The organism is Brachybacterium sp. AOP3-A1-3 (assembly GCF_052378285.1).
Classification (GTDB): domain Bacteria; phylum Actinomycetota; class Actinomycetes; order Actinomycetales; family Dermabacteraceae; genus Brachybacterium.
The window spans coordinates 115,344-169,933 of the sequence record NZ_JBQSXM010000002.1; the positions used below are offsets into that span (position 1 = coordinate 115,344).

Consider the following 54,590-nt stretch of genomic DNA (forward strand, 5'->3'; position numbering starts at 1 on the left):
TCGGGGAGCTCCACCAGGGGCACCTGCCAGGCCCAGCCGCGCTGGGGATCTCCGTAGTAGTGGAACTCGTCCATCACCGCGAGGCCGACGTCGCTGCCCGGGCCGTCGCGCAGGGCGTGATTGGCGAAGATCTCGGCGGTGCACACGATGACGGGCGCATCGTGGTTGACGCTGGAATCTCCGGTCATCATGCCCACGTTCTCGGCACCGAACTGCGCCACGAGATCGAAGAACTTCTCGCTCACCAGCGCCTTGATGGGGGCTGTGTAGTACGAGCGCTCCCCACGGGCCATCGCGGCGAAGAGCGCCGCATACGCGATCGTGGTCTTGCCCGAGCCGGTCGGGGTCGCGGCGATCACGTGGTCGCCGGCGGCGATCGCCAGCAGCGCCTCCTCCTGGTGCGGGTACAGCGTGCGCCCCACGGACTCCTGGGCGTCCATGAACCCGTCGACGATCGCGTCCTGTCCGGCATCGGAGCGGTTCGCGGGCAGGAACGGTGTCAGGATCGGCATGGCCCCAGTCTGCCAGGGAGCCCGGACAGCTCCGAACCCTTCGCGCAGGGCACAGCTCACGCGAACTCGGTGATCAGGCGGTCGTCGGGGGCAGCTGCTCCAGGATCCGTGCGCGCAGCGCGTCGGCCTGCTCGGCGAGGGCCCGCTGGCGACGCACGTACTCGGCCTTGCCGGCGGCATTCTCGATCGGCACCACGCCATAGCCCAGCGGGCGCACGTCGTAGGGGCTCGCCTCCATGTCCAGCACCCTGGTCGCCCGAGCATGCTCGAAGCAGTCCAGCACGAGGTCCGACGGCAGCAGCGGCGTGAGCTTCATGGCCCACTTGTAGAGGTCCATCCCCACGTGGAGGCAGGCCGGGTTGTCGAGCTCGACCTGCGTGGCGCGGGTGGGCTGGAGGGTGTTCTGCGGCGCGGAGGTGGGGGTGAAGAACCGGAAGGCGTCGATGTGCGAGCACACGAGGTTCTCCCGTTCCACGACCTGATCGGTCTCGGCCGGGGAGAGGCGCAGCGGGAGATCCTCATGGCGCTGCGCTCCGTCGGGCACCCGGTGCACCATCGCCCATTCGTGCAGTCCGAAGCACCCGAACTGCGGCCGACGCCGCGCGAGCGAGGAGGAGGAGAGCAGCCGCGTGATGAAGGCGAGGGCATCGGCGCGGTCCGTGAGATAGCGCGCGACATCGGCGCGCCGCTGGGGGCCTCGCGTCGAGGCGTGATCTGCCGGGGAGTCCACGTACCAGGAGCGGTTCGCGGCCTCGTCGACGTCGGCGATCACCGGATCCCCGTGCTCGTCATGGTCGGCGGAGGGGTCGTAGGCCACGTCCCACCCCGGATGCCAGCGTCGCAGCTTCGCGGGCGAGAAGGGGTAATACGTGAACAGGAAGTCCTCGACCGGGTGCTTCTGGCCGGCCTGCTTGCGCTCGCGGTGCGCGGCCGTGAGGGCATCCGCCCGACGTTCGTGGGCCAGGCGAGCTTCCCGCGCCTGGGCTACGGAGAGGAACCGGGCGGGCGCGGCGACGGATGGTGTGCTCTGCGCCCGCTGCGTGCTCATCTCGTGCGCCCCTGTTCGTCGTTCCTGAATCGTCGTCCCCGTCGTCCCCGTCGTCCCCGGCGTCCCATTCGGCCCATGCGGTCCGCGCGGTTCGTACGGCCCATGCGGTCCCTTCGACCCCCGTGGGCGAGGACGTCGCAGTCCGACCGTTCCACGCCTCATCGGCGTCGGTCCGATCCATCGTACGAGCTCGTGCCATCCGTTCCTCCCCAGCGTGCCTGTGTCCACACCGCCGCCCTTCCTCGGACATGACGGTGCTCCTCTCCCTACGGTGAGGTCACGAGGGGTCGCGACGGACCGCGACCGGTGAGGAGCATCAGGGATGGCCAGCATCGACTACGACTGCGCGAGCTGCGGGGCGCACCAGGACGGCACGGACGGCTCGGCGGAGAACCCGTGGCCCGTGCTCGGCTTCCGCCGCCCTGACCCCTACCTGGAGCTCGATACCCATTCCCGGAGATTCCACGCCCGGGCGACGAATGACCTGTGCCTCATCGATCGGGCTCGCGGTGCTGACTGCTTCCTGCGGGCAACCCTCCCGATCCCGATCACGGGGGAGGAGGCCGCACTCGAATACGGACCATGGGTCCAGATCAGCGGGGTCTGCTACGACGACTACGTCGAGAACTACGAGGATCCCGACCATCGTGAGGACTATGCGGGGCAGCTGGCCACAGCGATCCCGGGGTACTCCGGCACGCTCTCCGTCCGGGTGCAGGTCTGCACGCGCGGCAGACAGCGCCCGCTGCTCGTGCCGGACTCGACCTTCGGGCATCCGCTGGTGCGCGACTTCTACGAGGGGATCGCGCGCACGGAGGCCGAGCTGCGCATCCGGTCGATGTTGCTGCCGGCGGCGGACCTGTGACCGTGCGTCGGGCCCCGACCCACGAGCCGCTGGACACGAGCCGCTGGCCGCGATCAGGCGGCCGGCCCGGGATGCCCGGCTCAGGCGTCGTCGAACGCCGAGGTCTGCGGTTCTGGGGTCTCCGCGAGGAGCTCCCGTACCCGGGGGATGACCTTCGTGCCGTACAGCTCGATGGACTCCATGAGCTGCTCATGGGGCATCGGGCCGTTGGAATACTTCAGATCGAAGCGGTCCACGCCGAGCGTACGGATCGTGTCGGCGATCTTCGTCGCGACCGTCTCGACCCCGCCGGCGTAGAGGGCGCCATGCTGCATCTCCGCCTCGAACTCCGCGATGCCCGACGGCCCCCAGCCCCGCTCACGGCCGATCTGATTGCGGTTGTGGATCCAATGTGGGGCGAGCTGATCACAGGCGGTCCGGTCGTCGACGGCGATGTGACCGGGGGAGTGCACGCCGACGGGCAGCCGGTCGTGGCCGAGCTTCTCGGTGGCCTCATGGAACAGGCTCACGTACGGCGTGAAGCGATGGGCGGGACCTCCGATGATCGCCAGCATCAGGGGGAACCGGTAGCGGGCTGCGCGCACCACCGAGTTCGGGCTGCCGCCGACCGCCACCCAGGTGGGCAGGGCTCGTTCCATGCGAGGGTGCACCGACTGCTGCGTCAACGGCGGCCGGATGCTGCCCGACCACGTGATGGGCTCCCGTGTCAGCGCCTCGCTGAGCAGGTCGAGCTTCTCCTCGAACAGGGTCTCGTAGTCCTGCATGGCGAAGCCGAACAGGGGGAAGGACTCCGTGAACGAGCCTCGCCCCACCGTCAGCTCCGCGCGGCCGTTCGACAGCGCGTCCAGCGTGGAGAAGCGTTCGATGACACGGATCGGATCGTCCGAGCTCAGCACGATCACCGCGGTGCCCAGCGTGATCTGCTCAGTGCGGGTCGCGAGGCCGGCCAGGACTGTATCCGGAGCGCTCACGGCGAAGTCCGGGCGATGGTGCTCCCCGATCGAGAAGTGGTCGATGCCCACCCGGTCGGCGAGCTCTCCCTGCGCGATGACGTCGCGGATCACCTGCGCGGGTGGGACCGGTGATCCCTCGAGATCGACGGTGACGTCACCGAAGGTGTCCAGTCCGAAGGTCACAGTGTGCGGGTCGAGGGTCATGGGGTCAGAACTCCTGAGTCGCCCGGCGGAGAGCCTCCGCCGATATGATTGATGATTCAAGCATAGGTGCGCCTCGGGCTCGCGTCCAGGGCTGTGCGGGTGGGTGCTCCTGCAGATCGCCGCATCTGCCCGAGAGTGCGCATCCATCTGCCGATGCTGGTCGGAGGTCGATGGGGAGCTCTCCCCATCGACGCTCGACCGTCTGAGTGGAAAGGTGCGGGACACCAAGGACGCCCCGCCATCGGTCACCCGACCGACGGGCAGGCGCTGACCCAGGAGTTCACCATGTCGGCCAACCGCCTTCGTCCGATCGTTCGCCCCCTCGCCGTTGCCGCCCTGGCGACCTTCGCGCTCGCCGGGTGCGGATTGCTCGGTCCGGGCTCAGTGCCTGCCGAGGATGTTGCGACGCAGATCTCCGACAAGCTCGAGGCTCAAGTGGGCCAGGCGCCCGACGAGGTCTCGTGCCCTGAGGACCTGCCCGCCGAGGAAGGGGCCGAGATGACCTGCGTGCTCGTTGCGGATGGCCAGTCCATCGACGTCACCGTCTCTGTCAGCTCTGTCGAGGACGACACCGTGAACTTCGACATCCAGGTCGCCGACGAGGTCAACTGACTTCCTCACCGACCTCTCGGGACCCACGTCGGGCTCACCTCGGGAGAGGTGGGCCCGACGTCTTAGACTGGGTGCCATGCGCATTGCTCGATTCACCACCGGCGAAGATCCCATGTACGGCATCGTCCAGGAGAAGGACGGCCAGGAGATGGTCTACGGCCTCACCGGCGATCCCCTGTACACCGATATCCGCCCCACCGGGAAGGTCCTCCCTCTTGAGGACGTCCGCCTGCTCGCCCCCGTCATCCCCCGCTCGAAGGTGGTGTGCGTCGGCCGCAACTATGCGGCCCATGCCGCCGAGCTCGGCAACGAGGTGCCCGAGCAGGCTCTGTTCTTCCTCAAGCCGAACACCACCGTCGTCGGCCCCGGCGATCCCGTCGTGATCCCGGCCTACAGCCAGGAGGTCAGCCTCGAGGCGGAGCTCGCCGTGGTGATCAAGCGGATGGCCAAGGACGTCGCCGCCGAGGACGTCGCCGACGTGATCCTCGGCTACACCTGCGCCAACGATCTCACCGCCCGGGATTCCCAGCGCGCCGAGGACCAGTGGTTCCGCGCGAAGGCCTTCGACACCTCCTGCCCGATCGGCCCCTGGATCGAGACCGATCTCGAGGCATCCTCCGTCGCGATCTCCTCGAGCGTCGACGGCGAGATCGCCCAGGACGGCTCCACCGCCGACATGATCCGTTCCGTCGCCGACCTGATCGCCGAGATCTCCAGCGTCGTGACCCTGCTGCCCGGCGACCTGATCCTCACCGGCACCCCGGCCGGCGTGCGGACCGTCGACGCCGGCTCCACGATCGACATCACGATCGAGGGGATCGGCACGCTGTCCAACCCCGTCGTGCGCCGTTGATCCCTCGACCGTCCACACCCACCCCTTCGCACCTCCAGGAGCACTCCGCGTGACCAGCACCCCGGCCCAGACCTCAGCACCGACCGATGAGGTCCGGGTGCGCTTCTGCCCCAGCCCCACCGGCACGCCGCACGTGGGCATGGTGCGCACAGCCCTGTTCAACTGGGCGCATGCCCGCCATCACGGCGGAAAGCTCATCTTCCGCATCGAGGACACCGACGCCGCCCGTGACAGCGAGGAGTCCTACCACCAGCTGCTCGACGCCATGCGCTGGCTCGGCATCGACTGGGATGAGGGTGTCGAGGTCGGCGGGCCCGACGGTCCCTACCGTCAGTCCCAGCGCGCGGACATCTATCAGGACGTCATCGCGAAGCTGAAGGACGCCGGGCACATCTATGAGTCGTTCTCGACCGCTGAGGAGATCGTCGAGCGTCACCGCGCCGCGGGCCGTGACCCCCAGCTCGGATACGACGGCTACGACCGCGATCTGACCGCGGAGCAGAAGGCCGCCTTCCGCGCCGAGGGCCGCCTGCCCACCTGGCGCCTGCGCATGCCCGACACGGACCTCTCCTTCACGGACCTCGTGCGCGGCGAGATCACCTTCAAGTCCGGCACCACCCCGGACTTCGTCGTGGTGCGCGCCAACGGGCAGCCCCTGTACACGCTCGTGAACCCCGTCGACGATGCCCTCATGCGCATCACCCATGTGCTGCGCGGCGAGGACATCCTCTCCTCGACGCCCCGTCAGATCGCCCTGTACCGAGCGCTCATCGAGATCGGCGTCGCCGAGCGCGTCCCCGAGTTCGGCCACCTGCCGTACGTCATGGGGGAGGGGAACAAGAAGCTCTCCAAGCGCGACCCGGAGTCCAATCTGTTCCTCTATCGCGAGCAGGGATTCCTGCCCGAGGGCATGGTCAACTACCTCGCCCTGCTGGGCTGGGGCTACAGCGCCGACGAAGACATCTTCAGCCGCGAGCAGATGGTCGAGCGCTTCGACGCCTCGGACGTGAACCCGAACCCGGCGCGCGTGGACATCAAGAAGGCCACCGCGATCAACGCGGACCACATCCGTCTGCTCCCCGAGGCGGACCTCGCGGAGCGCCTGGTGCCGTACCTGCAGCAGGGAGGCATCCTCGGCGAGTCCGTCACTGAGGAGCAGCGCGCGCTGGTCGCCGCGGCAACTCCTCTGGTCCAGACCCGTATGAACCTGCTCGGCGAGGCGCCTGATCTGCTGGGCTTCCTGTTCACCGCGGATGAGGACCTCGAGGTGCAGCCGGACGCCCTCAAGAAGCTCGGCGACGACCCCGTGGGAGTGCTCGAGCGGGCCATCCGGGAGCTCGACGCCGTTCCCGAGGACGGCTTCACCGCCGCGGCTCTCGAGCCGGCCCTGCGCGAGGCGATCGTCGAGGACATGGGCATCAAGCCGCGGCTGGCCTTCGGGCCCTTGCGCAGTGCCATCTCCGGCCGACGGATCTCGCCGCCGCTGTTCGAGTCCATGGAGCTGCTCGGGAAGGCGTCGAGCCGTGCCCGGCTGAGCGCCCTGCGCGATCGGCTCGCGGCGGAGGCCTGACCTGTCCGGGCGCTGTGAGGCGGCGTGCTCAGCCTCACAGCGCCCAGAGGCCTTCTCGCTTTGTCTTGTCGGGAAGAACCCGGTAGAGTCTTACCTCGGTACGGCATGGAAGTTCGGCCCGGAAAGACCTCGGAAGCCACCGAGGATCAGACCAGGACGAGACGAGAAAAACGTACTGTCACCATGGGGTATGGTGTAATTGGCAACACAGCGGTTTCTGGTACCGTCGTTCTAGGTTCGAGTCCTGGTACCCCAGCGCTTCACGGCTTTTCAGCCGTGCGGTCCGCGCCCCGTTCGTCTAGCGGCCTAGGACGTCGCCCTCTCACGGCGGTAACACCGGTTCAAATCCGGTACGGGGTACGACGCGAGATCTTCGGATTACGCGCAGGCCCCGTTCGTCTAGCGGCCTAGGACGTCGCCCTCTCACGGCGGTAACACCGGTTCAAATCCGGTACGGGGTACGGACAGGAGTCGATGCCAAGCGCATCGGCTCCTTTTCTGTTGTCCGGAGACTTTCCGCATCGCCTTCTCTCAATGCCTTCCGGCGTCGGCCGTCGATCCTGGCCGTCTGTCTGATTTCTGGAAAGTGCCCACCCGGCGGGGTATCGTATCGATATGACCCACGTCACTCCCTCGTCGTCCCGGCCGAAGATCACCGTGGGTGTCTTCGACGCCGATGAATCCGATCTCGCGGTGAGATGGGCCGCCCGGCATGCGGATCGTGTCGGCGGCGTGCTGCACCTGGTGCACGCCTTCGTGTGGACCGAGCTGGACGTGAACACCGATCCGATCCCGGGGATGACCGGCTCGGGCATTCGCAACGCGGCGCACGGACTCATCGAGGACGCGCTGGCGATCGCGCGGGAGGAGCGCCCGGATCTGCCGATCACCTCCGAGATCGTCGACGGCAACGCCGTCCCGGTGCTCGTCGAGGCGAGTGCCGACTCCGACCTCGTCGTCGTCGGCGGGCGGGGGATGGGTCGGCTCCTGACGCTGATCGTGGGATCCAAGAGCCTCGCCCTGGCCGCACGGTCGCACTGCCCCGTCGTGGTGGTGAGGGGACATGTCGATGGTGATGGGCCCATCGGTCTCGTGCATCACGAGAACGCCACGGAGGTCGTGACCCGCGCGGCGGACCTCGCCGCCGCATACGGGAGGGACATCCATCTCGTGGTGCGCGCCGAGACCACGCCCGAGCAGGCGCAGGAGATCCTCGCAGGCACCAGTCAGCGCATCGCTCTGTCCCACCCGGGGGTGTACGTGAGCGACGTGACGATCGCCGCGGGGGCGAGCGCCCGGCAGCTCGTGGAGGCCAGCGAGGGAGCGAGCATCATGGTGGTCGCGGGGGAGCGGACCCATGGGCCGGACAAGCCGCTCGCCGCCCCTCGGCAGCTGGTCACGGTGCTGCGCTTCGCGAACATCCCGGTCTGGATCGAACGCGACTGACGCCACTGACGCGACTGACGCGATTGAGTCGTCGTCGTCCCGGCCCGCGTGGTGCGCTGAGGCTCACGCGCCGGCGCGGCGCAGCAGCTCGGTGAGGTGGTTCGCGGAGCTCATCACGGAGGCCGCGTGGAGTCGACCCGGCTGGCGGGTGATGCGCTCGATCGGCCCGGAGATGCTCAGGGCGGCGACCACACGGCCGTTGGGTCCGCGCACGGGGGCGGAGACCGAGCCGACGCCCGGCTCGCGCTCCCCGATGGACTGGGCCCATCCGCGACGGCGCACCGCCGAGAGCTGCGTGGCGGTGAACCGTGCGCCGAGCAGACCGCGATGCAGACGGTCCGGCTCCTCCCAGGCGAGCAGGATCTGCGCGGCGGACCCGGCCTTCATGGTGAGCGCCGCACCCAGCGGGACGGAGTCCCGCAGGCCGATCGGTCGCTCCGCCGCGGCGACGCAGATGCGATGGTCGCCCTGGCGGCGGTAGAGCTGTGCGGACTCGCTGGTGTGATCCCGCAGGGCGGCCAGCACCGGCCCCGCGGCGGCGAGGAGGCGATCCTCCCCGGCGGCGGCGGCCAGCTCGCCCAGGCGCGGTCCCAGGATGAAGCGTCCCTGCATGTCGCGTGAGACCAGATGGTGGTACTCCAGCGCGACAGCCAGGCGGTGGGCGGTGGGTCGTGCCAGGCCGGTCGACTGCACCAGCTGGGCGAGCGTTGCGGGGCCTGCCTCCAGGGCGCCGAGCACGACAGCCGCCTTGTCGAGCACGCCGACGCCGCTGCCGTTCTCCTCCGAGATCTTGTCCATGCTCCGATACTGCCGTCTTATTGGGTGAGACGCAAGTGCGTCGGGCCGAGGACCCGCACACGATGGGTCGTGCGCTCGCACCCTGGGCGCGTTCCAGCATGCAGACACGCGTCCACACGACGGGCGCAGGGAAGGATCGACATGGCGGGGACCCTCGCAGAGAAGGTCTGGGCGGACCACGTTGTCCGTCGCGGAGAGAACGGCGAACCGGACCTGCTGTACATCGATCTCCAGCTCCTGCACGAGGTGACCAGCCCGCAGGCGTTCGACGGTCTCCGTCAGGAGGGCCGTGCGCTGCGTCGCCTCGACCAGCAGATCGCGACCGAGGACCACAACACGCCCACGATCGACATCGAGAAGCCGATCGCGGACATCACCTCGCGCACCCAGATCGACACCCTGCGCCGCAACGCCGAGGAGTTCGGCGTGCGGATCCACAGCCTCGGCGATCTCGACCAGGGCATCGTGCATGTCGTCGGCCCGCAGCTGGGGCTGACCATGCCGGGCATCACCGTGGTCTGCGGCGACTCGCACACCTCGACCCACGGCGCCTTCGGGGCACTCGCCTTCGGCATCGGCACCAGCGAGGTCGAGCATGTGCTCGCCACCCAGACGCTCCCGCTGAACCCGTTCAAGACCATGGCCATCACCGTGGACGGAACGCTCAGGCCCGGCGTCACCGCGAAGGACATCATCCTCGCGGTGATCGCGAAGATCGGCACCGGCGGCGGCGCCGGCTATGTGCTCGAGTACCGCGGCGAGGCGATCCGGAAGCTCTCCATGGAGGGCCGGATGACGATCTGCAACATGTCGATCGAGGCGGGCGCCCGCGCCGGGATGATCGCGCCGGACGAGATCACCTTCGAGTACGTCCAGGGCCGTCCCCACGCCCCGCGCGGCGCGGACTGGGACGCGGCCGTCGAGTACTGGCGGACCCTGCGCAGCGACGACGACGCCGCCTTCGACGCCGAGGTGCACATCGACGCCGATGAGCTGGAGCCCTTCGTCACCTGGGGCACCAACCCCGGCCAGGGTCTGCCGCTGTCGGCGTCGGTCCCCGCGCCCGAGGACTTCACGGACGACAACGCTCGCGTGGCCGCCGAGAACGCGCTGGAGTACATGGACCTCGTGCCCGGGACGCCGCTGAAGGACGTCCGGGTGGACACGGTGTTCATGGGCTCGTGCACCAATGGCCGCATCGAGGACCTGCGGGCCTTCGCCTCCGTGCTGGAGGGTCGTCAGAAGGATCCCGACGTCCGCGTGCTGGTCGTACCCGGCTCGGCGCGGGTGCGCATCCAGGCGGAGCAGGAGGGCCTGGACCAGATCTTCCTCGATTTCGGCGCCGAATGGCGTCAGGCCGGCTGCTCGATGTGCCTGGGCATGAATCCGGACCAGCTCGCACCGGGCGAGCGCGCGGCCTCCACCTCCAACCGCAACTTCGAGGGTCGGCAGGGCAAGGGCGGGCGCACCCATCTGGTGTCCCCGGTCGTCGCCGCCGCCACCGCGGTGCGCGGAACGCTGTCCTCCCCGTCGGACCTGGGCGCCCCGACCGCCCCGTCCGACCTCCAGCCCGTCGCCTGATCAGGAGCATCGTCATGGAAGCCTTCACCACCCATACCGGCATCGGGGTCCCGCTGCGTCGCAGCAATGTCGACACCGACCAGATCATCCCCGCCGTCTACCTCAAGCGGGTCACCAAGACCGGGTTCGACGACGGGCTGTTCAACGCCTGGCGCACGAACGATCCCGACTTCGTGCTCAACCGCCCCGCCTACAAGAACGGTTCCGTGCTGGTCGCGGGCCCCGACTTCGGCACCGGCTCCTCCCGTGAGCACGCCGTGTGGGCTCTGCGCGACTACGGCTTCAAGGCCGTGCTCTCCAGCCGCTTCGCGGACATCTTCCGCGGCAACGCCGGCAAGCAGGGCCTCGTCGCCGGGGTGCTGTCCGAGGATGACCTCGAGCAGCTGTGGAAGATCCTCGAGGAGGCACCCGGGACCGAGGTGACCGTCGACCTCGAGAACCGCCAGGCCCACGCGGGCGAGGCGATCTTCCGCTTCGACATCGACGACTACACCCGCTGGCGCCTCATGGAGGGCCTGGACGACATCGGCCTGACCCTGCGCCACGAACAGGACATCACCGACTTCGAGGCGACGCGCCCCGCCTGGATGCCCAAGACGCTCCCGGCACGCACCGCGGACTCCGTCTGACCCCGAGGATCTGATCCTGCAGGGCCGCTGCGACCTATGACGAGGGTCGCAGTGGCCCTGCAGTCTGCTCCGGTATGGTGACTCGGTCAGACATCGGGCGTCCCGGGCGCCTGCTCAGCGAAGCAAGGACACTATGAGCTCGACATTCCACGTCCGTGGGGGCAGCCCTCTCAACGGTGAGATCACTGTTCGTGGGGCGAAGAACCTGGTCTCCAAGGCCATGGTCGCGGCCCTGCTGGGTGACAAGCCCAGCGTGCTCCATTCCGTCCCGGACATCCGCGACGTGCAGATCGTCTCGCAGCTGCTGTCGATCCACGGCGTGAAGGTCGAACGGGACGTGGTCGGCGGCACGCTGCGCATGGATCCCTCCAACGTCGAGCGCGCGCACGTGGCGGACATCGACGCCCACGCCGGGAGCTCACGGATCCCGATCCTGTTCTGCGGACCTCTGCTGCACCGCCTGGGCGAGGCGATCATCCCCGATCTGGGCGGCTGCCGGATCGGTGACCGGCCGATCAACTACCACCTCGACGTGCTGCGGAACTTCGGCGCCGTCGTGGACAAGCGTGAGATGGGCATCTACATCACGGCCCCGAACGGTCTGCACGGCACCAAGATCCACCTCGAGTACCCCAGCGTCGGGGCGACCGAGCAGGTGCTGCTGACCGCCGTGCGGGCAACGGGCGTCACCGAGCTCACGAATGCGGCCGTCGAACCCGAGATCGAAGATCTCATCGCGGTCCTGCAGAAGATGGGCGCGCTCATCTCCGTGCAGACGGATCGCACCATCACCATCGAGGGCGTCGAGGAGCTGGGCGGCTACGAGCACGTCGCGATCCCTGACCGCATCGAGGCCGCGTCCTGGGCCTGCGCCGCGCTGGTCACGAAGGGGTCGGTCTTCGTGCGCGGCGCCGAGCAGAAGCCGATGGCGACGTTCCTGAACATCTTCCGCAAGGTCGGCGGAGGGATGGACATCACCCGTGACGGCATCCGGTTCTATCACCCCGGCACGCCGCTGCGGGCGATCGCGGTGGAGACCGATGTGCACCCCGGTCTCATGACGGACTGGCAGCAGCCGCTGGTGGTCGCGCTCACCCAGGCCGAGGGCATCTCCATCGTGCACGAGACGGTGTACGAGAACCGTCTGGGCTTCACCTCGGCGCTCAACGACATGGGCGCCCACACCCAGGTGTACCGCGAGTGCCTCGGTGGATCCAGCTGCCGCTTCGGCCGCAGCAACTACAACCACTCCGCCGTGATCTCCGGCCCGAATGCCCTGACGGCCGCGGACATCACCGTCCCGGACCTGCGCGGCGGCTTCTCCTATCTCGTCGCCGCGCTCGGCGCCGAGGGGGTCTCCACCATCCGCGGCATCGACCTCATCGACCGGGGCTACGAGTCCTTCCGTGAGAAGCTCACCGCTCTCGGCGCGGAGTTCTGGGAGAACTGACGTCCCGGGTCGAACCGATGATCCACTGCGAGCTGAGGGAGCACAGCTGATGATGAGCGAGGACGTCTCGGCGGATGCCGAGCTGCACACGGGCGAGAACCCGCTGGCCGCCACGGCCGGGAGCTCGCTGGCGCTGCGTGACATCCCGATCCCCGACTACTGCGATGTGGTCATCGTGCCCACCGGCGGCGTCGACGAGCCCGACCCGCGGGTCTGGGCCGACGCGATCTTCTCGCACGAGAACACGCCGCTGTCGAAGCGGGGGATGCGCGCCCTGCGCGACGAGGCGATCCGCCTGTTCGACATGGTGCCGCCGCCGGAGCGGGAGTACGTGGCCGACGAGGTCGTGGGCTCCGAGGCGCTGATCATCGACGACGACGACAAGATGCACGTCCGGATCGGGGTGGCGCTGCTGCCCGGCGGTCAGCTGCTCCAGGTCACCACCGCGGTGAAGTTCCGCTCGATGCGCGGACGCCTCGCCTTCGCCCCGCGCCGGCTGATGCACGCCGCTGCCGTGAACACGCTCGCCCGTCGGGCGCCGACGACGCTGCGCCGCCGCACCATGGTCGGTGGTTCGTCGATGCGTGCCCTCACCGGGCAGGCCACGCGCAAGGCCCTGGGCCGCACGCCGACCTCCGACCGGTGAGGGTCTCGCCGGCGCGCAGCTGGGATCTGGGCACGTCACGGGCGCCGGCCCGGCGGGCCGGGCTCGTCGTCGGCCTCGCGCAGCTGCCGCTCCGACCGCTGATGAGCCTGCTCGCCCGGCCCCTCTGGAGAGGTGCGGAGAACCTTCCCGCCGAGGGCGCGGCGATCGCCTGCGGCAACCACCTCGGCCCGATCGACGCCTTCCTCTATGGCCAGCTCCTGCAGGCCCACGGCATCGCCCCGCGCTTCCTGGCCAAGGAGGCGATGTTCCGGGTGCCCGCGCTGGGTGCGATGCTGCGCGGGGCCCGGCAGATCCCGGTGCACCGCGGTACCTCCCGGGGCGGTGACGCTCTGGACAGCGCGCGCAAGGCCCTGGGACGGGGCGAGGTGCTCATGATCTTCCCTGAGGGCACCTACTCCCGGGACCCGGAGCTGTGGCCGATGAAGGGGCTCCTGGGTGCGGCACGCCTGGCCCTGGACACGGGTGCCCCGCTGGTTCCCATCGCGAGCTGGGGCGGCCGCAGGCTGTGGCCCGTCGGCTCCCCGTTCCCGCGGCCCGGACCAGGCCGACGCGTGATCATGCTGGTGGGGACGCCGTACGTGGTCGCGCAGCAGGACGACGAGACCCCGCAGACGGCGGCTCGTCGCGTCACCGAGGAGCTGATGGCACGGATCGCCGCTCTGCTCGGAGAGATCCGCGGGGCCGAGCCGCCGAGCGTCCTGCACGACGGCAGGATCGATGGCCACCGTCCCGAGGTCGGCGCTCCGCAGCGGGGCTACCGTGCTGTGAGACAGAAGTGAGACAGAGGCAGCGACGCAGGGACTGCGACGCTGAGAGGAGGCAGGCATGACACGACTGGCCGTTCTCGGTGCCGGCAGCTGGGGCACCACCTTCGCGCAGGTCCTCGCCGACGGGGGCGCCGACGTCACCCTGTGGGCACGCCGCGAGGAGGTCGCCCGGGAGATCCGCGAGGAGCACCGCAACAGCGCCTACCTCGGGGACCGGCTGCTCCCGCAGACCGTGGGCGCGACCTCCTCGGTCCAGGAGGCGTTCGACGGGGCCGACGGGATCGTGCTCGCGGTGCCCGCACAGTCGATGCGCGCGACCCTCGAGTCGTGGCCCGCACTCCCGCCCGTGCCCGTGCTCTCCCTCACCAAGGGGATCGAGCGCGGCACCGATTCCCGGATCAGCCGGATCATCGCCGAGGCCGGGGGAGCGGAGCCGGAGCGGATCGGTGTCCTGTCCGGTCCGAACCTCTCCGGGGAGATCGCCGAGCGCCGCCCCTGCGCGAGCGTCGTCGCCGCCGGGTCCGAGGAGCTGGCCTCCGTGCTCGCGACCTGGTGCGAGGCCCCCTACCTGCGGACCTATACATCGACCGACGTCGTCGGGGTCGAGATCGCCGGCGCCGTGAAGAACGTGATCGCCATCGCGGTGGGCGCCGCGACCGGACTGGGCCACGGCCACAACACCACCGCCAGCCTGATCACCCGCGGGCTCGCGGAGATCACCCGGCTCGGCGTCGCTCTGGGCGGGCGTCGGGACACCTTCGCCGGACTGGCGGGGATGGGCGACCTGGTCGCCACCTGCTCCTCGCCGCTGAGCCGGAACCATCGCCTGGGTCTGGCGCTGGGCCGGGGCCTCGATGTGCGGGCCGCGGCGACCGAGGTGGGGCAGACGGCCGAGGGCGTCGCGACGGCCCGTGCCGTGTCGGAGCTGGCCGCACGGCTCGGTATCGAGATGCCCATCACCGATGCCGTCGTGGATGTCGTCGATCACGATGCGCGGATCGATGAGGTCACCACGGCCCTGCTGGCGCGCGGCGTGCGCCCGGAGTGAATATCCTTTCGGCATGAGAACCACCGTCGCCCTTCTGTTCGGCGGCCGCAGCGGCGAGCACGGCATCTCGTGCGTCACCGCCGGCGGCATCCTCGCTGCGATCGACCGAGACCGTTTCGACGTGCTCGCGATCGGCATCACCCGCGACGGGACCTGGGTCCACGTCTCTGACGACCCCTCGGACTGGACCCTGGTCGACGGCCGCGCCCCCGAGGTGGCACCGGAGGGCGCCGAGGTGCTCCTGCCCGCGACTCGCCGACAGCCCGGCGGCCGCAGCGAGCTGCGCACCGTCGTCGACGGCGTCGTGCACCCGTTGGCCGAGATCGACGTCGTCTTCCCGCTGCTGCACGGCATCTACGGCGAGGACGGCACCGTCCAGGGCCTGCTCGAGCTGCTGGACATCCCGTACGTCGGCTCCGGGGTGCTCGCGTCGGCCACCTGCATGGACAAGGCCGCCACCAAGCAGGGTCTGCGCGCCGCCGGGATCGAGTGCGCCCCCGGCATCGTGGTCCATGAGGACCGCTGGGCAGCCGGGGCCGACGAGGTGAGGGCACATCTGGAGCGCCATCACCCGCTGCCCTGGTTCGTGAAGCCGGCCCGTGCCGGCTCGAGCCTCGGGGTCAGCCGGGTCGGCGATCCTGCGGAGCTCGAGACCGCGATGAAAGCCGCGTTCGCCGAGGATCCCAAGGTGCTCATCGAGGAGTCCGTGATCGGCCGCGAGGTCGAGTGCGGCGTGCTGCAGGGCGGCGACGGCTATGAGGTGCGCACCACGGTCCCCGGTGAGGTGAAGGTGGGCGACGACCTCGACTTCTACGACTACGAGGCGAAGTACTTCGGCAAGGGGACCGTGAGCATCGACGTGCCGGCCGCCCTGCCGGACGCCCAGCTCGAGGAGGTCCGCGAGGTGGCCTCGCGCGCCTTCACCGTGCTGGGCCTGGAGGGCCTCGCCCGGGTGGACGTGTTCGTCACCGAGGACCGCCGCGTGATCGTCAACGAGGTCAACACGATGCCGGGCTTCACCCCGTACTCCATGTTCCCGGTGCTCTGGGAGAACATGGGGCTCTCCTACAGCGACCTTCTCACCGACCTCGTCGAGCAGGCCCGCGGTCGCCGTCCCGGGCCCCGCTGAGCGGCGCCCCCGCTCCGGGGCTCAGCCCGTCGGTTCGTCGCCGGGCCCCACGCAGTGGTCGGTGGCCTCGATGTTCCGGCTCACGACCTGGGCGAGATCGAGCGCCGCGCCGCTGGGCTGATCCGGGGCCGCCGAGAGCGGCACCGTGATGTCGATCGCGGGATCCCGACCGTAGGACGTGTACAGGAACACATCACCCTCGAGCTCGCGGACGATCCAGTCGACCTGCACTCCGTTGGCGTCCTCGAGGGTGGTGCACTGGTCGCTGGTCGGCCCGGGTGGGGTGACACCGCAGCGCATGACGACGGTGTCGTCACCGCTGCCCCAGGCGGCGGTTCCCTGGCTCGAGGTCTCCGTGCGGTCCATGCCCAGCACCTGCGGCGGGGCCGCGAGGATGATGTCGGCGCAGACGGGATCGGTGGCGTCGGGTCCCGCAGGCACCTGCACGGTGCCGCAGGACGCCACCGTCACGGTCAGCAGACCGGCGGCGGCGAAGGCGGGGAGGCGGGAGCGGAGCACGGGTGAAGGGTACCGGCCGAACCTGCGCCGCCGCCGGGGCCGGGTCTGCCACCGGGGTCGGGTCTCCGGCACACTGGGTCCATGATCGGCGACACCCATCTCGGGGAGGCAGGGCTCCTGGCCCGCATGCTCCCGCATCTGTCCACCGACCCCCGCGTGGAGGTCGGCCCCGGGGACGACGCCGCCGTGGTGCGGCTTCCTTCGCCACGGATCGTGGTCACGACCGACACCCTCGTCGAGGGGCACGACTTCCTGCCCGCCACGACGACCGCGACCTGGATCGGCCACAAGGCCGCCGTGCAGAACCTCGCCGACATCGCCGCCATGGGTGCCCGGCCGCTCGCCCTCGTGGTCGCGCTCTCCGCCCCGGCGGACACCCCCGCCTCGGTGTTCGAGGAGCTCACGATCGGGCTGTCCCGACGCGCGGAGGTCGACGGCGCCCACGTGGTGGGCGGTGATCTGGGACGGTCCGAGCAGCTCACGGTGACGGTCACCGCGCTCGGATCCCTCGAGGACGCCCAGCAGCCCGTGCTGCGCTCGGGCGCCCGTCCCGGTGACGTCCTCGCGATCGGGTCCCCGCGCCTGGGCCGCTCCGCCGCCGGCCTGGCCCTGGTCCTCTCGGGCCGGATCCGGGTGCAGGACGGCCAGGTCATCGGGACGGACGGCACGACCCTCGGGCCGTCGGGGCACGGCGACCTCGTCACCTGGCACGACGCCCCCGAGCCGGACCTCGCCCTGGGGTGGACCGTCGGCCGCGGAGCGAGGGCGATGATGGATCTCTCCGACGGGCTCGTGCGGGACGGCACCCGGATCGCGAGAGCCTCCGGCGTGCTCCTGGACCTGGACTCCGACGCTCTCGCCCCGGACGTCTCGCAGCTCGCCGATCTTGCCGCCGAGCTCGGCGAGGACCCCTGGGCCTGGGTGCTCCACGGCGGCGAGGAGCACGCGATGCTCGCCACCTTCGCCGGCGGGAGCGTGCCCGCGGGCTTCCGACCGATCGGGCGGGTGCTGCCTGCCGACGGAGAGAAGGACCACGGCGTGCTCCTGGACGGTGCCCCGATCGATGGAACGGGTTTCGACCACTTCGGGGACCAGGCCTAGTCTGGGCCCGTACCCCTCGAGCGTCCCTCGAGGGCATCCCGACCTCCTGAAGGAGACCCCATGACGATCACCGTGAAGGCACTGCAGAAGACCGGCCCCGATCAGCCGTTCCAGGTCGCGACCATCGAGCGCCGCGACCCGCGTCCCACCGACGTCGTCATCGACATCAAGGCCGCCGGGATCTGCCACAGCGACATCCACACCATCCGCAACGAGTGGGGCGAGGCGAACTTCCCCCTCACCGTCGGCCACGAGATCGCCGGCGTCGTCGAGGCCGTGGGCTCGGACGTCACCGACTGGAAGGTCGGGGACCGTGTGGGCGTCGGGTGCATGGTGGACTCCTGCGGCACGTGCGAGGAGTGCCGCGCCGGCCAGGAGCAGAACTGCCTGGAGGGCAACGTCGGCACCTACAACGCGACCGACGTCGACGGCACGATCACGCAGGGCGGCTACGCCCAGAAGGTCGTCGTCGACGAGCGCTTCGTGTGCCGCATCCCCGAGGGCCTGGACTTCGACGTCGCCGCACCGCTGCTGTGCGCCGGCATCACCACCTACGCACCGCTGGCCCGCTGGGGTGCCGCGGACTCCAAGGACGGCGCCCCGAAGAAGGTCGCCGTGCTGGGTCTGGGCGGCCTGGGCCACATGGGCGTGCAGATCGCCGCCGCCATGGGCGCCGACGTCACCGTGCTGTCGCGCACCCGCAAGAAGGAGCAGCTGGCCATCGAGCTCGGTGCCCAGCAGACGCTCGCCACCTCGGAGGACGGCTTCTTCGCCGACCACCGCGGAGAGTTCGACATCATCCTCAACACGATCAGCGCCGACATCCCCGTCGACAAGTACCTCGGCCTGCTCAAGCCCCGCGGCGTGGTGGCCGTGGTGGGCCTGCCGCCGCAGAAGCAGCCGCTCAGCTTCGGCTCGATCATCGGTGGCGGCAAGGTGCTGGCCGGCTCGAACATCGGCGGCATCGCCCAGACCCAGGAGATGCTCGACTTCTGCGCCGAGCACGGGATCGCCGCGCAGATCGAGACCATCGGGGTTGACGAGGCGGACGCCGCCTACGAGCGTGTGGTCGCCGGTGAGGTCTTCTTCCGCGTCGTCATCGACACCGCGACCTTCGAGGACGCCGAGGTCGCCTGACGGCCCGGCAAGCGCACGACGACACCCGCGACGCCCTTCGGGGCGCCGCGGGTGTCGTCATCTCCGCGGGACGATGGCTGCCGCGTCACGGCAGCAGGCGCACCGGGATCTCCTGCTCGACCACGCCGCCTGATCCGTCCCGTGTGATCCGTGTGGCCCGGGCGCCGTCCACCTCGGTGACCGCCTCGGCGAGCTCGGTGCCGCGGTACAGCAGCCCGGCGCCGTCGTCCGTGCACACCGTCGGGCCGAGCGTGCCGTCCGCCACCAGCTCGCGGATCAGCGGGCGACGGCGCTCCTCGGTGTCCATGTGCACCCCGTTGGCGCCGGGCAGGAAACCCAGGCCGTTCGTGACCGGTGCCAGCTGCGGGCCGAAGGAATCGGTGACCCCGCCCTCGAACCAGCAGATCGAGCCGGCGGAGACGCCCGCGAGCACCACCCCGTCCTGCCAGAGCCGGTGCAGGATCTCCGGCAGTCCATGGGCTCGCCACACAGCCAGCAGGTTCACCACCGAGCCCCCGTTGACCCAGATGACGTCGAAGCCACGCAGGTAGCTCTCCACGTCCTCCACGTTGGGCATGGAGAACAGGCTGAGGTGATGCAGCTCGTAGCCCGCCTCCCGGGCTGCCTCCTCCATATCCCGTTGGAAGCTCCGGTCGTCCCCGGAGGCGGTCCCGATGTGGCAGATACGGGGTGCACGGTCGCGGTGGTCACCCGCGGGCTGGCCGGTGCACGAGGCCTCACGGCTGAGCTCGACGGCGAAGGCCATCATCGGCCCGAAGCCGAAGCGCAGCCGAGGATGAGGGCGGTACCCGGCGCTGGTGGCGAGGATGGTGGGGGAGGACGCAGGCATCGGATCTCCTCGGACTCGGGCCCGAGCGGGAGCCCGGGCATGCGGGCGAGGCTATCGCGAGGACCCACGACCTGGAGGATGCACGACCCGCAGAACCACGAGAGCCCCCACCCCGAAGGGTGAGGGCTCTCGTGGAGGGACCTGTCGGTCCTGGGGTCTGTACGGTCTCCCGCTCAGGCGCCGAGCGTGCTGACCTTGCCCGCCTTCAGGCAGGAGGTGCACACGTTCACGCGCTTGCTGGTCCCGTTGATCACAGTGCGCACGGACTGGATGTTCGGGTTCCAACGACGCGAGGTACGGCGGTGCGAGTGGGAAACGCTCTTGCCGAAGCTCGGGTGCTTGGCACAGATGTCACACGTGGAAGAAGCCACTGTCGTCTCCTGAAAAGTCGAATTCTGATCGAGGTGCCCGCCCTTCCCGCAATCTCGGTTCGCAGGAGTCGGTGACCTCGGGTGGGCGCGGGGCGCCAGCCCCAGGAGGTCAGGGCAACCACGGAAGCATAGCCCAGATCTCCCGTCCACATGAAGGGGAGGCGAGTGCGACGCCTTGTGGATTCCGCCACAACGTCGGTCCCGGGTGGCACGATGGTCGCGCAGCAGGCCGGATCGCGGGATCATCGTCCCACGTCGCGCCGCAGTCGACGAGGGACGAGGAGGCACCGCATGGCCAGGAGGGTCGAGTCCGCCCGCGGCTCCATGCCGCTCTCGGAGCTCCTCGAGCGCAAGGAGGCCAGGGCGATGTCCTCGTTCGGGGTGAAGGACCTCGACACGATGCTGCGCTTCGCCCCTCGCCGCTACACGGTCCCGGCCCCGCTCCGCTCGCTCCACGACGTCCAGGTGGGGGAGGAGATGAGCGCGATCGTCTCCGTGGTGCGGGTGAAGGAGCGCAGCATGCGCAGCCGCCGGGGATCGATCCTGGAGGTCGTGGTCTCCGACGAGGTCGAGGAGATCACCCTCACCTTCTTCCTCGCCAAGCAGCACCTCGTGGACTGGCACCGCAGCCGGCTCGTGGTCGGCAAGCACCTGGTCGTGCGCGGCACCGTCGGCTGGAACTCGTATTCGGGCTCACCTCAGATCACCCATCCGGATTACGAGGAGTACGACGACACCCCGGAGGGGATCGCCCATGCCCAGCGGCCGCTGCCCGTCTATCCGCTGAAGCAGAACATCGCCCAGCGCACGATGCGCGCGGCCACCGAGCAGGGCATCGAGTTCGCGGGCTCGCTGGCGCAGCCCGTGCCCGGTTCCGTGCTCTCCGCCCGCGGCCTGCTGACGCTCCCGCAGGCCGTGACGAAGGTGCACGTCCCCGCCACGGTCCAGGACACCCGGGAGGGAATGGCCCACCTGGTGTTCGAGGAGGCCTTCGTGCTGCAGGCGATCTTCGCGCAGCGGCGCGCCGTCGACGCCCGCACCCCTGCACCGGCGCTGCGGGCCACTGGGCCGCTGCAGGATCTCTTCGACGACCGGCTCCCCTTCGAGCTCACCGCCGGACAGCTCGAGATCGGCGATCAGCTCGCCGAGCGCGTCGGTCGAGACCATCCCACCAGCGTGCTGCTGCAGGGCGACGTCGGCTCCGGCAAGACCGTGATCGCCCTGCGCGCGATGCTGCGCGCGGTGGATTCCGGTCACCAGGCCGTGCTGCTCGCCCCGACCGAGGTCCTCGCCGAGCAGCACCACCGCACGATCACCCAGCTGCTCGGCGACCTCGCCCGCGCCGGCCAGCTCGACGGCGCGGCGGACGCCACCCGGGTGCGCCTGCTGACCGGTTCGCAGCGGACCGCCGAACGCAGGCAGACCCTGCTCGACGTGACCTCAGGGCTCGCAGGCATCGTGATCGGCACCCACGCCCTGCTGACCGAGGGTGTCGAGTTCGCGGCCCTCGGCCTCGCGGTCATCGACGAGCAGCACCGCTTCGGGGTGGACCACCGCCGCCGTCTGCGCACGAAGGGCCCCTCGGGCATGAGCCCCCACGTCGTGGTGATGACCGCGACCCCGATCCCGCGCACCGCGGCGCTCGCGACCGTCGGCGACCTCGATGTGCTCACCCTGCGCGAGAGCCCGGGCATGCGCGCCGGTGTCACCACCCATGTGGTCCCCGAGCAGAACTCTCGGTGGGAGACGCGCATGTGGGGGCGGGCCGCGGAGGAGATCGCGGCCGGTCGGCAGGTGTTCGTCGTCTGCGCGCGCATCGACGAGACAGGAGCCGGAGACGGATCGCCCCCGCCCGGGGCCCTGCCGGAGCCGCCGCCCCCACCTCCCGACGCGGACGGGGGCGGCACCGCCACCCCTCTCGAGGAGGCCCGGGGCGTCCTGGCCACGGCGGGGCGCCTCGCCCGGCGCCCGGAGCTCGCCGGCGCCCGCATCGGGGTGCTCCACGGCCGGATGCCCTCGGAGGACAAGCAGCGCGCGATGGAGGACATGCTCGCGGGCCGGATCGATATCCTGGTCGCGACGACCGTCATCGAGGTCGGGGTCGACATCCCCAACGCCTCGACGATGATCGTGCTGGACGCGGAGCGCTTCGGCGTCTCCCAGCTGCACCAGCTGCGCGGTCGTGTGGGCCGTGGCGAGCACGCCGGCATCGCCTTCCTCAGCACCCGCCTCACCCCGGGCGACGCCCGCTCTCGTCTCGAGCAGATCGCGGGCGCGGCCGACGGCTTCGCCCTCGCGGAGATCGACCTCGAGACGCGCGGAGCCGGAGACCTGGTGGGGGAGGAGCAGTCCGGACTGCAGCGCACCCTCAAGCATCTCGACGTGATCCGGGATGCTCGCATCATCGAGCAGGCCCGCGAGGACGCCTTCGCCGTCGTCGCGGCCGATCCCGATCTGACCGCCCATCCCGATCTCGCCGGCGCCATCGAGAACCGCCTGCGTGACGCCGATCCTGACGTGGAGAGGAGCTGACATGCCGCGCATCATCGCGGGCACGCTCGGCGGCCGCACGATCCCCGGACCGCCCGGGAAGGGCACGAGACCCACCTCCGACCGGGTGCGCGAGGCCCTGTTCTCGCGCCTGGACGGCTGGGACGCCCTGCGCGGCGCCCGGGTCCTGGACCTCTACGCCGGAACCGGCGGCCTCGCCTTCGAGTCCCTCTCCCGCGGGGCGACCCACGCCCTGCTGGTGGAGCTCCATGCCCCCACCGCGAAGCAGCTGCGCCGCACGGCCCTCGAGCTCGGGCTCGAGCAGAGGTGCGAGATCCGGGCCGGGAAGGCCGAGACGGTCGCCGGTCAGCTCGAGGGCCGGGACTTCTCCCTGGTGTTCCTGGACCCACCGTATGACATCACCACCGAGGCGCTCGAAGCCCTCCTGCTCACGCTGCGCCCGGCGCTGACCGCTGAGGCTCTTGTGGTCATCGAGCGCTCCAGCCGTACTCGGCCGGTGGGCTGGCCGGAGGGTTGGGCCGACGACGGCACCAAGACCTACGGGGAGACGGTGCTCCAGTTCGGCGGGCCCGCGACCGAGCCCGATCTCGCGACCGAGCCCGATCTCGCGACCGAGCCCGATCTCGCGACCGAGCCCGATCTCGCGACCGAGCCCACTCCTGCGTCGGAGCCCGACCCCGATCCAGACTCCGGTCCCGATTCCGCGACGGACTGAGTACCGAGTGCGGCGAGCAGGTCGAGCTTGCCGGCGTCCTCGCTGTGCGGTGGAGCGGTCAGCACCAGCAGGACCTGTGAGGCATCCTCGGTGAGCAGCGCCTGGCAGTCCACCTCGATCCGGCCGATCTGCGGGTGCAGCACCACCTTGTGGTCCTCGAAGCGACGGGCCACCACCTGGGAGTCCCACAGCTGCGCGAACTCCGCGCTGTGCGCGGAGAGGATCTCCGCGAGCTCCGACGCCCGTGAGCGCGGGCCCATCGCCCCGTAGGCCGCCCGCAGCGAGGCCACCTTGGACAGGCCGTGGTGCGCATGCTCCTCGGCCGGGTATACGGCGCGCGCCTGCTCGGGATGCACGAACCAGCTGTAGATCGCGCTGCGCTCCCAGCCGGTGAGCTGCTCGGCGTCCCCGAACAGGGCCCGGGCCGGTCCGTTCTGCACGAGCGGCTCCTCGAGGGCGGACAGCACCATCGCCGGAGTGTCGTGCAGACGGTCCATCACCCGCATCAGGGCCGGCGCCACGTAGCCCTCGACGGCATGGCGCTCCGGGGCGCTGTGCCCGGCCACCCGGTACAGGTAGTCGCGCTCGTCGGTCGTCATCCGCAGCGCCCGGGCGATCGCCGCGAGCATCTGGGTGCTCGGCTGAGGCCCGCGCCGCTGTTCGAGCCGCGTGTAGTAGTCGGTGGACATCGTCGCGAGCTGCGCGACCTCCTCGCGGCGCAGGCCGGGGGTGCGGCGTCGCGCACCGGGCCCGAGGCCGACGTCGGTCGGGGCGAGGGCGGCGCGATGCCGCACGAGGAAGTCTGCGAGCGCGTCCCTGTCCATTGCTGAAGTATCGACCTCACGCCGCCCGGCTGCCAGGGATCGGTGATCCCCCGATATCCGGACTCTGGTGAGCGCCTCGCCGGGGGAGCAGTCTCGACCCCATGGACATCACCGGACACACCATCTTCCTTCCCGGCGCCACCAGCGGCATCGGACTCGCCCTCGCCCTGCGCCTGCAGGAGAAGGGGAACCAGGTCATCGTGGGCGGGCGCCGCACGGAGCTGCTCGAGAGCGTCGCCGCGGAGCACCCCGGTATCGACACCGTCCGCGTGGACACCGCCGACTCGGGCAGCATCGAGGCCGCCGCGCGCACCGTGCTCGCCGAGCACCCCGATCTCGACGTGCTCATCACCATGGCCGGCATCATGCGCGCCGAGGACTGGACGGACCCTGCCGAGTTCCTGCCCACCGCCGAGGCCACCGTGACCACGAACCTGCTCGGGCCGATCCGCCTCATCGCCGCGTTCATGGAGCATCTGCTCGCGCAGCCCTCGGCGACGATCATGACTGTCTCCTCGGGCCTCGCCTTCATCCCCCTGCGCCCCACCCCCACCTACAACGCCACCAAGGCCGCGATCCACATGCTCTCGGAGTCGCTGCGGTTGCAGCTCGCCGGCACTGCGGTCGAGGTCCTCGAGCTGATCCCGCCGGCGGTGCGCACGGACCTCATGCCCGGGCAGGCCACCAGCGAAACGGCGATGCCCCTTGAGGACTTCGTCGACGAGGTGATGAGTCTCCTGGAGGACCGGCCGGAGGCGACCGAGATCAGGGTGCAGCAGGTCGAGTTCCTGCGCGGGGCCGAGGCCCGCGGCGATTACCCCCAGGTGGTCGCGGCCCTGAACAGGAGCGATCCTCACGCCCGTGCGTGATCCTAGGATGGGCCGATGACCCTCGCGCTCACCGATCTCGACTGGCCCGTCCGCACCGACCGACTCGAGCTGCGCCCGGCCCGCCCGGAGGACGCCGACGCCGTCTGGCCCTGGTACCGGCTGCCGGAGGTCCAGGAGTGGACCACCACGCTGAGCGCCAGCCTCGAGGACCACCAGCAGTGGTGGGCGAACTCGCTCGCCTCCAGCGTCGTCGGCATCCTGGACGGTCGGATCATCGCCGACGGCAAGGTGTCGCTGCAGGACGCCTGGTCCCAGGCCGACATGGTCCGGCAGGCCCGCGGGCAGCAGGCCGAGCTCGGCTGGGTGCTCGACCCCGCCGTGCAGGGCCGGGGCTGGGCACCGAGTTCGCCGCCGCCCTGCTCGACCTCGCGGTTGACGGCCTCGGCGTGCGCCGGGTCGAGGCCTCCTGCTTCGCCGAGAACTTCGCCTCGCGCCGCGTCATGGAGAAGATCGGCATGCGCTGCGAGGGAGTCTTCGTCGAGGAGTCCCTGCACCGCAGCGGCCGCTGGCTGGACGGGATGTCCTTCGCGATCCTCGCCCGCGAGCACCGCGCCCACAGGGCCTGAGCGCTCAGGCCCATGTCGTCCGTGACTTCCGCACCATCACCGGTCAGACTCCCTCTCGCTACGCGGCCCGCGATCCTGAGAGACTGGTGCCATGATGCGACTCAGCGCGACCTTCACCGTCGACCTGCTCCCCGGGGAGCCCCTGCCCGCGGCGGATGACCGCTTCGACCTCAGCAAGACCTGGACGGGGGACCTCGAGGGCACGAGCACAGGTCTCATGCTGACCTCCGGCGACCCCGTGACCGGCAACGCCGGGTACATCGCGCTCGAGCGGTTCGACGGCGTGCTCGACGGCCGGCGGGGCACCGTCACCTTCCATCAGCTGGGCACCATGGCCGACGGCGAGCCCACCCTGGAGTACGTGATCGCCCCCGGGTCAGGGACCGGCGAGCTCTCCGGCCTCCGGGGCGCTCTGGGCATCGAACGCATCGATGACGACGGCACCCACCACGTGGCCCTCGAGCTGGCATGACACTGCCGGACATCCACGGCGCACGCACTACAGTGGCGGCATGAGCATCGTCGTCCTGCCCGGCTCGTTCGACCCCTTCACCCTGGGGCATCTCGACCTCACCCGTCGGGCTGTCGCGCTCGGGCACCACGTGATCATCGCCGTCTCGCACAACCCGTCCAAGAAGGGGCTCCTGGACCTCGAGACCCGCACCTCCACGATCGACGCCGTGGCACAGGCCGACGGCCTGGGCGACGCGGTCGAGGTCCGCACCCTGCCCACGGGGCTGCTGGTCGACTTCTGCCGCGACGTCGGCGCCGGTGCGGTCGTGCGGGGCCTGCGCTCGCAGCTCGATCTCGCGTACGAGGAGCCCATGGCACGCATGAACCAGCACCTCGCCGGGACGGACACCGTCTTCCTGCTCACGGATTCCTCGTACTCCCATATCTCCTCGTCCCTGGTGCGCGAGGTCCACTCCCTCGGCGGTGATGTCTCCGACATGCTCCCGCCCGCCTCGCTGGACGCGCTCCGGGCCGCCGCGCCCGTATCCTGAACGACCCCACGACCTGAACAGGACCGCCTCACCATGTCTTCCGATCCCGCCTCCGCCTCTCCCCTCGACAAGGACCTGCTCTTCGACGCGGTCGACCTCGTCGGCAACGTCGGCTCCCACCGTCGCGTCGAGCGCACCCTCACCGCCCCCGCCCGGGAGGTCGGCGGACTCGCGATGCAGGTCCCCGAGGGCGAGGACCTCGCCGTGGAGATCGAGCTCGAGTCCGTCGTCGAAGGGGTCTACGTCCACGGCACCGTCACCGCCCACCTCGAGGGCGAGTGCTCGCGATGCCTGGACCCCGTCGAGCAGGACGTCGCCGCGCGCCTCGACGAGCTGTACATGTTCCCCGAGAAGGTGAAGGCCGACGAGCGCGAGGACACCACCATGCTCACGGGCGACGACGTCGACCTGGGCCCGCTGGTGCGTGATGCGCTCGCGATGGCGGCCGAGGAGCGTCCGCTGTGCCGTGAGGACTGCCCGGGCCTGTGCGGTCAGTGCGGCTTCCGCATGGAGGACGATCCCGACCACCACCACGACGTGATCGATGATCGCTTCGCGGCGCTGCAGGGCCTGTTCGACGAGTCCACGGACACCGCAGCCTCCGAGGGTCAGGACGCGCCCACCGAGGGCGAGGGGCGCTGATGGCGCGCAGGCGCCGCTCGACCGAGGCCTCCGATCCCGCGGGCCTGCTGGCGAAGCTGCCGCTGGACGGTGCGCAGGCGGCGGATCTGCAGGAGTCGGGTCTGCTGGATCTCTCCTTGACCCACCGCTCCTACTCGTACGAGCACGACGAGATCCCGCACAACGAGCGCCTCGAGTTCCTCGGCGACGCGGTGCTCCAGCTGGCCGTCACCGAGCAGCTGTACACGATCCATCCCACGCTGCCCGAGGGGGACCTCGCCCGCCGTCGCGCCGCCACCGTCAGCACCCGGGCGCTCGCCGTGATCGCCTCCCAGCTCGACCTCGGCGCCTACGTGAAGCTCGGCCGCGGGGAGGACCTCACCGGGGGACGGGCCAAGGCGTCGATCCTCGCCGACACCACGGAGGCCGTCATCGGCGCCGTGCACCTGGCCCTCGGGCAGGACGTCTCGCGTCGCTTCGTGCTGGACCTCATGAGGCCCCTGCTGGACTCCGACGAGTTCCTCGAGACGAGCTACGACTTCAAGTCCCGCCTGCAGGAGATCGCGGCGACCGGGGGCGTCAGCCCCAGCTACCGGATCACCGAGGAGGGGCTCGAGCACGAGAAGATGTTCACCGCGACCGTGACCGTCGAGGGCATCGTCACCGCGAACGGGGAGGGCCCGTCCAAGAAGGAGGCCGAGCTCGCCGCGGCCCAGAGCGCAGTGCGCACGGTGCTCGCCGAGCGCGGCGAGACCCTCATCCCACGGGGCTGAGGCCATGCCCGAGCTGCCTGAGGTCGAGGTCGTCCGTCGCGGCCTGGAACCGCGCACCGTGGGTCGGATCATCGAGTCCGTCGAGATCCTCGACGCCCGGATCATCCGCCGTCAGGTCGGCGGGGCGGACCGTCTGCGTGGTGCCCTGACCGGCACCCGGCTGACCGCTGTCGCACGGCGCGGGAAGTTCCTGTGGTGGCGACTGGCCGACGAGGACGGACACGACACCGGCGAGGCCCTCATCGGCCACCTCGGCATGAGCGGCCAGCTGCGCCTGCGGGATCCCGCCCCGATCGTCGCGCTCCCCGTCGCGACCCCTTCCGAAGGGCCCGCCCCCGATCCGCTGCGCCATCGTCGTCTCACCCTCCACCTCGATGACGGCGCCGCGATCGACCTCGTCGACCAGCGTCTGTTCGGCGGCCTGTGGACCAGCCCCCTGGCCCCGACGTCTGATGGCGCCCTGGCCGGGCAGGGCAGCCCGGACTCCCTGCTCCCCGCCTCCGCGGCCGGCATCGCCCGGGACCTGCTGGATCCTGCGGCGGACCTCCCTGCCATCGCGCGCACGATCCGCTCCCGTCGGGCCGGCGTGAAATCTCTGCTGCTCGCCCAGGACCTGGTCAGCGGGATCGGCAACATCTACGCCGACGAGGCGCTGTGGGCGGCCCGCGTCCGCTTCGACACCCCGGGAGGGCAGCTCACCCAGCGCAAGGTCCTCGAGCTGCTGCGCGCGGCCCGCGAGGTCATGGAACGCGCGCTCGAGGTGGGCGGGACGAGCTTCGACGCGCTGTACGTGAACGTCGAGGGCCGCAGCGGGTACTTCGCCCGTTCGCTCAGCGCCTACGGTCGCGACGGGGAGCCCTGCCAGCGGTGCGGCACTGTGCTCAGACGAGCGCTCCACCAGGGACGCAGCAGCCATTACTGCCCCCGGTGCCAGCGGTCGCCACGATGATCCGAGCAGCACGATCCGCGCAGAACGAGCCGAGCAGCTCATCCGAAGTAGCCCCGCCCAGGAAGGACGTCCGGTGACGACGACGACGAACGAACCCGAGCCCGCAGCGGTCCGCGTGATGCTGGTGGACGACCACGAGGTGGTCCGTCGCGGGATCGTCACGGTCATCGACGCGCAGAGCGATCTGAGCGTGGTCGGCGAGGCGTCCTCGGTCGCCGAGGCGAGTCGACGGCTGCCGGCGATCCGGCCCGACGTGCTGGTCGTGGACCTGCAGCTGCCCGACGGCACGGGCATCGAGGTCATGCGGTCGGCGCGGGAGATCGACCCGGAGCAGGCGATGCTGGTGCTCACGAGCTTCGACGACGACGCGGCGCTGCGGGAGTCGCGGGCCGCGGGCGCCGCGGGGCTGATCCTGAAGTCCGCCCGCTCTCAGGAGATCGCCGACTCGATCCGTGCGGTGCACGCCGGCCGCACCGTCTGGCCCGCGGACCACGTCACCGAGGAGCAGGAGCTCTCCGACTCCGACCGACGCATCGTCGACCTCATCGGGGACGGGCACTCCAACCGCGAGATCGCCGACGAGCTCGGCATCGCCGAGAAGACCGTCAAGAACCGCGTCACGGTCATCCTGCAGACCCTGGGCATGCAGCGTCGCACCCAGGTCGCCGCGATGGTCGCGGCCCGCCGCCGCGCCGGCTGGAAGTAGCTCGCGCGCCGGAGGGTCATCGTCATGCCTCTCCGGTGCCACGCCACGTCGGCATCACCTCGCCGGGAGCGTCACCCGCCAGAAGATCATGGTGCCCGGCAGGAGGCTGATCGCGTCGACCCAGCCGGAGTGGCGCCGCGCCCGGCTCGACATGTTCGCGAGCCCGCTGCGACGCGTCACCGTGGGGTCGATCCCGCGCCCGTTGTCCGAGACGTTGACCTGCACCACCCGATCCACCCCCTCGGAGAAGAGGCTCACCGAGACGGCGACAGCGCTCGCGTGCGCGTGGCGCGCGGCGTTGGCGAGGCATTCCCGTACCACGGCGACCACGTCCTCGGCGATCTCCGAGGGCACCTCGGCGTCCATCTCCGCGGGATGCGGGGGCAGGCGCAGCGCCGGGACGAAGCCCAGCCCGGCGGTGGCCAGCCCCACCTCGTGGCGCAGCTGCTCGGTCAGCGTCGCCTCGAGCCGTTCACGCCGCAGCGACTGGACGATCTGCCGGATCTGGGCCACAGCGTTCTCCACCCCCTGGACGGAGGCGGCGACGGAGGTGCGGATACGGGTGTTCGAGGGCGGTTCACCCGGCCCGGCCAGCGCCTCGGTGAGGGCCTCGAGCTCCATGCCGACGGCGAACAGCTCCTGGATCGCGAGGTCGTGCAGATCGCGGGCGATCCGGCTGCGCTCGTCGTCGAGCTCTCCGGAGACCCGGAGTGTGGGAACCCGGATCGTGAGCTCCACCAGGGAGGCCAGGGCGTCGAGCCGCTCCCGGTCCGCGACGGTGAAGAGTCCGGCGGACCCGGGAGTTCTCGGCGCAGCAGCCGGAGTCCCCGTCGCAGATCCTGAAGGATCCGTCGTCGGCCTCTGCAGCACGGCGAGGAAGCCGGAGCCGTGCTCCGCGGCGTCGACCATCGCGATCAGCGCGGGATGCTCCTGCCCGGCGACCCGGAGCGTGCCGATCAGCTCGAGGGAGGCGGCATCGGCGTCCTCGAGCGCACGGCCTGCGGGGGAGTTCAGAGCGAGGGTGCTTCCCAGCAGGTCCGCGGCGTCGGGCCCGTCGACGAGCTCGAAGGCCCAGTTGCCCGGCTCCGTCGGGAGCACGAGCACGGCGCTGCGGGCGTCGAGATCGGTGCGGGCCGTACGGACCAGGAAGGTCAGCAGGTCCTCGGTATCGCCGCCCGCGAGGACGGCGCCGGTGAGGTCCTGCAGCCGCGGCCGGTCGGGCCGGGGCGGCGGGGCGGTCGACGTCATCTGCTCTCCTCCTGGTGGCTCCCGGGATGCCGAGCATTCTCCCCGATCTGCAGCACCCTTGTGCCGGCGGGGATCGCCTCGGGACGGTGGGTGACGACCACGACGCTGCTCGAGGCGGGCACGAGCGAGTCGTCGGCAGGATCCAGCAGGGCGCGCAGAAGGGCATCGCCGCGTGCGGTGTCCAGATGCTCGGTGGGCTCGTCCAGGAGCAGTACAGGGCCCCCGCGGATCACTGCGCGGGCGAGCAGCAGGCGGCGGCGCTCCCCACCGGAGACCGTGGTCCCGTCGGGGCCCAGGGGAGCATCCAGCCCGTGGGGCAAGGTTCGAACCCAGTCGTCGAGGCCCACCGCCGCGAGCGCAGCGGTGGCTGTGGAGTCCTCGAGATCGCCGCGCACCACCCGCAGGTTCTCCCGCAGCGTGGTGGCGAACACGTGAGCGTCCTCGGCGAACATCACGACGTCGGAGCGCAATGGTTCTCCGCTGTCGAGCTCCACCTGCCCCGCGAGCGGCTCGAGCAGCCCGGCGAGGGTGGCCAGCAGCGTCGACTTCCCGCTGCCAGAGGGCCCGACCACCGCGAGCCGCGAGCCCGGCGGCAGGTCCAGGTCCAGCCCCTGCACGCACGGCGACCCGGCGCTCCAGCCGGCGCTGAGCCCCGTCGCCCGCAGATGCGCGACTCCAGGGCCTGTCGCCGTTGCGGCCGCGTCCGACGCCCCGGAACTGCCCTCTGACGATCGATGCTCGGCCCCGGATCGGTCGCCACGTCGCACTTCTGCGGCGGGTGCGAGGGGCGAGGCGGTCCCGGCCAGCTCGGCGAGACGCTCCGCGGCGGCGCGAGAGCGGGCGTACTGGGCGGCCGCGGCGGGCAGGGCGGTGGCCGCTTCGAAGGACGACAGCGGCAGCAGCAGGAGCACGCCGATCTGTCCGGCAGAGGCGCCGCCGTCGGTCCACGCCGCTCCCGCGGCGAGCAGCGACCCGGCGATGGCGAGCACCATGGCCGCCGGCACCGCGGCCGACGCCACCGCCGCCGGCAGCGCCGCCCGATCGATGGCTGCGTCGTGATCGCGCTGGCGCGAATCCAACTCTGCCAGCGCCGCCTCGAGGCGGCCGTCCACCCGCAGGGACGTCGCGTCGTCGAGGATCTCCAGCGCGCTCGCGCTCACCCCGGAGCGGGTGGTGAGCACGGCCTGCTCCGCGATCCGCGCGCCGCGATAGGCGGCCAGCGGCGCCAGCACGCTCGCGAGCGCCAGGGCCAGCAGCATCGAGCCTGCCGCCAGCAGCGACAGCGGGAGGATCGTCAGGAGCACCACGACGGTCATCACCATGGCGACCAGCGCCGGCAGGAGCGCCTTGACGACGTGGTCGCCGAGCTCCTGGGCGTCGTCCCCGAGGCGGGCGAGGAGATCCCCGCGGCGCAGCCGGGTCAGAGCGTCGTCCGTGCGAGCCGCGAGGGTCGTGAACAGGTTGGTGCGCAGGGAGACCACCCCGCGCAGGGCGACGTCGTGGGCGAGCATGCGGTCCAGCCAGCGGAACACGCCGCGGGAGACGCCGAGGGCGCGCACCATCACCACGGCCACCGTGAGGTCGAGAACGGGCGGCATGGTCCAGGCCCGGGCCACGAGGTAGGCGGAGACGGCGGCGAGCGCGAAGGCGGAGGCGAGGGTCGCGCACGCCGCGAGCAGCGCCGCGAGCAGGCGACCACGAGGGATCTCCAGAGCGCGCTCGGCGCGGCGCAGGGGAGTGGGAGCGGCGCTCATGACGCGGCCTCCACCACGACGACGTCGTCGGCGACGTCGACCAGCCGGGAGCGGTGGGCGACGACGAGCACCGTGCGGCCCTGGGCGCGCAGGGTGCGGATCAGATCGAGCACGAGGTCCTCCGTCGCTCCGTCGAGGTGGGCGGTGGGCTCGTCGAGCACCACCAGCGGCGTCGGGGACAGCAGCGCCCGGGCCAGGGCGAGCCGCTGCCGCTCGCCGAGGGAGAGCCCCCGGCCGGCGCGGCCGAGATCCGCGGACCAGCCCCGCTGGGCGATCACCGTCCCGAGGCCGGTCGCCGCGGCGACCTCCTCGAGCTCCGCGTCCGTGGCCCCGGGGCGCGCCGACTCCAGCACGGAGCGGATCGTCCCGGGCGGGAGCACGGGGCGCTGGGGGAGCAGCGCCACCTGGTCCCAGAGGGTGCGCCGGTCGAGGTTGCGGACGTCGGTCGCGACGCCCTGGGAATCGACGACCTCGGCGTGGCCGCCGTCGGCGTCGAGCAGCCCCAGCAGGACCTGGACCGCCGTGGTCTTCCCGGCGCCCGAGGCTCCGGTGAGAGCGAGGACCCGGCCGGGCCGCAGCTCGAGATCGGCCCGGTGCGGGGCGCTGCCGTCGCGGGAGAGCACCGAGACCCCGCGCAGGGCGAGGTGGGAGGTGCGCAGATCGGGGGCCGGGATCTCCCCGTCGGCCGGAGGGACTTCGTCGAGCACCTCGAAGGCGGCGCCCACCGCGGCGAGCCCGTCGGTGGAGGCGTGGTACTGGGAGCCGACGTTGCGCAACGGCAGGTAGATCTCCGGTGCCAGCACGAGCACGGCCAGCGCCGGGGCGAGGTCCATCTCCCCGTAGACCAGACGCATGCCGATGCTCACCGCGATCAGGGCGACGCACAGGGTGGCGAGCAGCTCGAGCACCATGGAGGAGAGGAAGGCGAACTTCAGCGAGCCGATCGCGGAGGCCCGGTGCCGATCCCCGAGGGTGCGCACGATCTTCTCCGGGCCCCTCTCGCGTCCCAGTGCTCGCAGGGTGGGCAGGCCGTCGACCAGGTCGAGCAGCTGCGACCACAGGGTGCGCATGTCCGCCAGGAGCACCTCGGAGCGGCCCACGGTCATCTTCCCCACCAGGATCATGAACAGCGGCACCAGCGGCAGGGTGATCACGGCGATGACCGCGCTGAGGGGGTCGAGGATCCCGATCGTGAGCAGGCACAGCGGCGTCACGGTCACGGCGAGCATCAGCTGCGGCACGTAGCCCACGAGATAGGGCCGCAGCCTCTCGATCCCGGTGGTGGCCAGGGTCGTGAGGTCCGCGCCGCGGCCGGCACCCCCGCGCGGCCCCAGGGTCGCGGCGTGCGCGACGATCCGGCCGCGCAGGTCCCCGATCGCCTCGGTCGCGGCGCGGTGCGCGGTGCGCTGCTCGACGAGCACAGCACCGGCCCGCACCGCGAGGGCCGCGAGCAGGGCCAGCAGCAGGACGGGGGCGTCCTGGGGGAGCTGTCGATGCTCGAGCAGCTGCGCGCCGAGCCGCGCGATCACCAGTGCGGTGGCGATGACGCAGGCGGCCTGCACGAGACCGAGCGCGACCGTGCGCACCAGATGTCTGCGGGCCGAGCGCACCTCGCGCAGCAGGCGGGGATCCACCGGCGCGCGTCGGGTCCGGGCTGCTCGCGGAGGGGCCGGGGCGGTGGGGGTCATCGGCTGCCGTCCCTCACTCCTGCTCGAACGCCTCGCGGTAGCCCTTCTTGGCCTTCTCCAGCAGCTCGGAGCCGGGGATCGGGGAGTCCTCGTCGCTGATCCGGTGGCGGAACACCCGGTACGCCCAGGCGGTGTAGGCGAGCACGAGCGGGAGCAGGATCGCCAGGGCCACCAGCATCACGGTGAGCGTGTGCTCGGTGGAGGAGGCATTGGCGACGGTCAGCGAGTTGGCGGGATCGCCGGTCGAGGGCAGCACGTACGGGAACAGCCCGCCGAACAGGGTGACCACGGCTCCGCTGATCGCGGTCGTCGTCGCCGTGAAGGCGAGCCCCTCGCGCCGCAGCCGGTTCAGGGGCACCACGGCCACGAGGGCGAGGGCGGCGAGCACCAGCGGGATCCAGGTCCAGGTGGAATGCGAGTGCGCCAGCTGGTACCAGAGCAGGAACGCGGCGCCGGCGACGATGGTGGGCCACACCAGGATCCCGGCGAGGCGGTTCGCGTCCTCGCGCAGGGTGCCGGTGACCTTGAGGGTGAGGTACAGGGTGCCGTGCAGCCAGAACAGCAGCACGAACACCACCCCGCCCAGCAGGGCGAAGGGGTTCAGCAGCCCCAGCAGGGAGGTCGTCACCCAGTGGTTCTGATCGATCCCCACCCCAGCCACGATGTTGCCGAAGGCGACGCCCCACAGCAGAGCCGGGGCGAAGCCGCCGATCACGTGGACGATGTCCCAGCTGGTCCGCCACCGCTCGCTGTCCACCTTGCCGCGCCACTTGAAGGCGCACACGCGCACGATGAGCACCAGCAGCAGGAGCAGCAGGGCGAGGTAGAAGCCGGAGAACAGCGTCGCGTACCACTCGGGGAAGGCGGCGAACAGCAGGGCGCCGCCGGTGATCAGGAAGACCTCGTTGCCGTCCCAGACGGGGCCGACGGTCTCCAGGACCGTGCCGCGGGTGCGCGAGCCGCGGCGCCAGAAGGTCGCCACGTTCATCTGCACGCCGAAGTCGAAGCCCTCGAGCACGAAGTAGGCGAGGAAGAAGAAGGCGATGAGGCCGAACCACAGGGTCTGCAGGACCGTGGGATCGAGCATGGCGTCCATGATCTGATCGGTTCCCTTCTCAGTAGTCGAAGGAGAGGGTCGGCGTGTCGAGCTCGTCCGTCTCCGGGTCGCGCCGGGGCAGGGGCACGCCCTTCAGGGCGGCCTTGCGCATCATCTGGAACCAGACCACCGCGAGCACCCCGTAGACGAGGGTGAAGGCGATCAGGCTGGTCGCGACCATCCAGGCGGGATGGCTGGAGACGGCCTGCGTGGTCATCAGACGGATCGTCGGGTCGTCGGGATTGGGGTGCACCACCCAGGGCTGGCGGCCCATCTCCGTGAAGACCCAGCCGGCGGAGTTCGCGAAGAACGGCATCGGGATGGACAGCACGGCGAACCACTGGAAGAGCTTCGATCCGGTGGTGCGCGCGCTGTCGCCCTTGCCACGGGTGACCCACAGCGCCCAGAGGGCGAGGATGCCGCTGAAGGCGGCCAGGCCCATCATGAGGCGGAAGGACCAGTAGGTGACGAAGAGGTTGGGGCGGTAGTCGGCGGTGAGCTCGTCGCCGTGGATGTCTGTGACGGTCTCGCCGAACTGCTCCTTGTACTGGGCGTTGAGGTCGTCGACGCCCTGCAGCTCCGCATCGAAGGTGTGGGTGGCCAGGAACGACGTCACGTACGGCACCGAGATGAGGTGGGTGACGCCGTCGCAGTCGGTGGAGAAGGCATCCGGGCCACCGACGGCGAGGATCGAGAAGGAGGCCCCCGTCTCCGTCTCGCACAGGGCTTCGGCCGACGCCATCTTCATCGGCTGCTGCTTGAACATGATCTGGGCCTGGAAGTCGCCGGAGACAACCAGCACGGCGGCGGAGACGAACATGGCGATGACGCCGAAGCGCACGACGGGCCGGAACAGGTCCCGAGCGGCGTGGTGGTGGTCCGCGCCCTCTGCCGTCTCCAGGCCGTTCTCGCGAGCCTTGTTGTGGTGGCGCACCATGTGCCAGGAGGCGACGCCGGTGACGAAGGCTGCCGCCACCAGCCAGGCGCCGGAGACCACGTGGGGGAACGCGGCCATCGTGGTGACGTTCGTGAGCACCGCGAAGATCGAGCCCTGGGAGGGATCCAGCTCGGCGCGTCCGGTCTCGGGGTTCAGCATCGCGCCGACGGGGTGCTGCATGAACGAGTTCGCGGCGACGATGAAGTAGGCCGACGCCGTGGTGCCCAGCGCGACGGCCCAGATCGTGAGCAGGTGGATCTTCTCGGGCAGCTTGCCCCAGCCGAAGATCCACAGCCCCAGGAAGACCGATTCGAGGAAGAACGCCGCGAGCCCCTCGAGGGCGAGCGGGGCCCCGAAGACGTCCCCGACGTAGCGGGCGTACTCCGACCAGTTCATGCCGAACTGGAACTCCTGCACGATGCCCGTGGCGATGCCGATGCCGAAGTTCACGATCAGCAGGGAGCCGAAGAACTTGGTCATCCGCGTCCAGGCATCCTTGCGGGCGGGGTCCTTGGAGAACACCGCCCTGGTCTGCATGACGGCGACGAGCAACGACAGGCCGATCGTGAGCGGCACGAAGATGAAGTGGTACACGGTGGTGATGCCGAACTGCCACCGTGCGATGTCGAGGGCTTCCATCGAACCTCCTGGGAGAGCGACACGCTGCTGGAGAACCTATGCGGTTCCTGCAGGGTCCATCAGGACCATGGTCCTCCCTCCGCCTGGGCGCCGGTCGGATCGTGACGGACGGGGCATGTCGCACAGGTCCCGAAGTGCGTCCTGTGCCATACTGACCGCGGCACTCTCCTGCTCCGTACCGGGTGGGGGAACCTCCCGGCGTCGTCACGTCGGAGCACCGGCAACGCGTCTGACCGCGACCGCTGTGCTTCCGCGATCGGCATCGCAGCGCTTCCTTCCAGGGAGCTGCGCGACGGCGAGGGCCTGAGACTTCCGTCCCCAGGGACGATGACCATTCGGGGCCAGGGTGCGCTGGTTCCTTCAGAAGGAGACGGCCGCATGGCTGACAGCACCCATAATCCCGAGAACGACACGTCGGACTCGACCCCCACCACCGCTCCCGCGCGACGTCGTCGCCGGGCCGGAGCCCCTGCCGGGGCGCCGACCCCGGCTGCGACGCCGGAGCAGACGGAGACCTCCGCCCCGCGCACGATCGTCGCCCAGCAGAGCGACGCCCCCGCCGATCCGGCACCCACGACCACCACGAAGCGACCGCGCCGTCGCGCCGGAGCGCCCGCCGGCGCCCCGGTGATCCCCGTCGCGGAGCCCGTCGTCGAGGAGCCGGCCGTCGAGGCCCCCACGACCGCAGCGTCGGAAGCCCAGGAGCCCGAGGCGGCACAGGACCCTGAGACTCAGGAGCCCACGACCCGGAGGCGCTCCACCCGCCGCCGCGCCACTCGGGCGCCCGAGGCCCGGCAGAGCGACGACGCGCAGTCCGACGAGAAGCAGCCGGAGGCCCCGCATCCCGCGGAGGAGACCCCTGCGGACCACGACGGCCCGGTGGCCGGAGATCTGCGCGCCCTCGCCTCGGCCCGCGGCACGGACGAGGCCCCCGCTCAGGAGACCGAGTCCGATGATCGGGCCCGACGTCGCGAGCAGGTCCAGATGGACTTCGCCTCGCTCCTCTTCCAGGCACCCACCCCCCAGTCCCGCACGACCGTGGGCCCGCAGGACGCCCCGGTCGGCGGCAGGGCCATCTCGTTCGAGGACGCCGACGGCGACACCGAGGACGACACCGAGGAGCAGGACGAGCAGGACTCGTCCGAGCGCAGCGACGAGGAGCAGTCCGGTCGCTCGCGCTCGCGACGCAGCCGTTCGCGCCGCTCCTCGCGTCGTGGCTCGTCCCAGGACGACAGCGACGACACCGAGGACGACTCCGACTCCGACTCGTCCGAGGACGAGGACTCCGACTCCGATGCGGACGACGAGCGCTCCTCGAGCTCCCGCCGTCGTCGCCGCCGCGGTGGCCGCGGTCGTCGCGGTCGTGGCCGCGGGGACGACGAGGACGAGAGCTCGGACGACCACGACGCCCCGGATGCGGACGACAGGCCCCAGGACGAGGACTCCACCGAGGGTCGGGACGAGAGCACGGGGGAGGACGGCTCCGACGGGTCGGACAGCAGCTCCTCGGGCTCGTCGAGCTCCCGCCGTCGCCGCCGTCGTCGTCGCTCCGGTTCCGGCAGCGACGACTCGTCGTCCGCGTCGACCTCGACGTCGGACGATCCGCCCAACACGGTCGTCAAGGTCCGCGAGGCGCGCGACGAGGTCAAGGCCGTCAAGGGCTCGACCCGCCTCGAGGCCAAGCGCCAGCGCCGCCGCGAGGGACGCGACAACGGTCGCCGTCGCAACGTCATCACCGAGGCCGAGTTCCTCGCGCGCCGGGAGTCCGTCAAGCGCTCCATGGTCGTGCGCGAGCGCGCCGGCCGCACCCAGATCGCCGTCCTCGAGGACGACGTGCTGGTCGAGCACTATGTCGCGCAGAAGGCCCAGACCTCGATGGTCGGCAACGTGTACCTGGGCAAGGTCCAGAACGTGCTGCCCTCGATGGAGGCCGCGTTCGTCGACATCGGCAAGGGCCGCAACGCCGTGCTCTACGCCGGCGAGGTCAACTGGGACGCGGTGGGCCTCGAGGGCCAGCCGCGCCGCATCGAGCTCGCGCTCAAGAGCGGCGACCCGGTCCTGGTTCAGGTCACCAAGGACCCGATCGGCCACAAGGGCGCCCGGCTGACCAGCCAGATCTCCCTGCCCGGCCGTTATGTCGTGTTCGTGCCCGGCGGCTCCATGACCGGCATCTCCCGCAAGCTGCCCGACAACGAGCGCACCCGCCTGAAGAAGATCATGCGCCAGATCATCCCCGAGGACGCGGGCGTCATCGTGCGCACCGCGTCGGAGGGTGCGAGCGAGCAGGAGCTGACCCACGACGTCGAGCGCCTGCGCGCCCAGTGGGAGAAGATCCAGAAGGCCCAGAAGGCGAAGAACGCCCCGGTCGCCCTCTCCCAGGAGCCGGACATCGCCATCAAGGTGGTCCGCGACGTCTTCAACGAGGACTTCACCTCGCTGATCGTCGAGGGGAACAAGGTCTACGACGACGTCCACGAGTACGTCTCGGATGTCGCGCCCGACCTCCTCGAGCGCGTCACCCGGCACGTGTCGGACAAGGACGTCTTCGCCAAGCACCGCATCGACGAGCAGCTGCTCAAGGCGATGGACCGCAAGGTCTACCTGCCCTCCGGCGGCTCGCTGGTCATCGACCGCACCGAGGCCATGACCGTGGTCGACGTGAACACCGGCAAGTTCACCGGCTCCGGCGGCTCCCTCGAGGAGACCGTCACCAAGAACAACCTCGAATCGGCCGAGGAGATCGTGCGCCAGCTGCGGCTGCGCGACATCGGCGGCATCATCGTCATCGACTTCATCGACATGGTGCTGGAGTCCAACCGCGATCTCGTGCTGCGTCGCCTGGTCGAGTGCCTGGGCCGGGACCGGACCAAGCACCAGGTCGCCGAGGTGACCTCGCTCGGTCTCGTGCAGATGACCCGCAAGCGCGTGGGCCAGGGCCTCGTCGAGACCTTCTCCACCTCGTGCGAGCACTGCAACGGCCGCGGCCTCGTCGTCGACATCGATGGCGATCACCACGGTCACGGCGGCAACGGCGGCAACGGCGGCAACGGCGGCGGGAGCTCGAACGGCGGGAACGGCGGCGGTGGCAACCCCGGGGGCCACGGGGACGAGTCCTCGAAGTCGTCCAAGCGACGTGGGCGCCGAACGCGCAGCGGCTCCTCCACGGAGGAGAACGGGGCCGACGAGGCGGTCTCGGACGAGTCCGCCGCGGACGTCCACCGCCTCGAGGGCGATGCGGACAGCCGAGCCCTCGCCCGCGCCACCATCGCCTCGATCGCCGCGGCCTCGAGCAGCAGCGCGCAGCCCGAGGTGACGGTCGACGGTGAGGTCGTATCCTCCGGGACCTCGCCGCAGCCCGAGCAGGAGCAGGAGCGGGACACTTCTTCGCCAGAATGAGGTGCGGGCGGGACAGGAGCGCCTCCGCGTGATGTGTTCCACAGGATGTGACGGCGTTCTCGCAGGTCGGACGGCCTCTGGTGGTTGACCTCAGGTGCTGGGGATCGTAAGCTGTTCCCTGGCGCAAAACGTGCCGCAGTCATGTTCCTGGTGACACCCGCGCGACCGCATCTCCCGCCTGAACACCCTCCGGGGAGTGCAGGGCCGGTTGACGGTCGCAGGTCCGCGGATCACCGAGCAGGGTGCATGACTCAAGTGCAGAGTTCGAATGACAAGATGGAGCAGTGACGTGGTGTACGCAATCGTCCGCGCAGGCGGTCGTCAGGAGAAGGTGTCGGTCGGTGACACCATCGTGATCAACCGCGTGGCAGGCGAGGCGGGCGACAGCATCGATCTCGCTCCCGTGCTGCTGGTTGATGGTGACAAGATCACCTCCGCGCAGTCCGACCTCGCCAAGGTGAAGGTCTCCGCCGAGAAGGTCGAGGACCTCCGCGGCGAGAAGATCCGGATCCTCCGCTACAAGAACAAGACCGGGTACAAGAAGCGCCAGGGCCACCGCCAGGAGCTCACTCGGCTGAAGATCACGGGCATCGCCTGAGCGATCCCTTCGAACACGACAGAAGGATATTGATTCCAGATGGCATCAAAGAAGGGCGTCAGCTCCTCCAAGAACGGGCGTGACTCCAACGCCCAGCGCCTCGGCGTCAAGCGCTTCGGCGGCCAGACCGTCGGCGCGGGCGAGATCATCGTGCGCCAGCGCGGCACCAGCATCCACCCCGGTGACGGTGTGGGTCGCGGGAACGACGACACGCTGTTCGCGCTCACCGCGGGCACCGTCGAGTTCGGTCGCAAGCGCGACCGTCGCGTGGTCAGCATCGTCGAGACGGTCTGATCGCTCGCCCCGGGAACCGGGGCACCAGCTGCCTTCGAGGGGCGGAGCCGACGCTCCGCCCCTCGACGCATATCTCAACACCTCCTGGAGGAACCCCATGGCCACGTTCGTCGATCGCGTCGAGCTGCAGGTCGCCGCAGGATCGGGCGGGCACGGCGCCGCGTCCATCCGCCGCGAGAAGTTCAAGCCGCTGGCCGGCCCGGACGGAGCCAACGGCGGTCGCGGCGGTGACGTCATCCTCGAGGTCGATGCGTCGACCACGACCCTGCTGAGCTATCACCACAAGCCCCATCAGAAGGCCACCAGCGGTGGATTCGGCAAGGGCGACCTGCGCCACGGCGCCTACGGCGAGGACCTCGTGCTGCCCGTGCCCGACGGCACCGTCGTCATGGAGGCCGACGGCACGGTGCTCATCGACATGGTCGGCATCGGCACCCGCTTCACGGCGGCCCGCGGCGGCACCGGCGGCCTCGGCAACGCGGCACTGGCCTCCACCCAGCGCAAGGCCCCCGGCTTCGCCCTGCTCGGCGAGCCCGGCGAGGAGCGCACCCTCGTGCTCGAGCTCAAGACCGTGGCCGATGTGGCCCTGGTCGGGTTCCCCAGCGCCGGCAAGTCCTCGCTGATCGCGGCGATGAGCGCCGCACGCCCCAAGATCGCGGACTACCCGTTCACCACGCTCGTGCCGAACCTCGGCGTGGTCGAGGCCGGCGACTTCCGCTACACGGTCGCCGACGTGCCCGGCCTGATCCCGGGCGCGAGCCAGGGCAAGGGTCTCGGCCTGGACTTCCTGCGGCACATCGAGCGCTGCCACGTGCTCGTGCACGTGCTCGACGCGGCGGCCCTGGAGTCGGATCGCGATCCCTTCACCGACCTCGAGACGATCGAGAACGAGCTGGCCACCTACGCCGCCGGGCTCGACGAGGAGACGGAGACCCGGGTGCCGCTCATGGAGCGCCCCTCGGTGATCGTGCTCAACAAGACCGATCTTCCCGACGGCACCGAGATGGCGGACATGGTCCGTGAGCGTCTCGTGGAGCGGGACGTGCCCGTGCTGGACGTCTCCGCGCTCTCCCACAAGGGCCTGCGCGAGCTGTCCTTCGTGCTCGGTGAGCTCGTCGAGCAGGCTCGTGCCCAGCTGCCCGAGCCCGTCGCCGCCCCGATCGTCATCACCCCGCGTGCGGTCGATGCGAAGGGCTTCCGCGTGGTCAAGGAGGAGTACGAGGGATCGACCGCCTTCCGGGTGCAGGGCGACAAGCCCGAGCGCTGGGTGCGGCAGACCGACTTCACCAACGACGAGGCCGTGGGCTTCCTCGCAGATCGTCTCGCCAAGCTGGGCGCCGAGGACGAACTCTTCAAGGCCGGGGCTGTCTCCGGATCGACCGTGCTGATCGGCCCGGGGAACGATGCGGTCGTGTTCGACTGGGAGCCGACGATGGTGGGCGGCGCGGAGCTGCTGCTGGGTCGCCGTGGCACCGACAAGCGGCTCGAGGACAACCATCGCGCCACTCGTGAGGAGAAGCGCGAGGACCAGCGGGCCCGCACCGATGCCCGCATGAAGCGCATCGCGGCGATGGATGCCGAACGCCGCGCCGGCCACTGGGCCGACCCGGCGAAGGACGACAGGAACGCCTGAACGTGGCAGGGACGGAGAGCGGGAGCGGAACCGGGCTGCGCCAGCCGGCACGCATCACCGAGCGGTCCGGACTGGCGGACGCCGGGCGGATCGTGGTGAAGATCGGCTCCTCGAGCCTGACCGACGCGAACGGCCGCCTCGATCAGCTGCGGGTGCGCGAGATCGCGACCACCTGCGCCTGGCTCGGCAGCAAGGGCACGGAGGTCGTCATCGTCTCCTCGGGAGCGATCGCGGCGGCCCTGGGCCCGCTGGGGCTCGAGGAGAGGCCGACGTCCGTGGACCTGCAGCAGGCCGCGGCGAGCGTGGGTCAGGCCCTGCTCGCGACCGCCTGGTCCACGGCGTTCGGGGACCACGGGCGGATCACCGGTCAGGTGCTGCTCACGGAGTCCGACGTGATCCGCCCGCAGACGTACCGCAATGTGCGCAACGCGTTGGAGGCCCTCATGGGCCTCGGGGCGTTCCCGGTGGTCAACGAGAACGACACCACGGCGACCCATGAGATCCGTTTCGGGGACAACGACCGGCTCGCGGCGCTGGTCGCCCAGCTGCTCGGGGCGGACGCCCTGTTCCTGCTCACCGACGTCGACGGCCTGTACACGGCACCGCCGCAGGAGCCCGGGGCGACGCGCATCGGCGTGGTCGAGGATGCGGCGCGCCTCGCCGGGGTGAGCATCGGCTCGGTCGGCTCGAAGATCGGAACCGGTGGCATGGTCACCAAGCTGTCCGCGGCGCAGCTGGCCTCCACCACCGGCACTGCCGCGGTCCTGACCTCCGCCTCGAAGTTCGCCGCCGCCGCGACCGGCGAGGACATCGGCACCTTCTTCCCGGGCCATCACGGCCGCAGACGGTCTCGCCTGGTGTGGCTGCGCTTCGCGACTCGCGGAGCGGGCACCCTGGTGCTCGACGAGGGCGCGGCGGAGGCGATGCGCACCCGTCGGCGCTCCCTGCTGGCGGTGGGGGTCACAGGGGTGGAGGGGACCTTCCCCGATGGTGTTCCGGTGGACATCGCCGCACCGGACGGACAGGTCATCGCACGCGGCCTCACCTCGTTCAGCAGTGATGAGCTGCGAGCCATGACCGGCCGCGGTTCGGCCGAGCTGCGAGAGGTGCTGGGGGAGCGGTTCCGTCGGCCCGTCGTGCACCGCGATCACCTGGTCGTGCTCTGAGACGGTCCTGTGGTGGTCCGGCCCTCGACCGTAGGATCCCGGCATGACTGCACATGCCGTGGAAGACGCCGCCCGAGGCGCGAAGCAGGCCCAGCCGGCCCTCGCCCGCCTGCATCGCGACACCAAGGACGCCGTGCTGCGCGCGATGGCGGACGCCCTGGTCGCGCACGCCGAGGACATCGTCACCGCCAACGCCCGTGATCTCGAGGCGGCCGACGCCGCAGGGATCGAGCCGGGACTGCGCGACCGTCTGGCACTGGACCCCCAGCGGGTAGCCGCGATCGCCCAGCAGCTGCGCGATGCCGCTGACCTCCCGGACCCGATCGGTGAGGTGATGCGCGGCTCCGTGCTGCGCAACGGACTCGAGCTGCGAGAGGTGCGTGTGCCCCTCGGCGTGATCGGCATGGTCTACGAGGCCCGACCGAACGTCACCGTCGATGCCGCCGGTCTCGCGCTGAAGTCCGGCAACGCGGTGGTGCTGCGCGGCGGTTCCGCGGCCCTGCACTCGAACACCGCCCTGATCGCGGTGCTGCGGTCCGTGCTGGCCGAGCACGGCCTGCCCGAGGACCTCATCGTCGGGATCGACGCGTACGGCCGGGAGGGCGTGGACGTGCTCATGCGGGCGCGGGGACTGATCGATGTGCTGATCCCGCGCGGCGGAGCCGGGCTGATCCGCCGAGTCGTCGAGAACTCCCTGGTCCCGGTGATCGAGACCGGAACCGGCACGACCCACATCCTGGTCGATGCGAGCGCCGACCTCGACCAGGCGAGCGAGATCGTCCTGAACTCCAAGACCCAGCGCGTCGGGGTCTGCAACGCCCTGGAGACCCTGCTGGTCCATCGGGAGGTGGCCGAAGCGGCTCTCCCGCGCCTGGCGACCCCGCTCGCGGCGGCCGGGGTGCGCCTGCATGCCGACGAGGAAGCTGCCCGGATCCTGTCCGCGGCGGGCACCGCTGCGGAGGTCGTGCCGGCGACCGCGGAGGACTGGGACATCGAGTACCTCGCCCTCGAGCTCGCGGTGAAGGTGGTCGCCGACCTCGACGAGGCGCTCGAGCACATCAGAGCCCATTCCTCCGGGCACACCGAATCGATCCTCACCCGGGACCTGCTCTCGCAGCAGCGGTTCCTGGCCGAGGTGGATTCCGCCGTGGTCATGGCCAACGCCTCGACGCGCTTCTCGGACGGCGGCGAGTTCGGCTTCGGCGCGGAGATCGGCATCTCCACCCAGAAGCTCCATGCGCGCGGCCCGATGGGGCTCCCCGAGATGACCACGGGGAAGTGGCTCGTGATCGGTCAGGGGCACGTGCGGCCGTGACTGCGCTCCCATCGCCGGCGTCGCGGCGTGAGCAGGGCGCGCGGCTGTGGGATGATGGCCCGGTCACTCCTGGAAAGGCCTAGAACACCATGATCGACCAGCTCATGATCCTTGCCGAGGCCGGCGAGCACGCGACCGGCGGCGTCACGCCGCCGATGGTGGGCATCGGCGTCTTCGTCATCATGCTGATCCTGCTCGGGATCACCTACCTCACCGGCGGGACCAACCAGCGCAAGCGCGGGGACTCCGACAGGCACGGCGATCACTGATCGCCATGGAGCAGCAGCGACGACGGATCGGCGTGATGGGCGGGACGTTCGATCCCATCCATCACGGTCACCTCGTCGCAGCCAGTGAGGTCCAGAGCGTCTTCGGCCTCGACGAGGTCGTCTTCGTCCCGACCGGTCGCCCCTGGCAGAAGGCCGATCGGGAGATCTCGGATCCGGAGCACCGTTACCTCATGACGGTCGTGGCGACCGCTGCGAATCCCGTGTTCACGGTCTCGCGCGTAGACATCGACCGTCCCGGCTCGACCTACACGATCGACACCCTGCGGGACCTGCACGATCAGCAGCCCGAGGCGGACCTCTTCTTCATCACGGGCGCCGACGCGCTGCAGTCCATCCTCACCTGGAAGGACTCCGAGGAGATCTTCTCCCTGGCGCACTTCGTGGGCGTCACCCGTCCCGGGCACGAGCTGGACACCTCCGGCCTCCCGGCCGACGGGGTCAGCCTGATCGAGGTCCCGGCGATGGCGATCAGCTCGACCGACTGCCGCACCCGCGTCGCAGCGGGAGGACCGGTGTGGTATCTGGTCCCCGACGGCGTCGTCCAATACATCAACAAGTACGCCCTCTACACAGGAGGTGACGGCGATGACTGAATCCGACACCACTCCGCGTCGCGGACGACGCGCTCGCGCGCTGAGCCCCGAGGAGAGCGCCGCGCTGGAATCGCGCTCGGCCGTCGCGACCACCGATGACCAGTCCACGGTCCCGGGCGTGCGCGGGGCCGTCGAGCCGCCTGATGCGGCAGCTCCGGTGCCGACGCTGCGCAAGTTCGGCCGACGCGCCCGCATCATCGAGCTCAGCGAGGACCCGGAGCAGCCGGATCAGCCGGTGCAGGCCGAGTCGCCTGCGGATCCCTCCGGCTCCGCGTCCGACAGCGGGACTGCGTCTGACAGCACTGCCGGTTCCGAGAACGTTGCCGGTTCCGACAGCACTGCCGGTTCCGATGCCACGAGAGCCTCCAGCGGTGCCATCGCGGGAGAGAGCCCCGCTGCGCAGGCGCAGGCGGCGAGCCCCGGACGCTCGACACGTTCGACCGACTCGAAGGGCTCGAAAGGCTCGAAGGGCTCGCCGACCGCGGTCATCGAGCGGGATGCCGACGGGGTCGAGCTGGGGGAGCTCTCGGTCACCGAGGCACCCTCCCCGCGGCCGGCACCCCGTTTCGAGGGCAAGGTCCTCCACCGCGCCGAAGGAGCCGCCAGCCGTTCGCTGGTCTGGCTGGTGTGGACCCTCATCGCGGTCGCCCTGATCGTGCTCGTCATCCTTCTCCTGACCGGGGTCCTCGGCCCCGGGGAGGCCTCCGCCCTGGATGCCTCCGTGCAGAATCTGTTCACCGACCATCTCGTCCTCAAGGAATCAGCCGCGTGAGTGCCCCCGAAGAATCCCTCGATCTGGCCCGGGTGGCCGGTCAGGCCGCCGCCGACAAGCTCGCCGAGGAGGTGATCGGCCTCGACGTCTCCGAGCAGGTCGTGATCACCGACGTGTTCCTCGTGTGCAGCGGGGACTCCGAGCGCCAGGTCTCGGCCATCGTCGACGGTGTCGAGGAGGCGCTGCTCCGCGACCGCCGCCGCAAGCCGCTGCGCCGCGAGGGCCAGCGGGATGCCCGGTGGGTGCTTCTGGACTACGGCGACATCGTCGTGCACGTCCAGCATGCCGAGGACCGCGCCTACTACGCCCTCGAGCGGCTGTGGCGCGATGCCCCGGTGCTGGACCTGCAGATCGTGGACCCCGCGGCGTGACGCCCGCCCGCTCCACCGGAAGCCCCGCACGTACGCGCCTGATCCTCGTGCGTCACGGGCAGACGGACTACAACAAGGAAGGTCGCCTGCAGGGACAGGTGGACATCCCCTTGAACGCGACCGGGACCCGCCAGGCCGGTGTGCTCGCCGCCGCGGTGGCCGCGAACCCGCCCGATCTCATCGTCGGCTCTCCGCTGGAACGTGCCCGCGACACTGCGCAGATCGTCGCGTCGTCCTGCGGTCTGGAGGTCACCACCGACGCCGCGCTGATCGAGCGCAGCTTCGGGACCTGGGAAGGACTGCGGGGCGAGGAGATCCGTCGGCATTGGCCGACGGAGCATGCCGACTGGCGTGCGCATCGTCCGGTGACCGGGCTGGGTCTCGAGGACCGCCCTGCGGTCGCCGAACGCATCGCGGATGCCTGCCGGCGCCTGGTCGCCGAGAACACGGGGCGCACCGTCATGGTCGTCTCGCACGGTGCGGCGATCACGCTGGGCATCACCGCGCTGCTGGGACTGGACGCCGACGATTTCCGGGGCATCGCGGGCCTGGAGAACTGCCATCGTTCGGTGCTCGAGCCCCTCACCTCGGACACCAGCGGGCGTCTCATGAGGCTGGTGTCACACAACCTGGCTCCCGATTTCACCTGAGCCGAGGATCGGGGTAATCTTTACGAGTCGCCTGATGAGGGCGACACCCGATACGGGGCTATGGCGCAGTTGGTAGCGCGCTTCCATGGCATGGAAGAGGTCAGGGGTTCGAATCCCCTTAGCTCCACTCGAGAAACCGTGAGACAGTGACTCGTCAGAAGGGCCCCACCGCGAGGTGGGGCCCTTCTGCTGTTGCTGCCCGGGCTCAGCTCTCGCTGTCGAGCTGCCCCATGAGGGCGGTGGGGTAGCGGTCGCCCTGGGCGGCGCCGACGGGCAGGGCCGCATCGATCCGGGCCAGGTCCCGCTCATCCAACTGCACGGCCGTGCTGCCGAGCATGGAGGTGACCTGGTCGACGCGCCGGGACCCGACGATCGGCACGATGTCCTCCCCGTGGGAGGCGACCCAGGCGATCGCGAGCTGCGCCATCGAGATGCCCTTCGCGGCAGCGATCCCCTGGATCTGCTCGAGCAGCGCGCGGTTGCGGGCGAGGTTCTCGCCCTGGAAACGGGGGAACATCCCCCGGGAGCCTCCGGAATCGCCGGAACGCCCGGCGACCAGGCCCTTCGCGAGGACGCCGTAGGCCGTGACGCCGATCCCCAGCTCGCGGCAGGTCTCCAGGATCCCGTTGGTCTCGATCTCCCGGGTGAGCAGGGAGTACTCGATCTGGAGGTCGCTGATCGGGGCGACCGCCGCGGCGCGTCGGATGGTCTCCGTGCCGACCTCGCTGAGTCCGATGTGGCGCACGTACCCGGCCTCGACCTGCTCCTGGATGGCGCCGATGGTCTCTTCGATCGGCACTTCGGGATCCAGGCGCGCGGGCCGGTGCACGTCGAGATGGTCCACGCCGAGCCGGCGCAGCGAATAGGCGAGCGAGGTGGCGACGTTCTCGGGCCGCCCGTTGAATCCCAGCGGCATGCCGGTCGGGGAGATCGTGGCTCCGAACTTCACCGAGAGGACCGCGTCCTCACGCGAGCGCTCCCGCAACGCCCGGCCGATGAGCATCTCGTTGTGCCCGGCGCCGTAGAAGTCTCCGGTGTCCAGGAGCGTGCCCCCGGCATCGAGATAGGTGTGGATCACGCGCAGGCTCTCGGCGTCGTCGCTCGGCCCGTAGGCGCCGGACAGGCTCATGGCGCCGAGGCCCGGCGAGGAGACCGACGGTCCCGTGGTCCCGAGGCGGCGGGTGGTGGGTCGAGTGGTGGGTGCGGTCGGATCGGTGGCTGCGGTGGTGGGGTGCTCAGCGGTGGCGCTGTTCTCTGTGGTGGTCATGCCCTTGAGCCTGGACCTCTGCCGACCGTGGCACGAGGCCCGGTCCATCCGGGGAGAGGCGGTCCCTGGATAGCGGGCCGGGTGGGGAGGAGGATGGGTCGATGATCGATCGTCAGGGCCTCGCCGACTTCCTGCGCCGCCGCCGCGAGCAGCTGCGTCCGGTCGACGCCGGTCTGCCCGAAGGTGCCCGACGTCGTACGCCCGGCCTGCGCCGGGAGGAGGTCGCGATGCTCGCCGGCGTCTCGGTGGACCATTACACGCGCCTCGAGCAGGGCCGGGGCTCGGCGCCCTCGGCCGGGGTCGTCCTGGCCATCGCCCAGGCGCTGCACTGCGACCGGGAGCAGCGCGACCATCTGCTGCGTCTGGGCGGTCACGCCCCGCCCCCGCGGCGCGCCGGCCATCATGTGCGCCCGGGTCTGATCGCCCTGGGGAACCGGCTCACGGACCTCCCCGTCGTGATCCTGACGGATCTCGGCGAGGTGCTCTGGACGAATGCTCTCGGCAAGGCGCTGGTCGGGGGAGTGCTGGGGGACAGCGCTCGGGACCGGAACGTCGTGTGGCGCTGGTTCACCGACCCGTCGGCCCGACTGATGCCCTCGGACCACTGGGAGAGGATCTCCACCGCCCACGTGAGCGATCTGCGCGCCGCGTTCACCCGCCGCGGCGGGGATGCGGAGGTCACCGCGCTGGTCGGAGAGCTGGAGGAGCGCAGCGGCGAGTTCGCCCGGCTGTGGGCGCTGCACGACGTCGCGCAGCGCCAGATCGACCAGAAGGTGTTCCTGCATCCGGAGGTCGGTGCCATCGAGCTGCGCTGCGAAGTCCTGCTCACCCCCGACGAGGACGTGTCGATGCACGCCTTCTTCCCGCTCGAGGGCACGGACGCCGCGCAGAAGCTCGAGCTGCTGGGCGTCATCGGCACCCAGGTGCTGCGGGCGCCCTGACCACGCCCGGGCGGAGGCTCAGACGCCCTTGGCGAGCCGGGCGATGACGTCGGCCGCCGGGCCCTCCGGGGCGTTGCGCCAGCCGGTCCCGGCCCACAGGTGGAGCCGGTCGGTGTCCCCGGCGGCCCCCGCCGCACGGCGCAGCTCCTGGGTGAGGTGATGGACGGCGGGATAGGCCGTCGGTGCCGAGGCGTCGTGCCGCTCGAGGAAGCCGTTGCGCAGCGAGCGGGCCGGCCGGCCCGTGAAGGCCCGGGTCAGCGCCGTCTCGGTGAAAGAACGGTCCGCGAGGGCCGCGCGATGGGTCGGCGAGGTGCCGGCCTCATCGGTGCGCAGAAGCAGGGTGCCGGCGGCCACGGCCCGGGCGCCTGCGGCGAGGATCCGATGCACCGCGACCGGCCCGTCCACGCCGCCCGCGCCGATCACCGGCAGATCCACGGAGTCGACGACCTGGCGCACCAGCTCGGGCGTCCGGATCGGGGGCGGGGTGCGGGTCGGGTCGTGGGTGGCGCTGTGCCCGCCGGCGTCCGGCCCCTGGACCACGAGACCGTCCACCCCGAGCTCGGACGCGGCCCGCGCCTCCTCGGGCGAGGTCACGCTGGCCAGCACTGCCGTGCGCACGGCATGCAGCGAGGCCACGTGCTCGGCGGCGGGGAGCGCGAACGTGAAGGACACGACCGGGACCGGGCTGCGCGTGAGCATCTCGAGCTTCTCGGCGAAGGAGTCGTCATCGTTGCGGGGCACCGGATCCAGGGCGATCCCGTAGGCGTCGGCCTCCGCGGCGAGCTCGGCGGCATAGTCCGCGAACGCCGCCTCGTCGATCGCGCGGGGCGGGAGCGCGAAGAGGTTCACCCCGAAATCTGCGCCGAGCCCGCGGAGCGCGGCGATCTCCGCGCCGAGGGCGACGGCGCTCTTGTTGCCGCCGGCGAGGAACGGGAAGGCGCCCGCTGCGGCGACCGCCTGGGCGAGGGCGACGGTGGAGGGGCCGCCGGCCATCGGTGCGGCGACGAGGGGCAGGCGGGAGTCGAGCAGCGCAGGGGTCATGCCCTCGATCCTCGCAAACGGATCACGCCGCCGGCGACCATGCCCAGTATCGGCAGCAGCGGCCAGATCCAGTTCAGCCCGTCCGGTCCGACCATCCCGGCGTCGGCCATCACCGCCAGACCGGCGCACACGAGCACGACGGCGAGAATCGGCTGCCACAGGGGCGGGGCGGGCCGGTCGTCGTCGCGAGGCTCCTCGAACCGTCCGAACACCAGCACCATCACCCCGGTGAGGGCGAGCAGCACCAGCGCCCACAGCGGGCGCGTCGCCCACCAGCTGCCGCTGAGCGGCGTCGGCCCGAGCCCGAACCCGCCCAGGGCGAGCAGGAGATGGGACAGGCCCACGAGGGCCGTGAGGTGCCACAGGAACCAGGTCATGATGCGTCGGTTCACCAGGACGGTCACCAGCCAGATCCGGGGACGGCGCAGCAGCGCTGTCAACGGCCGCTCCAGCAGCAGCACGAGGCCGGCCTGCAGCATCCCCAGGAACGCCATCGTCACGCGGGTCGGGCTGGAGTTGCTGATCTCGTCGGCCCCCGAGGTGATCATCGAGACCGGGTACGGGCCGAGGCCGACCAGGAGGGCGAGACCCACCGCGCCGATACCGGCCAGCACGAGGCGTCGGGCGGAGCCGCTCAGACGCCCGTCGAGCCAGGCGAAGCCGACCTGGTGGAAGCTCGCCCAGACCAGCACGTAGTTCGGGTACCCCAGCAACGGCTGGTCCAGGCCGATGCTCACCGCATCGACCACCCCGGCGAGGGCGATGCCGCCCACGATCGACCACCAGCCCAGTCGCTCCCACAGCACCAGCAGGGGAGGGGCGACCACGATCACGAGCAGATAGGCGGCCAGGAACCAGGTGGGCACCAGCGCCATCTGCGTGGCGAGCTGCAGCGCCGCGGTCGGGGCTCCGGCGGCGAGCGCGATCACGCTGATCACGAGCCAGGCCACCAGCAGCGGCAGCAGCGGGATCCCGAGCCGACGCAGCCGGGTGCGGAGCCACTGCGCATAGCCGACATCCTTGCGCCGGGCGGAGCGCCACGACAGGGCGTTGGAGTAGCCGCCCACCAGGAAGAAGATCGGCATCACCTGGAACACCCAGGTCAACGGATGGGTCCAGCGGGCGGTGTCGAGCACTCCGTGCGGGGAGATCCCGCCGTCGGCATCGACCGCGACGATCGTCCAGTGCCCCAGCACGACCACCGTGATCGCGGCTGCCCTCAGGAAATCCACCACACGGTTGCGCGAGTCGGGAGTGGCGGCATCGACCTTCTGGGCGCGGCTGAGGCGCGTTGTCGTCATGGCAGCAGAGTAGTCGGGCACCGACAGCCGGCGAGGACGGGCACCTGAGCGCGACGCCCTCGCACGACGACCTGCTCGTGATCACCCGGCGTCATCGGTATACCGTTCCTGCATGACGCTCACGATCCTCCGCTCCGTCCGGCCCTGGGGCCACGATCTCGTCGACCTCCACATCGACGGCGGCACCTTCTCGGCGTTGCTCCCACCCGGAGCGGAGGCCCCGGCGGGCGCAGAGGTCATCGACGGGCACGGCATGCTCGCGCTCCCCGGCCTGATCAATGCGCACGCCCACGTGGACAAGTCCTGGTGGGGTCGGCCGTGGGTGCCCTACGGCGGCGAGCCGACGACGCAGGGCCGTATCGCCCACGAGCGCGCCCAGCGGGGCGCCCTGGGCATCCCGGGACCGGACGTCACCGAGCGGGTGCTGCGGGAGTTCCTCCGCCACGGGACCACCGCGGCCCGCAGCCATGTCGACGTGGACCTCGGGGTCGGCCTCGACGGCATCGCCGCGGTCCAGGAGGCTGTCGCACGCCTGGAGGGCGCGCTCGAGGTGGAGGTCGTCGCCTTCCCCCAGGACGGCGTGGTCCGACGCGAGGGCGTCCTGGATCTGCTCGATCGTGCGGCCCGCGCCGGCGCCGACAGCATCGGAGGCCTGGACCCCTGTCTCATCGATCGTGACCCGGTCGCCCAGCTCGACGGCCTCTTCGACATCGCCGCACGGCACGGCTGCGGCCTCGACATCCATCTCCACGCCGGGGGTGACCTGGGGGCCTTCGAGTACGAGCTGATCATCGACCGGACCCGCCGCGCCGGGCTCGAGGGGAGGGTGAACATCGCTCACGGCTTCGCCCTGGGCCAGCTTCCCGCCGGGCGCCAGCGGTCCCTGCTCGCGGACTTCGCGCAGCTGGGAATCACCTGGAGCACCGTCGCCCCCATCGGTTCGGCACCGCTGCCCTGGGAGGCGATGCGGGAGGCCGGCGTGGGCCTCGGGCTGGGCACCGATGGCGTGCGCGACCTCTGGTCCCCCTACGGGGACGGCGACCTGCTGCGCGTGGCCCTGGACTTCGCACGCCTCCACGGGGCGCGCCGGGACGAGGACCTCGTGCGGGTCGCCCGGCTCGCGTCCAGCGACGCAGCAGGATTCGTGCACCGCGAGGTGCACGACCTGGTGCCCGGCGCCCGCGCGGATCTGGTCCTGGTCGAGGCGGAGAACGTGCCCGACGCGATCGTGCGTGCCTCGCGCCGGGAGCTCGTGCTCGCCGGCGGGCGCGTCGTCGCCCGGTCCGGCGAGGTGCTCCTCTGAGCGCTCGGCCCATCGCTCGGCCCATCGGTCGGCGCATCGACCGATCCGCTCCGGAGCCCGGTCAGCAGACCGTGAGGATCTCCGCGCCGTCCTCGGTGATCGCGATCGTGTGCTCGGTGTGCGCGGCGCGCGCGCCGGTCGCGCTGCGCAGCGTCCAGCCGTCAGGATCCACCACGAGCTCGTCCGTGTCCTCCATGACCCAGGGCTCGAGCGCGAGCAGGAGGCCCGGGCGCAGGCGGTAGCCCCGCCCGGCGCGGCCGATGTTGGGCACATGCGGGTCCTGGTGCTTGGTCGACCCGATGCCGTGCCCGCCGAACTCGGTGTTCACGGGGTAGCCGGCACTCTGCAGCACGGCGCCGATCGCGGCCGAGACGTCGCCCAGGCGAGCGCCGGGGCCGGCTGCGGCGATCCCGGCCGCGAGGGCGCGCTGCGTGGTCTCGATCATCGCGATGCTCCGTGCGGGTCGTTTCGTGCCGACGACGATGCTGAGGGCGGCATCGGCCGCGACCCCGTCCCGGAGCACGGCGAGGTCGAGGGTCAGCAGGTCGCCGTCGGCGAGCGACTGGTCGCGGGGCATCCCGTGCAGCACGGCATCGTTCACGGCGGTGCAGACGTAGTGCCCGAACGG

At 70.8% G+C, this 54,590-nt stretch carries 53 protein-coding genes, 4 tRNA genes and 2 pseudogenes (2 of these 59 cut by a window edge); 42 read left to right on the plus strand and 17 right to left on the minus strand.

What is annotated here, in order from left to right:
- Positions 1-512: the 5' end (the start) of a DEAD/DEAH box helicase gene (locus ACT3T5_RS03270; protein WP_444577681.1), read on the minus strand. The gene continues 2,047 nt to the left of window position 1, outside the view; 512 of the gene's 2,559 nt are visible here — the first part of the coding sequence; the start codon lies at positions 510-512; the stop codon falls past the left edge of the window.
- A 73-nt stretch (positions 513-585) separates the two neighbouring features.
- Positions 586-1,560, minus strand: coding sequence for a 3-methyladenine DNA glycosylase (locus tag ACT3T5_RS03275; protein WP_444577679.1), 975 nt, complete (start codon positions 1,558-1,560; stop codon positions 586-588).
- A 322-nt stretch (positions 1,561-1,882) separates the two neighbouring features.
- On the opposite strand from ACT3T5_RS03275, the gene ACT3T5_RS03280 reads away from it, so the two are divergent.
- Entirely contained in the window at positions 1,883-2,425 is a 543-nt protein-coding gene (locus ACT3T5_RS03280) for a DUF2199 domain-containing protein (RefSeq protein ID WP_444577677.1), read from the plus strand.
- A gap of 80 nt (positions 2,426-2,505) precedes the next feature.
- Here the strand turns inward: ACT3T5_RS03280 and ACT3T5_RS03285 are convergent, their stop codons facing one another.
- The gene (locus ACT3T5_RS03285; protein ID WP_444577676.1) at positions 2,506-3,582 is read right to left on the minus strand and encodes an LLM class flavin-dependent oxidoreductase; all 1,077 of its coding nucleotides are present in this window, start codon (positions 3,580-3,582) and stop codon (positions 2,506-2,508) included.
- Between the two features lie 285 nt (positions 3,583-3,867).
- Between ACT3T5_RS03285 and ACT3T5_RS03290 the strand changes: the two genes are divergently transcribed.
- From ACT3T5_RS03290 to ACT3T5_RS03320, 7 genes are all read left to right on the plus strand, one after another.
- Positions 3,868-4,194 (plus strand): DUF4333 domain-containing protein, encoded by a 327-nt coding sequence (locus ACT3T5_RS03290; RefSeq protein WP_444577675.1) that lies wholly within the window; start codon positions 3,868-3,870, stop codon positions 4,192-4,194.
- A gap of 76 nt (positions 4,195-4,270) precedes the next feature.
- Entirely contained in the window at positions 4,271-5,047 is a 777-nt protein-coding gene (locus tag ACT3T5_RS03295) for a fumarylacetoacetate hydrolase family protein (protein WP_444577674.1), read from the plus strand.
- A 49-nt stretch (positions 5,048-5,096) separates the two neighbouring features.
- A complete protein-coding gene (gltX, locus tag ACT3T5_RS03300) occupies positions 5,097-6,617 on the plus strand; it encodes a glutamate--tRNA ligase (RefSeq protein ID WP_444577673.1) in 1,521 nt (506 codons plus the stop codon).
- 184 nt (positions 6,618-6,801) lie between these two features.
- Positions 6,802-6,873, plus strand: a tRNA-Gln gene (locus tag ACT3T5_RS03305).
- 31 nt (positions 6,874-6,904) lie between these two features.
- A tRNA-Glu gene (locus ACT3T5_RS03310) sits at positions 6,905-6,977 on the plus strand.
- A gap of 28 nt (positions 6,978-7,005) precedes the next feature.
- A tRNA-Glu gene (locus ACT3T5_RS03315) sits at positions 7,006-7,078 on the plus strand.
- Between the two features lie 154 nt (positions 7,079-7,232).
- The gene (locus ACT3T5_RS03320) at positions 7,233-8,063 is read left to right on the plus strand and encodes a universal stress protein (protein WP_444577672.1); all 831 of its coding nucleotides are present in this window, start codon (positions 7,233-7,235) and stop codon (positions 8,061-8,063) included.
- 63 nt (positions 8,064-8,126) lie between these two features.
- On the opposite strand, the gene ACT3T5_RS03325 is transcribed toward ACT3T5_RS03320, so the two are convergent.
- Positions 8,127-8,861 carry an IclR family transcriptional regulator gene (locus ACT3T5_RS03325; protein ID WP_193116011.1) on the minus strand — a complete coding sequence of 245 codons (735 nt, stop codon included), beginning with the start codon at positions 8,859-8,861 and terminating at the stop codon, positions 8,127-8,129.
- Positions 8,862-9,002: 141 nt separating this feature from the next.
- Here ACT3T5_RS03325 and leuC point away from each other — a divergent pair, with 141 nt between their 5' ends.
- From leuC to ACT3T5_RS03360, 7 genes are all read left to right on the plus strand, one after another.
- Positions 9,003-10,442: a 3-isopropylmalate dehydratase large subunit gene (leuC, locus tag ACT3T5_RS03330; RefSeq protein WP_444577671.1), complete on the plus strand. Its 1,440-nt coding sequence runs from the start codon at positions 9,003-9,005 to the stop codon at positions 10,440-10,442.
- Positions 10,443-10,456: 14 nt separating this feature from the next.
- A complete protein-coding gene (leuD, locus tag ACT3T5_RS03335; RefSeq protein WP_444577669.1) occupies positions 10,457-11,071 on the plus strand; it encodes a 3-isopropylmalate dehydratase small subunit in 615 nt (204 codons plus the stop codon).
- A gap of 133 nt (positions 11,072-11,204) precedes the next feature.
- Positions 11,205-12,521: a UDP-N-acetylglucosamine 1-carboxyvinyltransferase gene (gene murA, locus ACT3T5_RS03340; RefSeq protein WP_444577667.1), complete on the plus strand. Its 1,317-nt coding sequence runs from the start codon at positions 11,205-11,207 to the stop codon at positions 12,519-12,521.
- A 49-nt stretch (positions 12,522-12,570) separates the two neighbouring features.
- Positions 12,571-13,167, plus strand: coding sequence for a hypothetical protein (locus ACT3T5_RS03345; protein WP_444577665.1), 597 nt, complete (start codon positions 12,571-12,573; stop codon positions 13,165-13,167).
- Positions 13,164-13,967 (plus strand): lysophospholipid acyltransferase family protein, encoded by an 804-nt coding sequence (locus tag ACT3T5_RS03350; protein WP_444593617.1) that lies wholly within the window; start codon positions 13,164-13,166, stop codon positions 13,965-13,967. Before ACT3T5_RS03345 ends, ACT3T5_RS03350 begins: the two co-directional genes overlap by 4 nt.
- Positions 13,968-14,013: 46 nt before the next feature.
- Positions 14,014-15,003, plus strand: a complete 990-nt coding sequence (locus tag ACT3T5_RS03355) for an NAD(P)H-dependent glycerol-3-phosphate dehydrogenase (protein WP_444593618.1) — start codon at positions 14,014-14,016, stop codon at positions 15,001-15,003.
- A gap of 13 nt (positions 15,004-15,016) precedes the next feature.
- A complete protein-coding gene (locus ACT3T5_RS03360) occupies positions 15,017-16,132 on the plus strand; it encodes a D-alanine--D-alanine ligase family protein (RefSeq protein ID WP_444577661.1) in 1,116 nt (371 codons plus the stop codon).
- 21 nt (positions 16,133-16,153) lie between these two features.
- Here the strand turns inward: ACT3T5_RS03360 and ACT3T5_RS03365 are convergent, their stop codons facing one another.
- Complete coding sequence (locus tag ACT3T5_RS03365) at positions 16,154-16,651, minus strand: DUF3515 domain-containing protein (RefSeq protein WP_444577659.1); 498 nt, start codon at positions 16,649-16,651, stop codon at positions 16,154-16,156.
- Positions 16,652-16,732: 81 nt separating this feature from the next.
- Here ACT3T5_RS03365 and thiL point away from each other — a divergent pair, with 81 nt between their 5' ends.
- On the plus strand, positions 16,733-17,752 hold the full coding sequence (gene thiL, locus ACT3T5_RS03370) for a thiamine-phosphate kinase (RefSeq protein ID WP_444577657.1): 1,020 nt from the start codon (positions 16,733-16,735) through the stop codon (positions 17,750-17,752).
- A 60-nt stretch (positions 17,753-17,812) separates the two neighbouring features.
- Positions 17,813-18,889 carry an NAD(P)-dependent alcohol dehydrogenase gene (locus ACT3T5_RS03375; protein ID WP_444593619.1) on the plus strand — a complete coding sequence of 359 codons (1,077 nt, stop codon included), beginning with the start codon at positions 17,813-17,815 and terminating at the stop codon, positions 18,887-18,889.
- 85 nt (positions 18,890-18,974) lie between these two features.
- Here ACT3T5_RS03375 and ACT3T5_RS03380 read toward each other — a convergent pair whose 3' ends face one another.
- On the minus strand, positions 18,975-19,739 hold the full coding sequence (locus ACT3T5_RS03380) for a Type 1 glutamine amidotransferase-like domain-containing protein (protein ID WP_444593620.1): 765 nt from the start codon (positions 19,737-19,739) through the stop codon (positions 18,975-18,977).
- A gap of 173 nt (positions 19,740-19,912) precedes the next feature.
- Complete coding sequence (gene rpmB / locus ACT3T5_RS03385) at positions 19,913-20,110, minus strand: 50S ribosomal protein L28 (protein ID WP_096165582.1); 198 nt, start codon at positions 20,108-20,110, stop codon at positions 19,913-19,915.
- 291 nt (positions 20,111-20,401) lie between these two features.
- On the opposite strand from rpmB, the gene ACT3T5_RS03390 reads away from it, so the two are divergent.
- Positions 20,402-22,642 (plus strand): ATP-dependent DNA helicase RecG, encoded by a 2,241-nt coding sequence (locus ACT3T5_RS03390; RefSeq protein ID WP_444593621.1) that lies wholly within the window; start codon positions 20,402-20,404, stop codon positions 22,640-22,642.
- A gap of 1 nt (position 22,643) precedes the next feature.
- Positions 22,644-23,336, plus strand: coding sequence for a 16S rRNA (guanine(966)-N(2))-methyltransferase RsmD (gene rsmD / locus ACT3T5_RS03395; protein ID WP_444593622.1), 693 nt, complete (start codon positions 22,644-22,646; stop codon positions 23,334-23,336).
- Positions 23,337-23,362: 26 nt separating this feature from the next.
- Here rsmD and ACT3T5_RS03400 read toward each other — a convergent pair.
- Positions 23,363-24,160, minus strand: a pseudogene (locus ACT3T5_RS03400) (helix-turn-helix transcriptional regulator); the annotation flags it as partial.
- Between the two features lie 101 nt (positions 24,161-24,261).
- Between ACT3T5_RS03400 and ACT3T5_RS03405 the strand changes: the two are divergent.
- From ACT3T5_RS03405 to ACT3T5_RS03445, 9 genes and pseudogenes are all read left to right on the plus strand, one after another.
- On the plus strand, positions 24,262-25,029 hold the full coding sequence (locus tag ACT3T5_RS03405) for an SDR family oxidoreductase (protein ID WP_444577648.1): 768 nt from the start codon (positions 24,262-24,264) through the stop codon (positions 25,027-25,029).
- A 15-nt stretch (positions 25,030-25,044) separates the two neighbouring features.
- A pseudogene (locus ACT3T5_RS03410) lies at positions 25,045-25,287 on the plus strand (GNAT family N-acetyltransferase); the annotation flags it as partial.
- The gene (locus tag ACT3T5_RS03415) at positions 25,212-25,616 is read left to right on the plus strand and encodes a GNAT family N-acetyltransferase (RefSeq protein ID WP_444593623.1); all 405 of its coding nucleotides are present in this window, start codon (positions 25,212-25,214) and stop codon (positions 25,614-25,616) included. The pseudogene ACT3T5_RS03410 and the gene ACT3T5_RS03415, both read left to right, overlap by 76 nt.
- A 91-nt stretch (positions 25,617-25,707) precedes the next feature.
- Positions 25,708-26,088, plus strand: coding sequence for a DUF3224 domain-containing protein (locus ACT3T5_RS03420; RefSeq protein ID WP_444577644.1), 381 nt, complete (start codon positions 25,708-25,710; stop codon positions 26,086-26,088).
- A 40-nt stretch (positions 26,089-26,128) separates the two neighbouring features.
- Positions 26,129-26,620: a pantetheine-phosphate adenylyltransferase gene (coaD, locus tag ACT3T5_RS03425; RefSeq protein ID WP_444577643.1), complete on the plus strand. Its 492-nt coding sequence runs from the start codon at positions 26,129-26,131 to the stop codon at positions 26,618-26,620.
- Between the two features lie 33 nt (positions 26,621-26,653).
- Positions 26,654-27,262: a YceD family protein gene (locus tag ACT3T5_RS03430; RefSeq protein ID WP_444577642.1), complete on the plus strand. Its 609-nt coding sequence runs from the start codon at positions 26,654-26,656 to the stop codon at positions 27,260-27,262.
- Positions 27,262-28,014: a ribonuclease III gene (rnc, locus tag ACT3T5_RS03435; protein WP_444593624.1), complete on the plus strand. Its 753-nt coding sequence runs from the start codon at positions 27,262-27,264 to the stop codon at positions 28,012-28,014. The genes ACT3T5_RS03430 and rnc overlap by 1 nt, the downstream gene beginning before the upstream one ends.
- Positions 28,015-28,018: 4 nt before the next feature.
- The gene (gene mutM / locus ACT3T5_RS03440; RefSeq protein ID WP_444593625.1) at positions 28,019-28,963 is read left to right on the plus strand and encodes a bifunctional DNA-formamidopyrimidine glycosylase/DNA-(apurinic or apyrimidinic site) lyase; all 945 of its coding nucleotides are present in this window, start codon (positions 28,019-28,021) and stop codon (positions 28,961-28,963) included.
- A 118-nt stretch (positions 28,964-29,081) separates the two neighbouring features.
- The gene (locus ACT3T5_RS03445) at positions 29,082-29,669 is read left to right on the plus strand and encodes a response regulator transcription factor (RefSeq protein ID WP_444577803.1); all 588 of its coding nucleotides are present in this window, start codon (positions 29,082-29,084) and stop codon (positions 29,667-29,669) included.
- Positions 29,670-29,723: 54 nt separating this feature from the next.
- Here ACT3T5_RS03445 and ACT3T5_RS03450 read toward each other — a convergent pair whose 3' ends face one another.
- From ACT3T5_RS03450 to ACT3T5_RS03470, 5 genes are read right to left on the minus strand one after another with little or no spacing between them, the layout of a single operon-like run.
- Positions 29,724-30,917 (minus strand): sensor histidine kinase, encoded by a 1,194-nt coding sequence (locus ACT3T5_RS03450; protein WP_444593626.1) that lies wholly within the window; start codon positions 30,915-30,917, stop codon positions 29,724-29,726.
- Positions 30,914-32,671, minus strand: coding sequence for a thiol reductant ABC exporter subunit CydC (gene cydC / locus ACT3T5_RS03455; RefSeq protein ID WP_444593627.1), 1,758 nt, complete (start codon positions 32,669-32,671; stop codon positions 30,914-30,916). The genes ACT3T5_RS03450 and cydC overlap by 4 nt, the downstream gene beginning before the upstream one ends.
- Positions 32,668-34,359 carry a thiol reductant ABC exporter subunit CydD gene (gene cydD / locus ACT3T5_RS03460; protein WP_444577634.1) on the minus strand — a complete coding sequence of 564 codons (1,692 nt, stop codon included), beginning with the start codon at positions 34,357-34,359 and terminating at the stop codon, positions 32,668-32,670. The genes cydC and cydD overlap by 4 nt, the downstream gene beginning before the upstream one ends.
- 13 nt (positions 34,360-34,372) lie before the next feature.
- On the minus strand, positions 34,373-35,455 hold the full coding sequence (cydB, locus tag ACT3T5_RS03465) for a cytochrome d ubiquinol oxidase subunit II (protein WP_443350484.1): 1,083 nt from the start codon (positions 35,453-35,455) through the stop codon (positions 34,373-34,375).
- Between the two features lie 19 nt (positions 35,456-35,474).
- Positions 35,475-37,031 carry a cytochrome ubiquinol oxidase subunit I gene (locus ACT3T5_RS03470; RefSeq protein WP_443350482.1) on the minus strand — a complete coding sequence of 519 codons (1,557 nt, stop codon included), beginning with the start codon at positions 37,029-37,031 and terminating at the stop codon, positions 35,475-35,477.
- 378 nt (positions 37,032-37,409) lie between these two features.
- On the opposite strand from ACT3T5_RS03470, the gene ACT3T5_RS03475 reads away from it, so the two are divergent.
- The 12 genes from ACT3T5_RS03475 to ACT3T5_RS03530 all read left to right on the plus strand — a co-directional run bounded on the left by ACT3T5_RS03475 (position 37,410) and on the right by ACT3T5_RS03530 (position 48,236).
- The gene (locus ACT3T5_RS03475; RefSeq protein WP_444577632.1) at positions 37,410-40,427 is read left to right on the plus strand and encodes an Rne/Rng family ribonuclease; all 3,018 of its coding nucleotides are present in this window, start codon (positions 37,410-37,412) and stop codon (positions 40,425-40,427) included.
- Positions 40,428-40,716: 289 nt separating this feature from the next.
- Positions 40,717-41,025, plus strand: coding sequence for a 50S ribosomal protein L21 (gene rplU, locus ACT3T5_RS03480; RefSeq protein WP_193115982.1), 309 nt, complete (start codon positions 40,717-40,719; stop codon positions 41,023-41,025).
- A gap of 39 nt (positions 41,026-41,064) precedes the next feature.
- Positions 41,065-41,319, plus strand: coding sequence for a 50S ribosomal protein L27 (rpmA, locus tag ACT3T5_RS03485; RefSeq protein ID WP_444577630.1), 255 nt, complete (start codon positions 41,065-41,067; stop codon positions 41,317-41,319).
- A 97-nt stretch (positions 41,320-41,416) separates the two neighbouring features.
- Positions 41,417-42,952, plus strand: coding sequence for a GTPase ObgE (gene obgE, locus ACT3T5_RS03490; protein WP_444577629.1), 1,536 nt, complete (start codon positions 41,417-41,419; stop codon positions 42,950-42,952).
- Between the two features lie 2 nt (positions 42,953-42,954).
- Entirely contained in the window at positions 42,955-44,118 is a 1,164-nt protein-coding gene (gene proB / locus ACT3T5_RS03495) for a glutamate 5-kinase (RefSeq protein ID WP_444593628.1), read from the plus strand.
- A 43-nt stretch (positions 44,119-44,161) separates the two neighbouring features.
- Complete coding sequence (locus ACT3T5_RS03500; protein ID WP_444593629.1) at positions 44,162-45,433, plus strand: glutamate-5-semialdehyde dehydrogenase; 1,272 nt, start codon at positions 44,162-44,164, stop codon at positions 45,431-45,433.
- Positions 45,434-45,522: 89 nt separating this feature from the next.
- Positions 45,523-45,702, plus strand: a complete 180-nt coding sequence (locus tag ACT3T5_RS03505; protein WP_343926161.1) for a hypothetical protein — start codon at positions 45,523-45,525, stop codon at positions 45,700-45,702.
- A 35-nt stretch (positions 45,703-45,737) separates the two neighbouring features.
- Complete coding sequence (gene nadD, locus ACT3T5_RS03510) at positions 45,738-46,316, plus strand: nicotinate-nucleotide adenylyltransferase (protein WP_444577802.1); 579 nt, start codon at positions 45,738-45,740, stop codon at positions 46,314-46,316.
- The gene (locus ACT3T5_RS03515) at positions 46,309-47,088 is read left to right on the plus strand and encodes a hypothetical protein (RefSeq protein ID WP_444593630.1); all 780 of its coding nucleotides are present in this window, start codon (positions 46,309-46,311) and stop codon (positions 47,086-47,088) included. The genes nadD and ACT3T5_RS03515 overlap by 8 nt, the downstream gene beginning before the upstream one ends.
- Positions 47,085-47,459 carry a ribosome silencing factor gene (gene rsfS / locus ACT3T5_RS03520; RefSeq protein WP_444593631.1) on the plus strand — a complete coding sequence of 125 codons (375 nt, stop codon included), beginning with the start codon at positions 47,085-47,087 and terminating at the stop codon, positions 47,457-47,459. Before ACT3T5_RS03515 ends, rsfS begins: the two co-directional genes overlap by 4 nt.
- Complete coding sequence (locus ACT3T5_RS03525) at positions 47,456-48,109, plus strand: histidine phosphatase family protein (RefSeq protein ID WP_444593632.1); 654 nt, start codon at positions 47,456-47,458, stop codon at positions 48,107-48,109. The genes rsfS and ACT3T5_RS03525 overlap by 4 nt, the downstream gene beginning before the upstream one ends.
- A gap of 54 nt (positions 48,110-48,163) precedes the next feature.
- Positions 48,164-48,236 (plus strand) — tRNA-Ala (locus tag ACT3T5_RS03530).
- 78 nt (positions 48,237-48,314) lie between these two features.
- On the opposite strand, the gene ACT3T5_RS03535 is transcribed toward ACT3T5_RS03530, so the two are convergent.
- A complete protein-coding gene (locus ACT3T5_RS03535; RefSeq protein ID WP_444593633.1) occupies positions 48,315-49,376 on the minus strand; it encodes an aldo/keto reductase in 1,062 nt (353 codons plus the stop codon).
- 101 nt (positions 49,377-49,477) lie between these two features.
- Here ACT3T5_RS03535 and ACT3T5_RS03540 point away from each other — a divergent pair, with 101 nt between their 5' ends.
- Entirely contained in the window at positions 49,478-50,317 is an 840-nt protein-coding gene (locus tag ACT3T5_RS03540; RefSeq protein ID WP_444577618.1) for a helix-turn-helix transcriptional regulator, read from the plus strand.
- Between the two features lie 18 nt (positions 50,318-50,335).
- Here ACT3T5_RS03540 and ACT3T5_RS03545 read toward each other — a convergent pair whose 3' ends face one another.
- On the minus strand, positions 50,336-51,358 hold the full coding sequence (locus tag ACT3T5_RS03545; RefSeq protein ID WP_444577616.1) for an NAD(P)H-dependent flavin oxidoreductase: 1,023 nt from the start codon (positions 51,356-51,358) through the stop codon (positions 50,336-50,338).
- A complete protein-coding gene (locus tag ACT3T5_RS03550) occupies positions 51,355-52,659 on the minus strand; it encodes an acyltransferase family protein (protein ID WP_444593634.1) in 1,305 nt (434 codons plus the stop codon). The genes ACT3T5_RS03545 and ACT3T5_RS03550 overlap by 4 nt, the downstream gene beginning before the upstream one ends.
- A gap of 112 nt (positions 52,660-52,771) precedes the next feature.
- Between ACT3T5_RS03550 and ACT3T5_RS03555 the strand changes: the two genes are divergently transcribed.
- Entirely contained in the window at positions 52,772-53,962 is a 1,191-nt protein-coding gene (locus ACT3T5_RS03555; protein WP_444593635.1) for an amidohydrolase family protein, read from the plus strand.
- A gap of 61 nt (positions 53,963-54,023) precedes the next feature.
- On the opposite strand, the gene map is transcribed toward ACT3T5_RS03555, so the two are convergent.
- Positions 54,024-54,590: the 3' portion of a type I methionyl aminopeptidase gene (map, locus tag ACT3T5_RS03560; RefSeq protein WP_444593636.1), read on the minus strand. It continues 201 nt past the right edge of the window; the window shows 567 of its 768 coding nt (coding positions 202-768); its start codon lies beyond the right edge, outside the window; the stop codon is at positions 54,024-54,026.

Bases quoted from the DNA above. Each gene is read 5' to 3' on its own strand.
- ACT3T5_RS03500 (WP_444593629.1), top strand. From the start codon at position 44,162: ATGACTGCACATGCCGTGGAAGACGCCGCCCGAGGCGCGAAGCAGGCC.
- ACT3T5_RS03540 (WP_444577618.1), top strand. From the start codon at position 49,478: ATGATCGATCGTCAGGGCCTCGCCGACTTCCTGCGCCGCCGCCGCGAG.
- ACT3T5_RS03380 (WP_444593620.1), bottom strand. From the start codon at position 19,739: ATGCCTGCGTCCTCCCCCACCATCCTCGCCACCAGCGCCGGGTACCGC.
- ACT3T5_RS03545 (WP_444577616.1), bottom strand. From the start codon at position 51,358: ATGACCCCTGCGCTGCTCGACTCCCGCCTGCCCCTCGTCGCCGCACCG.
- ACT3T5_RS03345 (WP_444577665.1), top strand. From the start codon at position 12,571: ATGATGAGCGAGGACGTCTCGGCGGATGCCGAGCTGCACACGGGCGAG.
- leuC (WP_444577671.1), top strand. From the start codon at position 9,003: ATGGCGGGGACCCTCGCAGAGAAGGTCTGGGCGGACCACGTTGTCCGT.
- ACT3T5_RS03290 (WP_444577675.1), top strand. From the start codon at position 3,868: ATGTCGGCCAACCGCCTTCGTCCGATCGTTCGCCCCCTCGCCGTTGCC.
- leuD (WP_444577669.1), top strand. From the start codon at position 10,457: ATGGAAGCCTTCACCACCCATACCGGCATCGGGGTCCCGCTGCGTCGC.
- ACT3T5_RS03515 (WP_444593630.1), top strand. From the start codon at position 46,309: ATGACTGAATCCGACACCACTCCGCGTCGCGGACGACGCGCTCGCGCG.
- ACT3T5_RS03445 (WP_444577803.1), top strand. From the start codon at position 29,082: ATGCTGGTGGACGACCACGAGGTGGTCCGTCGCGGGATCGTCACGGTC.
- cydC (WP_444593627.1), bottom strand. From the start codon at position 32,671: ATGAGCGCCGCTCCCACTCCCCTGCGCCGCGCCGAGCGCGCTCTGGAG.
- murA (WP_444577667.1), top strand. From the start codon at position 11,205: ATGAGCTCGACATTCCACGTCCGTGGGGGCAGCCCTCTCAACGGTGAG.
- cydD (WP_444577634.1), bottom strand. From the start codon at position 34,359: ATGACCCCCACCGCCCCGGCCCCTCCGCGAGCAGCCCGGACCCGACGC.
- ACT3T5_RS03555 (WP_444593635.1), top strand. From the start codon at position 52,772: ATGACGCTCACGATCCTCCGCTCCGTCCGGCCCTGGGGCCACGATCTC.
- ACT3T5_RS03295 (WP_444577674.1), top strand. From the start codon at position 4,271: ATGCGCATTGCTCGATTCACCACCGGCGAAGATCCCATGTACGGCATC.
- rsmD (WP_444593622.1), top strand. From the start codon at position 22,644: ATGCCGCGCATCATCGCGGGCACGCTCGGCGGCCGCACGATCCCCGGA.
- obgE (WP_444577629.1), top strand. From the start codon at position 41,417: ATGGCCACGTTCGTCGATCGCGTCGAGCTGCAGGTCGCCGCAGGATCG.
- ACT3T5_RS03475 (WP_444577632.1), top strand. From the start codon at position 37,410: ATGGCTGACAGCACCCATAATCCCGAGAACGACACGTCGGACTCGACC.
- ACT3T5_RS03360 (WP_444577661.1), top strand. From the start codon at position 15,017: ATGAGAACCACCGTCGCCCTTCTGTTCGGCGGCCGCAGCGGCGAGCAC.
- ACT3T5_RS03505 (WP_343926161.1), top strand. From the start codon at position 45,523: ATGATCGACCAGCTCATGATCCTTGCCGAGGCCGGCGAGCACGCGACC.
- ACT3T5_RS03275 (WP_444577679.1), bottom strand. From the start codon at position 1,560: ATGAGCACGCAGCGGGCGCAGAGCACACCATCCGTCGCCGCGCCCGCC.
- rnc (WP_444593624.1), top strand. From the start codon at position 27,262: ATGGCGCGCAGGCGCCGCTCGACCGAGGCCTCCGATCCCGCGGGCCTG.
- ACT3T5_RS03320 (WP_444577672.1), top strand. From the start codon at position 7,233: ATGACCCACGTCACTCCCTCGTCGTCCCGGCCGAAGATCACCGTGGGT.
- ACT3T5_RS03470 (WP_443350482.1), bottom strand. From the start codon at position 37,031: ATGGAAGCCCTCGACATCGCACGGTGGCAGTTCGGCATCACCACCGTG.
- nadD (WP_444577802.1), top strand. From the start codon at position 45,738: ATGGGCGGGACGTTCGATCCCATCCATCACGGTCACCTCGTCGCAGCC.
- ACT3T5_RS03550 (WP_444593634.1), bottom strand. From the start codon at position 52,659: ATGACGACAACGCGCCTCAGCCGCGCCCAGAAGGTCGATGCCGCCACT.
- ACT3T5_RS03280 (WP_444577677.1), top strand. From the start codon at position 1,883: ATGGCCAGCATCGACTACGACTGCGCGAGCTGCGGGGCGCACCAGGAC.
- ACT3T5_RS03325 (WP_193116011.1), bottom strand. From the start codon at position 8,861: ATGGACAAGATCTCGGAGGAGAACGGCAGCGGCGTCGGCGTGCTCGAC.
- ACT3T5_RS03420 (WP_444577644.1), top strand. From the start codon at position 25,708: ATGATGCGACTCAGCGCGACCTTCACCGTCGACCTGCTCCCCGGGGAG.
- ACT3T5_RS03535 (WP_444593633.1), bottom strand. From the start codon at position 49,376: ATGACCACCACAGAGAACAGCGCCACCGCTGAGCACCCCACCACCGCA.
- ACT3T5_RS03405 (WP_444577648.1), top strand. From the start codon at position 24,262: ATGGACATCACCGGACACACCATCTTCCTTCCCGGCGCCACCAGCGGC.
- ACT3T5_RS03430 (WP_444577642.1), top strand. From the start codon at position 26,654: ATGTCTTCCGATCCCGCCTCCGCCTCTCCCCTCGACAAGGACCTGCTC.
- ACT3T5_RS03450 (WP_444593626.1), bottom strand. From the start codon at position 30,917: ATGACGTCGACCGCCCCGCCGCCCCGGCCCGACCGGCCGCGGCTGCAG.
- ACT3T5_RS03390 (WP_444593621.1), top strand. From the start codon at position 20,402: ATGGCCAGGAGGGTCGAGTCCGCCCGCGGCTCCATGCCGCTCTCGGAG.
- coaD (WP_444577643.1), top strand. From the start codon at position 26,129: ATGAGCATCGTCGTCCTGCCCGGCTCGTTCGACCCCTTCACCCTGGGG.
- ACT3T5_RS03355 (WP_444593618.1), top strand. From the start codon at position 14,014: ATGACACGACTGGCCGTTCTCGGTGCCGGCAGCTGGGGCACCACCTTC.
- ACT3T5_RS03285 (WP_444577676.1), bottom strand. From the start codon at position 3,582: ATGACCCTCGACCCGCACACTGTGACCTTCGGACTGGACACCTTCGGT.
- ACT3T5_RS03375 (WP_444593619.1), top strand. From the start codon at position 17,813: ATGACGATCACCGTGAAGGCACTGCAGAAGACCGGCCCCGATCAGCCG.
- rpmA (WP_444577630.1), top strand. From the start codon at position 41,065: ATGGCATCAAAGAAGGGCGTCAGCTCCTCCAAGAACGGGCGTGACTCC.
- thiL (WP_444577657.1), top strand. From the start codon at position 16,733: ATGATCGGCGACACCCATCTCGGGGAGGCAGGGCTCCTGGCCCGCATG.
- mutM (WP_444593625.1), top strand. From the start codon at position 28,019: ATGCCCGAGCTGCCTGAGGTCGAGGTCGTCCGTCGCGGCCTGGAACCG.
- cydB (WP_443350484.1), bottom strand. From the start codon at position 35,455: ATGGACGCCATGCTCGATCCCACGGTCCTGCAGACCCTGTGGTTCGGC.